General features: G+C 68.3%; 51 protein-coding genes and 1 pseudogene. 25 read left to right on the forward strand and 27 right to left on the reverse strand.

Features of this window, described 5'->3' with window-relative positions; genetic code table 11:
- On the reverse strand, nucleotides 1–2,181 hold a 2,181-nt coding region (locus tag JNK84_RS10190), incomplete at its 3' end, for a beta strand repeat-containing protein (RefSeq protein ID WP_293423696.1).
- Nucleotides 2,182–2,590: 409 nt separating this feature from the next.
- Between JNK84_RS10190 and JNK84_RS10195 the strand changes: the two genes are divergently transcribed.
- From JNK84_RS10195 to JNK84_RS10215, 5 genes are all read left to right on the forward strand, one after another.
- Nucleotides 2,591–3,460: a fumarate hydratase gene (locus JNK84_RS10195; protein WP_293423698.1), complete on the forward strand. Its 870-nt coding sequence runs from the start codon at nucleotides 2,591–2,593 to the stop codon at nucleotides 3,458–3,460.
- Nucleotides 3,457–4,089, forward strand: a complete 633-nt coding sequence (locus JNK84_RS10200; RefSeq protein WP_293423700.1) for a fumarate hydratase C-terminal domain-containing protein — start codon at nucleotides 3,457–3,459, stop codon at nucleotides 4,087–4,089. Before JNK84_RS10195 ends, JNK84_RS10200 begins: the two co-directional genes overlap by 4 nt.
- A gap of 28 nt (nucleotides 4,090–4,117) precedes the next feature.
- Entirely contained in the window at nucleotides 4,118–5,101 is a 984-nt protein-coding gene (locus JNK84_RS10205; RefSeq protein WP_293423702.1) for an NAD(P)H-quinone oxidoreductase, read from the forward strand.
- Nucleotides 5,102–5,179: 78 nt separating this feature from the next.
- Nucleotides 5,180–5,983: a DNA-binding transcriptional regulator gene (locus tag JNK84_RS10210; RefSeq protein WP_293423704.1), complete on the forward strand. Its 804-nt coding sequence runs from the start codon at nucleotides 5,180–5,182 to the stop codon at nucleotides 5,981–5,983.
- Nucleotides 5,984–6,071: 88 nt separating this feature from the next.
- Entirely contained in the window at nucleotides 6,072–7,055 is a 984-nt protein-coding gene (locus JNK84_RS10215) for a Bug family tripartite tricarboxylate transporter substrate binding protein (RefSeq protein WP_293423706.1), read from the forward strand.
- Nucleotides 7,056–7,079: 24 nt separating this feature from the next.
- Here the strand turns inward: JNK84_RS10215 and JNK84_RS10220 are convergent, their stop codons facing one another.
- Nucleotides 7,080–8,021, reverse strand: a complete 942-nt coding sequence (locus tag JNK84_RS10220; RefSeq protein WP_293423708.1) for a DUF6282 family protein — start codon at nucleotides 8,019–8,021, stop codon at nucleotides 7,080–7,082.
- Nucleotides 8,022–8,373: 352 nt separating this feature from the next.
- Nucleotides 8,374–8,571 (reverse strand): hypothetical protein, encoded by a 198-nt coding sequence (locus JNK84_RS10225; protein ID WP_293423710.1) that lies wholly within the window; start codon nucleotides 8,569–8,571, stop codon nucleotides 8,374–8,376.
- 175 nt (nucleotides 8,572–8,746) lie between these two features.
- On the opposite strand from JNK84_RS10225, the gene JNK84_RS10230 reads away from it, so the two are divergent.
- Nucleotides 8,747–10,024: a c-type cytochrome gene (locus JNK84_RS10230; protein ID WP_293423712.1), complete on the forward strand. Its 1,278-nt coding sequence runs from the start codon at nucleotides 8,747–8,749 to the stop codon at nucleotides 10,022–10,024.
- A 17-nt stretch (nucleotides 10,025–10,041) separates the two neighbouring features.
- Here JNK84_RS10230 and JNK84_RS10235 read toward each other — a convergent pair whose 3' ends face one another.
- The gene (locus tag JNK84_RS10235) at nucleotides 10,042–12,081 is read right to left on the reverse strand and encodes a 4Fe-4S binding protein (protein WP_293423714.1); all 2,040 of its coding nucleotides are present in this window, start codon (nucleotides 12,079–12,081) and stop codon (nucleotides 10,042–10,044) included.
- A 108-nt stretch (nucleotides 12,082–12,189) separates the two neighbouring features.
- Between JNK84_RS10235 and JNK84_RS10240 the strand changes: the two genes are divergently transcribed.
- From JNK84_RS10240 to JNK84_RS10285, 10 genes are all read left to right on the forward strand, one after another.
- Entirely contained in the window at nucleotides 12,190–12,939 is a 750-nt protein-coding gene (locus JNK84_RS10240; RefSeq protein ID WP_293423716.1) for a biotin/lipoate--protein ligase family protein, read from the forward strand.
- A gap of 2 nt (nucleotides 12,940–12,941) precedes the next feature.
- Nucleotides 12,942–13,490 (forward strand): DUF6505 family protein, encoded by a 549-nt coding sequence (locus tag JNK84_RS10245; protein ID WP_293423718.1) that lies wholly within the window; start codon nucleotides 12,942–12,944, stop codon nucleotides 13,488–13,490.
- Nucleotides 13,487–14,527, forward strand: a complete 1,041-nt coding sequence (locus JNK84_RS10250) for a DUF6352 family protein (RefSeq protein WP_293423720.1) — start codon at nucleotides 13,487–13,489, stop codon at nucleotides 14,525–14,527. The genes JNK84_RS10245 and JNK84_RS10250 overlap by 4 nt, the downstream gene beginning before the upstream one ends.
- Nucleotides 14,528–14,538: 11 nt before the next feature.
- Nucleotides 14,539–15,057, forward strand: coding sequence for a DUF3305 domain-containing protein (locus tag JNK84_RS10255; protein WP_293423722.1), 519 nt, complete (start codon nucleotides 14,539–14,541; stop codon nucleotides 15,055–15,057).
- Complete coding sequence (locus tag JNK84_RS10260; RefSeq protein WP_293423724.1) at nucleotides 15,054–15,746, forward strand: DUF3306 domain-containing protein; 693 nt, start codon at nucleotides 15,054–15,056, stop codon at nucleotides 15,744–15,746. Before JNK84_RS10255 ends, JNK84_RS10260 begins: the two co-directional genes overlap by 4 nt.
- A 133-nt stretch (nucleotides 15,747–15,879) precedes the next feature.
- On the forward strand, nucleotides 15,880–16,698 hold the full coding sequence (locus JNK84_RS10265; RefSeq protein ID WP_293423789.1) for a Cro/CI family transcriptional regulator: 819 nt from the start codon (nucleotides 15,880–15,882) through the stop codon (nucleotides 16,696–16,698).
- A 31-nt stretch (nucleotides 16,699–16,729) separates the two neighbouring features.
- Entirely contained in the window at nucleotides 16,730–16,954 is a 225-nt protein-coding gene (locus JNK84_RS10270) for a formate dehydrogenase (RefSeq protein ID WP_293423726.1), read from the forward strand.
- Between the two features lie 10 nt (nucleotides 16,955–16,964).
- Nucleotides 16,965–19,916 (forward strand): formate dehydrogenase subunit alpha, encoded by a 2,952-nt coding sequence (locus JNK84_RS10275; RefSeq protein WP_293423728.1) that lies wholly within the window; start codon nucleotides 16,965–16,967, stop codon nucleotides 19,914–19,916.
- A 16-nt stretch (nucleotides 19,917–19,932) separates the two neighbouring features.
- The gene (gene fdh3B / locus JNK84_RS10280; protein ID WP_293423730.1) at nucleotides 19,933–20,529 is read left to right on the forward strand and encodes a formate dehydrogenase FDH3 subunit beta; all 597 of its coding nucleotides are present in this window, start codon (nucleotides 19,933–19,935) and stop codon (nucleotides 20,527–20,529) included.
- 91 nt (nucleotides 20,530–20,620) lie between these two features.
- Entirely contained in the window at nucleotides 20,621–21,640 is a 1,020-nt protein-coding gene (locus tag JNK84_RS10285; protein WP_293423732.1) for a formate dehydrogenase subunit gamma, read from the forward strand.
- 94 nt (nucleotides 21,641–21,734) lie between these two features.
- On the opposite strand, the gene JNK84_RS10290 is transcribed toward JNK84_RS10285, so the two are convergent.
- Entirely contained in the window at nucleotides 21,735–22,940 is a 1,206-nt protein-coding gene (locus JNK84_RS10290; protein ID WP_293423734.1) for an endonuclease/exonuclease/phosphatase family protein, read from the reverse strand.
- Between the two features lie 56 nt (nucleotides 22,941–22,996).
- On the opposite strand from JNK84_RS10290, the gene mobB reads away from it, so the two are divergent.
- The gene (gene mobB / locus JNK84_RS10295; RefSeq protein ID WP_293423791.1) at nucleotides 22,997–23,557 is read left to right on the forward strand and encodes a molybdopterin-guanine dinucleotide biosynthesis protein B; all 561 of its coding nucleotides are present in this window, start codon (nucleotides 22,997–22,999) and stop codon (nucleotides 23,555–23,557) included.
- Nucleotides 23,558–23,561: 4 nt separating this feature from the next.
- Nucleotides 23,562–24,827 carry a molybdopterin molybdotransferase MoeA gene (locus JNK84_RS10300; RefSeq protein ID WP_293423736.1) on the forward strand — a complete coding sequence of 422 codons (1,266 nt, stop codon included), beginning with the start codon at nucleotides 23,562–23,564 and terminating at the stop codon, nucleotides 24,825–24,827.
- 3 nt (nucleotides 24,828–24,830) lie between these two features.
- Here JNK84_RS10300 and mobA read toward each other — a convergent pair whose 3' ends face one another.
- From mobA to JNK84_RS10330, 6 genes are all read right to left on the reverse strand, one after another.
- A complete protein-coding gene (gene mobA, locus JNK84_RS10305) occupies nucleotides 24,831–25,466 on the reverse strand; it encodes a molybdenum cofactor guanylyltransferase MobA (protein ID WP_293423738.1) in 636 nt (211 codons plus the stop codon).
- Nucleotides 25,467–25,469: 3 nt separating this feature from the next.
- Nucleotides 25,470–26,342, reverse strand: a complete 873-nt coding sequence (locus tag JNK84_RS10310) for a formate dehydrogenase accessory sulfurtransferase FdhD (protein ID WP_293423740.1) — start codon at nucleotides 26,340–26,342, stop codon at nucleotides 25,470–25,472.
- A 76-nt stretch (nucleotides 26,343–26,418) separates the two neighbouring features.
- A complete protein-coding gene (locus JNK84_RS10315) occupies nucleotides 26,419–27,222 on the reverse strand; it encodes a molybdate ABC transporter substrate-binding protein (protein ID WP_293423742.1) in 804 nt (267 codons plus the stop codon).
- Nucleotide 27,223: 1 nt separating this feature from the next.
- Nucleotides 27,224–28,093, reverse strand: coding sequence for a substrate-binding domain-containing protein (locus JNK84_RS10320; protein WP_293423744.1), 870 nt, complete (start codon nucleotides 28,091–28,093; stop codon nucleotides 27,224–27,226).
- A gap of 25 nt (nucleotides 28,094–28,118) precedes the next feature.
- Nucleotides 28,119–28,847, reverse strand: a complete 729-nt coding sequence (locus JNK84_RS10325) for an ATP-binding cassette domain-containing protein (RefSeq protein ID WP_293423746.1) — start codon at nucleotides 28,845–28,847, stop codon at nucleotides 28,119–28,121.
- A gap of 5 nt (nucleotides 28,848–28,852) precedes the next feature.
- Nucleotides 28,853–29,563, reverse strand: a complete 711-nt coding sequence (locus JNK84_RS10330; protein ID WP_293423748.1) for an ABC transporter permease — start codon at nucleotides 29,561–29,563, stop codon at nucleotides 28,853–28,855.
- A gap of 89 nt (nucleotides 29,564–29,652) precedes the next feature.
- Between JNK84_RS10330 and JNK84_RS10335 the strand changes: the two genes are divergently transcribed.
- From JNK84_RS10335 to JNK84_RS10345, 3 genes are read left to right on the forward strand one after another with little or no spacing between them, the layout of a single operon-like run.
- Nucleotides 29,653–30,543, forward strand: a complete 891-nt coding sequence (locus JNK84_RS10335) for a helix-turn-helix transcriptional regulator (protein ID WP_293423750.1) — start codon at nucleotides 29,653–29,655, stop codon at nucleotides 30,541–30,543.
- Nucleotides 30,544–30,570: 27 nt separating this feature from the next.
- Nucleotides 30,571–31,626, forward strand: coding sequence for a hypothetical protein (locus tag JNK84_RS10340; protein ID WP_293423751.1), 1,056 nt, complete (start codon nucleotides 30,571–30,573; stop codon nucleotides 31,624–31,626).
- Nucleotides 31,623–33,557, forward strand: a complete 1,935-nt coding sequence (locus JNK84_RS10345; protein ID WP_293423753.1) for a molybdopterin biosynthesis protein — start codon at nucleotides 31,623–31,625, stop codon at nucleotides 33,555–33,557. Before JNK84_RS10340 ends, JNK84_RS10345 begins: the two co-directional genes overlap by 4 nt.
- Nucleotides 33,558–33,638: 81 nt before the next feature.
- Here the strand turns inward: JNK84_RS10345 and JNK84_RS10350 are convergent, their stop codons facing one another.
- Complete coding sequence (locus JNK84_RS10350; protein ID WP_293423755.1) at nucleotides 33,639–36,044, reverse strand: heavy metal translocating P-type ATPase; 2,406 nt, start codon at nucleotides 36,042–36,044, stop codon at nucleotides 33,639–33,641.
- A 68-nt stretch (nucleotides 36,045–36,112) separates the two neighbouring features.
- Here JNK84_RS10350 and JNK84_RS10355 point away from each other — a divergent pair, with 68 nt between their 5' ends.
- Together JNK84_RS10355 and JNK84_RS10360 are read left to right on the forward strand one after the other, a co-directional pair.
- Nucleotides 36,113–36,559 (forward strand): MerR family transcriptional regulator, encoded by a 447-nt coding sequence (locus JNK84_RS10355; RefSeq protein ID WP_293423757.1) that lies wholly within the window; start codon nucleotides 36,113–36,115, stop codon nucleotides 36,557–36,559.
- 104 nt (nucleotides 36,560–36,663) lie between these two features.
- Complete coding sequence (locus tag JNK84_RS10360; protein ID WP_293423759.1) at nucleotides 36,664–36,930, forward strand: hypothetical protein; 267 nt, start codon at nucleotides 36,664–36,666, stop codon at nucleotides 36,928–36,930.
- 45 nt (nucleotides 36,931–36,975) lie between these two features.
- Here JNK84_RS10360 and JNK84_RS10365 read toward each other — a convergent pair whose 3' ends face one another.
- The 14 genes from JNK84_RS10365 to JNK84_RS10430 form a co-directional block, all read right to left on the reverse strand.
- Nucleotides 36,976–37,437: a DUF411 domain-containing protein gene (locus JNK84_RS10365; protein WP_293423761.1), complete on the reverse strand. Its 462-nt coding sequence runs from the start codon at nucleotides 37,435–37,437 to the stop codon at nucleotides 36,976–36,978.
- Between the two features lie 82 nt (nucleotides 37,438–37,519).
- Nucleotides 37,520–37,810, reverse strand: coding sequence for a copper-binding protein (locus JNK84_RS10370; RefSeq protein WP_293423763.1), 291 nt, complete (start codon nucleotides 37,808–37,810; stop codon nucleotides 37,520–37,522).
- 23 nt (nucleotides 37,811–37,833) lie between these two features.
- On the reverse strand, nucleotides 37,834–38,289 hold the full coding sequence (locus tag JNK84_RS10375; protein WP_293423765.1) for a cupredoxin domain-containing protein: 456 nt from the start codon (nucleotides 38,287–38,289) through the stop codon (nucleotides 37,834–37,836).
- Between the two features lie 15 nt (nucleotides 38,290–38,304).
- Nucleotides 38,305–39,726 carry a multicopper oxidase family protein gene (locus JNK84_RS10380; RefSeq protein ID WP_293423767.1) on the reverse strand — a complete coding sequence of 474 codons (1,422 nt, stop codon included), beginning with the start codon at nucleotides 39,724–39,726 and terminating at the stop codon, nucleotides 38,305–38,307.
- A gap of 10 nt (nucleotides 39,727–39,736) precedes the next feature.
- Nucleotides 39,737–41,260, reverse strand: coding sequence for a TolC family protein (locus tag JNK84_RS10385; protein WP_293423769.1), 1,524 nt, complete (start codon nucleotides 41,258–41,260; stop codon nucleotides 39,737–39,739).
- Between the two features lie 339 nt (nucleotides 41,261–41,599).
- A complete protein-coding gene (locus JNK84_RS10390; RefSeq protein ID WP_293423771.1) occupies nucleotides 41,600–42,925 on the reverse strand; it encodes an ATP-binding protein in 1,326 nt (441 codons plus the stop codon).
- A complete protein-coding gene (locus JNK84_RS10395; protein ID WP_367272311.1) occupies nucleotides 42,922–43,764 on the reverse strand; it encodes a response regulator transcription factor in 843 nt (280 codons plus the stop codon). The genes JNK84_RS10390 and JNK84_RS10395 overlap by 4 nt, the downstream gene beginning before the upstream one ends.
- 106 nt (nucleotides 43,765–43,870) lie before the next feature.
- Entirely contained in the window at nucleotides 43,871–47,164 is a 3,294-nt protein-coding gene (locus tag JNK84_RS10400; protein ID WP_293423773.1) for an acetyl-CoA carboxylase family protein, read from the reverse strand.
- Complete coding sequence (locus JNK84_RS10405) at nucleotides 47,161–48,123, reverse strand: ABC transporter ATP-binding protein (protein WP_293423775.1); 963 nt, start codon at nucleotides 48,121–48,123, stop codon at nucleotides 47,161–47,163. The genes JNK84_RS10400 and JNK84_RS10405 overlap by 4 nt, the downstream gene beginning before the upstream one ends.
- Nucleotides 48,123–49,100, reverse strand: a complete 978-nt coding sequence (locus JNK84_RS10410) for an ABC transporter ATP-binding protein (RefSeq protein WP_293423777.1) — start codon at nucleotides 49,098–49,100, stop codon at nucleotides 48,123–48,125. The genes JNK84_RS10405 and JNK84_RS10410 overlap by 1 nt, the downstream gene beginning before the upstream one ends.
- Nucleotides 49,100–49,981, reverse strand: coding sequence for an ABC transporter permease (locus tag JNK84_RS10415; RefSeq protein ID WP_293423779.1), 882 nt, complete (start codon nucleotides 49,979–49,981; stop codon nucleotides 49,100–49,102). Before JNK84_RS10415 ends, JNK84_RS10410 begins: the two co-directional genes overlap by 1 nt.
- The gene (locus JNK84_RS10420) at nucleotides 49,974–50,891 is read right to left on the reverse strand and encodes an ABC transporter permease (protein WP_293423781.1); all 918 of its coding nucleotides are present in this window, start codon (nucleotides 50,889–50,891) and stop codon (nucleotides 49,974–49,976) included. The genes JNK84_RS10415 and JNK84_RS10420 overlap by 8 nt, the downstream gene beginning before the upstream one ends.
- A gap of 3 nt (nucleotides 50,892–50,894) precedes the next feature.
- Nucleotides 50,895–52,607, reverse strand: coding sequence for an AMP-binding protein (locus JNK84_RS10425; RefSeq protein WP_293423783.1), 1,713 nt, complete (start codon nucleotides 52,605–52,607; stop codon nucleotides 50,895–50,897).
- Nucleotides 52,608–52,626: 19 nt separating this feature from the next.
- A complete protein-coding gene (locus JNK84_RS10430; RefSeq protein ID WP_293423785.1) occupies nucleotides 52,627–54,201 on the reverse strand; it encodes an ABC transporter substrate-binding protein in 1,575 nt (524 codons plus the stop codon).
- A 248-nt stretch (nucleotides 54,202–54,449) separates the two neighbouring features.
- Between JNK84_RS10430 and JNK84_RS10435 the strand changes: the two genes are divergently transcribed.
- Together JNK84_RS10435 and JNK84_RS10440 are read left to right on the forward strand one after the other, a co-directional pair.
- Nucleotides 54,450–55,268, forward strand: a complete 819-nt coding sequence (locus JNK84_RS10435) for a GntR family transcriptional regulator (RefSeq protein ID WP_293423787.1) — start codon at nucleotides 54,450–54,452, stop codon at nucleotides 55,266–55,268.
- A 79-nt stretch (nucleotides 55,269–55,347) separates the two neighbouring features.
- Complete coding sequence (locus JNK84_RS10440) at nucleotides 55,348–56,004, forward strand: response regulator (RefSeq protein WP_293423795.1); 657 nt, start codon at nucleotides 55,348–55,350, stop codon at nucleotides 56,002–56,004.
- A 9-nt stretch (nucleotides 56,005–56,013) separates the two neighbouring features.
- On the opposite strand, the pseudogene JNK84_RS10445 reads toward JNK84_RS10440, so the two are convergent.
- A pseudogene (locus JNK84_RS10445) lies at nucleotides 56,014–56,138 on the reverse strand (IS5/IS1182 family transposase); the annotation flags it as partial.

A 56,138-nucleotide genomic window follows, 5' to 3' on the forward strand; every position in this document is an offset into this window, starting at 1 on the left:
CTCGCCGGAGAGGCGGTTCAGCGAGGCGGCAAGCGGCGCGCCGTAGAGACCGAGGATCGGGTTGAAGGCGGCGGGCGGGGTCGCGCCGCCGTTCAGGGCCGCATCGATGCCGGCCGCGACATTGCGCGGATTGACGCCGCCAGATCCGCTCAGCGCGTGGCCGGCGCGATAGCCGTTCACGGTCAGTGTCACGTCATTGGTCCCGTAAACGACGCTGGCCGTTGCACCGCTCGTTCCCGCGAGCGTGAACATCCCGCTGACACCGCCCGATGCTGTCAGGACCGTATAGGTCTGCGCCTGGAAGCCTCCCGGCGCAAAGGACAGCGTCGCGCCGCCCAAGGTTGCCGATCCGTTGACCGTCGTCAGGCTGGCCGGCGTGAAGGTGTAGATCGACGTGGAGGTGAGACTGAGCGCGCCGTTGATCGTCAGGTTTCCCGCCTGAAGCGTTCCGCCGGCGATCGCCGTCGCCGCATTGATCGTGCCGGTGCCGCCGAGCGTGCCGCCCGCATTGACCGAGACGCCCGAGCCGCCGATCACGCCGTTGACCGCCAGAAGGCCGCCATCAACTGTCGTGGAGCCGGCATAGGTTCCCGTCCCGGTCAGCGTGAGGCTGCCGGCACCGCGCTTGATAAAGCCGCCAGCGCCGCCCAGCGCGCCCGACAGGGTGACCGCATTGCCGCCGGTATCGATCGTGCCGCCGCCCGCGGCGAAGGTCATGGCGTTGGCGACGGCATAGCTGCCACCGAAGCGCAAGGTGGGGCTGCCGGAACCGCCGCCGAGTTCGATGACGCTTGTCCCGGCAGCGGTCGCGGAGCCGAGCTGCAGTGTTCCGGAGCGAACTTGCGTCGCGCCCGAATAGGTGTTCGCACCAGCGAGCACGGTCGTGCCGTTCTCGACCAGCACCGTGCCATTGCCGGTGATGGCGGGCGCGAGGACGTAATTGCTCTCGGTGTGGTTGAGGACGATCCGGCCGGTGCCCGCGCCGAACCGCAGTTCGGCCACGTTGAGAAAACCGGCCGCCACGGCTGCGGAACCAGAGGCCGCACCGATATTGATCGTACCGGTCGAGCCGGCCTGATTGGCGATGAAGATGCGCTGCGTCGCGGCACTGACGCTGACCGAGCCGCCGTTGTCGACCGTCAGCGTGCCAGTGCCGAAATAGCCGACGATCAGATAGAGCGCGTCGGTCCACTGGGAGCCGGCGCCGCTCACGCGCACAGTGCCGCTGCCGCCAGCACCCCGGCCGAGCAGAGCGCCATGAGCCGCGACAGTGCCGCCGTTCGAGACGAGCACCGTGGCGCTGCCGTCCCAGCCAATAGTGGAATTGGTCATGGTCGTCGTGACGGCCAGCGAACTGCCGGCGCCGTCGACAGTCAGGGAACCGGTACTTCCGGCATACCTGCCGATCGTGAGGAAGCCGGCTTGCACATCGCCGCCGTTCGAGACCGCGAGACTACCCGTCCCATAGGAGCCGACCACGAAGCCGAGCTGGACGTTCCAGAGACTGCCGCCACCATCGACGGTCGCGGTGCCGCTCCCGGTGGCCTTGTCGCCGAGAGTGCTGGCCTTGTCGTTGGCATGGGCGCCGCTGAGGACATTCAGCGCGCCCTGCCCCGAATCTCCGATGATGTGACCATTGGTCGCGTTCCACGTGGTACCCGCGCCCGTGATCGTCACTGTGCCCGAGGAGCCGGCGAATGTGCCCAACTGGGCGAAGGACGTGATATTGGCTGTGGCTCCGCCCGAAAGCGTGAATACGCCAGTGCCACGAAAGCCAGCGTAGAGGTACTGACCGTTCCACGTCGTGCCAGGCCCACTGACCGCGGTGCTGCCGGTCTCGCCGGCCAGTTCGCCGAGCATAGCCGAGTGGTGGGTGAAGGTCGCTCCTGACGAAACGCCGAGCGATGCACCCGCGCCGGTCGCGCCGACCTTGAGGATGTTGGTTGTCGCGACGCCGCCGGCGATCACGGGGCTCACGCTGCCGCCACTGCCGATCACGACGTTGGTTCCCGAGCCCGGAACCGTACTCGTCGACCAGTTGGCAGCCGTATCCCAATCCGATGTCGATCCCTGCCAGATCGACTGCGCCAGAACGGGGTTGGTGAGCAGAGCGAGGACGCTCGCGGTCGCGACCAGAGAGGCGGCAACGGGGGACTTCAGCCTGTACGCAACGGCGGCCATCACATACGCCCTATGGTTGAAATATTGTTAACACGCAATCAATTATCGGCCATGCCGAATGTCAAGATGGCCGTCGGGTCTTTTCACATGGACATGGAGGAAGGGACGCAACCGCTGCTCCACGGCGGCCTTGCGGCTTTGAATTTGCCGGAGGCAAGGCCGCGCTACACGATTCAGCCCCGTCATGGCCAAAATGCCCCGCCGTCTGTTGCGGCCATCAGCCAGCCGCCATGTGGGTTATCACCGGCCACAACCGCCGTCTTCTCATTCCGCGCAAAAGGCATATCAAAGCGCGAGCCTCGCGCACCGCCTGCCGCGACGGCCTGTTTCACCTGATGGAACGCGGCGGGCGCCAGGCGGGCCCTCGGCGCACCCGGTGATAGCGTTCGTCGCAATCGGGTGCGGACATATGGCGATCACATACGATCTGGTCAGGGAGGTGACGGCCAATCTCTACGATTGGTCGCTGCGGCGCATTCCGGAATCGTCCAAGGCGGAGCTCCGCCGCGCGGTTGAGACGGAAACCGTTCCGCAGGCGCGCCAGACGCTCGCCTTCATGCTGGAGAGCGCCGAGACCGCCGAACGGACCGGGCGGTTCCTGTGTTCCGACGCGGGGGTTCCCAGCTACACCGTCAAGATCGGCTCGGCCGCACGTTTCGAGGGCGACATCCGGCAGGCGATCGTCGACGGCTTCGACCATCTCGTGCAGACCATCGAACCGCCGATGCTGCGCTTCGTCACCAATCCGCTGACCAACGAGCGCAGCTATCGCGGCAAGGACATGCCGCTGGTGTCCTGGGAACTGATCGGCGAGGTGGACTATCTCGACATCACCTGCGCGCCCAAGGCGCTCGGCGGCGGGCGGTGGGCGGCGATCGAAATCCTCGTCAGCCCGAGCATCGAGGACATCGAGCGGTGCATCATGGAGATCGTGCTGAGGGCCGGCGGCCAGCACTGCCCGCCGGTGGTGGTCGGCGTCGGCATCGGCGGCACCTTCGACCATGCCGCCAAGCTGTCGAAGGATGCGACGCTCAGGCCGTTCGGCGAGCGCAATCCGGAGCCGATGGTGGCGGCGATGGAAGAACGGCTGACGCGTGCCGTCAACATGACCGGATTCGGCCCGATGGGCGTCGGCGGATCGACGACCACGTTCGGCGTCCACATCGAATATGCCGCCGGCCACGGCTTCACGCCCATCGCCGTCTCGTTCAATTGCTGGATCAACCGGCGGACCCGCGCGCGCATCTACAATTCCGGCCGCGTGGAGCGGATCGAATGACCGGCCTCCCAGCAGGCGAGCCCGGCCTGCCGCGCGTCAGGCTGCCGATGAGCCCGGACGAGGCGCGAAGGCTGAGAGCCGGCGACCTTGTCCTGCTCGACGGCGAGGCGCTGGCCACCGTCGGCATGCCGACGCACCGCCGCATGATGGCCGAGATCGAGGCGGGACGGCCAATGCCGACGCCGATGGATGGCGGCGCCTTCTTCCACATGGGCGTCTGCTACGACGAGGAGCCGGCGGGCCCCGGGCGGTTGCACTATGTCAATCCGACCACATCGACACGCTTCAACGGCATGATGCCGACGCTGATCCGCCGGTTCGGCCTGACCGCCGTCGGCGGCAAGGGCGGCCTGTCGCGCGACAGCGTCGAAGCGATGCGCGATGTCGGCTGCGTCTATTTCTCGTTCGTCGGCGGGGCATCGGCGCTGCTCAGCCTCGGCGTGACCGAGGTGGTCGAGGCGGCATGGCCGGACCTGATCATGCAGTTCCGCCTCAATCGCATCCGGCTCGCCGGCCTCGGGCCGGTGACGGTCGCGATCGATGCCCATGGCGAGTCGGTCTATGACCGCCTGCAGGCTTCGGCCACGGCGCGGCTGGCGGATATCCTGCAATCCGTCCGGTCGGGCTGACCGGCGCATCCATGAGCGGCCAGAATCGATGAGAGCGATCGAGATCACGCGACCCGGCGGCCCGGAGGTTCTGGCCTTCTGCGAACGCCCCATGCCCGAGGTCGGACCGGGCGAAGTACTGATCCGCGTCGCGGCGGCGGCGGTCAACCGGCCGGACGTGCAGCAGCGGCGCGGGCTCTATCCGCCGCCGCCCGGAACCACCGATCTGCCGGGCCTCGATGTCGCGGGAATCGTCGAGGCGGCCAGCCCGGACGTGTCATGGCCGAAGCCCGGCGACGCCGTCTGCGCGCTGGCCAATGGCGGCGGCTATGCCGAATACTGCGCCGTGCCGGCGGGACAGTGCATGCCGCTGCCGAAAGGGTCGGACTTCGTCCAGGCGGCGGCGCTGCCCGAGGCCTATTTCACCGCCTGGAACAACGTCATGTGGCTCGGCCGCCTTGCCGAAGGCGAGACGCTGCTGGTTCAGGGCGGCACCAGCGGCGTCGGCATGGCGGCGATCCAGATGGCGAAGCAATTGCGATCGGCGCGGGTCGTGGCGACAGCCGGCACCGGGGAGAAGCTCGACAAGTGCCGCGCCATCGGCGCGGACCACGCGGTCAGCTATCGCGGCGACTGGCCGGCGGCGGTCGTCGAGGCCATCGGCGCGCAGCAGGTCGACGTGGTGCTCGACGGACAGGCCGGGCCCTATACCGAACAGCAGCTCCAGCTGCTCGCGCCGGACGGCCGTGTCGTTCTGATCGCCAGCCACCTCGGCGAGATGGCCGAGGTCAATGTCCGCAACATCGTGCGCCGACGACTGACCCTTACCGGCTCGACCCTGCGGCCCCGCACCGCCGCCTACAAGGCGCGGCTTGCAGCCGAACTCGTCCGCGAGGTCTGGCCGTTGCTCGAGACCGGCCGGATCGAGAACCACATTTGCGCAGTCTTCGACTGGCGCGACGTCCGCGATGCCCATGCCCTGATGGATGCCGGCGAGCAGGTCGGCAAGGTCGTGCTGACAGTCAGAGCCTGAGACGCGACGCCGCTTCCTTCCGTCCGGCAGCGGAATGGCTTATGCCTGGCGCCCGTTTTCTCGCGGTCCGGCCAGATCTTGCCCTCGTTCGCTCCCGTCCGATCCGTCGTCAAGGCGCTGGATCTCCTCGCCGAGATCAACCGCAGCGGCATCGCGACGGTGGGCGAGCTGCATCGCCGTCTGAACCTGCCGAAGCCAACCATCGTCCGCCTGCTCGAAACCCTGATCGAGGCCGGCTATGTCGCGCGCGACGACCGGATGCGCGGCTATCAGGTCACCTCGGCGGTCGGGCGCCTCAGCGCAGGCTTCCACGGCGCCCCGCTGGTCATCGAGGCCGCCCGCCCCTGGGCGACGGCGCTGACGCGGCAGATCAAATGGCCCTGCGCCGTCTGCCTGCTTGATTTCGATGCCGTCGTGGTGCGCTTCAGCACCATCCTCGACAGCCCCGTCTCGCCGTTCCATGCGACCCTCGGCCACCGGCTGCCGCTCGGCGGGCGGGCGCTGGGCCGCGCCTATCTGCTGTTCTGCCCGGACGAGGAGCGCGCCATCCTGCGCGCCGCCATGGCCGCCTCCTCCATCGCCGAGAACCGCGCGCTGACCGACACGGAATGCGAGGCCCTGATGGTTCAGGCGCGCCGGCGCGGCTTCGCCGAGCGCGACCCCGATGTCGAGCCGCGCAACTCGGCGACCATCGCCGTGCCCCTGATGCTCGGCGAGCGGGTGCTGGCGACCTTCGGCGTGACCTTCTTTCGCTCGGTCATCGCGACGCCCGACGACAAGGCGCGGATCATCCGGCCGCTCATGAAGGCTAAAACCCGCATCGAGAACCAGATCCGCGAAATGTCGCAATCACTGGGCCCGGCGTTTCAGGATGAGAAATGATCGTGGTCTGCCAGAACAGCCCGTCCGGGGTCCTCTAGGCTGAGCCCGACTGCTGCGCGGAACGACGCGGCGGCGGAGGAAACGAACCATGACCAGCCTGTCCCGCCGCGCCTGCGTGGCCTCGATCGTGGGCGCCGGAATCGCCGCCGGAACGGGCAGCGCCTTCGCCCAGCAATGGCCGGCCCGCCCCGTGACCCTCGTCGTCCCCTTCCCCGCCGGTGCCTCGACAGATGTCGTCGCCCGGCTGCTGGCGGAGAAGCTGCGCACCGAACTGGGACAGAGTTTCATCGTCGAGAACAAGGTCGGGGCTGGCGGCAATATCGCGGCGAGCGGCGTCGCCCGCGCGACGCCGGACGGCTACACGCTGTTCGTCACCTCGGCCGGCCCGATCGCGACCAACAAGCTGCTCTATCGCAATCTCGCCTATGATCCGCTGACCGACTTCGACCCGATCGCCCTGATCGGCGATGTCAACGTCGCCGTCGTGGTCCATCCCTCGGTCGAGGCGAGGACGCTCGCGGAGCTGATCGCCTACGGCAAGGCCAATCCGGGCAAGCTGACCTTCGGCAGCCCCGGCCTCGGCCTGATGGGCCATATCGCCGGCGAACTCCTGCAGCGCCGGGCCGGGTTCCAGATGACCCACGTGCCCTATCGCGGCTCGGCGCCGCTGGCCAACGATCTCGTCGCCGGGCAGGTCAATGTCGCGGTTGATTTCCTGCCTGGCTACCTGCCGCTGATCCAGGCCGGCCGGGTGCGTGCGCTGGCGGTCACGGCGGACACGCGCGCGCCGCAGATTCCCGACGTGCCGACGCTTCAGGAGGCCGGCCTGCCGGGCGTCAACGCGTCGTCGTGGTTCGCGATGGTCGGTCCCAAGGGCCTGCCGGCGCCGATCGTGGAGCGCCTGTCCCAGATCGTCTCGACCTATGTGAAGAGCCCGGAGGCGCTGGCGAAGCTCGACCCGATCGGCGTCCGCCCGCTCGGCCGCGGGCCGGACGCGGTCAGGGCGGCGCAGGCGGCCGAGATCGCCAAGTGGGAAGACGTGATCAAGGCCGCGAACATCTCGCTGCAATAGGCCGCCATGGCGCGAGGCGGAGCGTCAGGCCGCCGCGTCCAGATCCAGCATGGCGGCGGCATTGTCGCCGACAAGCGCGCGGATCTCGGCCTCCGAGAATTGCAGGTCGATGAGATGCCCGACGACCTCCCGGTAACCTTCGATCGGGCGCGGCGAGCCGACCAGTCCGAGATCGGATGAGAGGATGGTCTTGCCGACGCCCGCGACCTCGATCACGCGCCGGAGCTCGGCGGGCTCGAACTTCTTCGACTTGCCCTCGACGAACATGCAGATCGAGTGCTCCATCGTGGCGCCAAGCGCGACCAGTCCGCGGATTTCGGCGTCGCTGCAATTGTTGACGAGATAGGTCGGGTGGTTGACGAGGAGCTTCCTGACGCCGCGCGCCTTCGCCTCCTCGAACACCATGAACAGTTCCGGCGTCGAGAGATGGCCGCCGGCCAGGATGATGTCGTCGGCAGCGATCAGATCGAGAATCTGCTTCACCGCATCGATGAGCTTCCCGTCGGGTCCGACCGGCGTCAGCGGCACGGGATCGAGCATCTTCTTCGCGGTCTTCGGGAAGGTCTTCACCGTTCCCGCCGCGAGCACGTCGATATGGTTCTTCGCCGACAGCGTCGGCATCCAGACGATCCGGCCGCCGAGCTTGATCGCGTGGTCGACCGCGTGGGGATTGAAGCCGCCGGAGGCATTGTTCAGGGCAATGCCGGAGAACAGGCGCACGCCGGTATCGGGCACCAGCTTCTCCAGCAGGATGGCGTGGGCCGTGCCGAGATAGAAGTGGTCCTTGTAGAGCAGCGCCCGGAACCTGGCGGCGGCGCAATCCATCATGGCGTCGTGATGGTCGAGGATGCGCGGCATGGCCGCAGGCCCGCTATGGCAATGCAGGTCGACCGCGCCGACGAGAAGGCTGGCGATCTCGCTCTCCCGCGAGCCGCTCTGGAACTGACGCCCGGGCGTATCGGACATGGTGCTGATCTCCTCTGCGTCACGGGCGGGACCGGATGGCGCGCGCCTCGCCAGCGACGCTTCGCGGCCGCCTCGGCGACAAACGCGGCATTGGCATTCCGGCCGCGCGGTCGCAGACCCCGTCCGATCATCGCAGGGCGCGCCGGAGGGCGGGGCCGATCTGGGGCTGTTTCAACGCGCGAAACGCAGCCTCCGCGCGCTCCCTCCGGGACCGGCGACACGGTCAGAACCTTGATGACGTGCGGCAGCCATTGAGCACTCGCCCGCAGCGCATCGTCCAGGCCGCCGCTCAAGGGGAGCTGCGGGCCGGTTGATCCGGCGTCGCCGCCGGGGGATTACCCGGTGCGTCCGATCAGTGCGTGGCGGACTGCCTGTTCAGGCCGCTCCAGTCCTTGCCGACGAGGTTGTAGCCGGCCTCGTTGTGGCGAAGCTGGGCGCCGGCGCCGACGAAGCGCGCATCGGCGGTCATCTGATAGCCGGTGTTCAGGAGATAGCCGGCACCGACCGCGATCAGGATCGCTACCGCAAACGCAGACAGCATGACCTTCATGAGCCTTCCCCTCTCGAAATAGAATGCTTCTGACTTCTACTTAGCACGCGCGCAGTGCTGTTCAAGACAGCCCCTTGAGCTCCCCCGATGGCATTCCGAGGCCCGCGCCGCTACTTCCCGCTTGATTGGGACAGCCGTTGCAGCGACCCTCGCTGCCCGAAAATCGGACCTGCGCATGTTCCGTCTTCTCCTCGCCCTGCTCCTCGCGACACCGATGGCTGCCTCTGCACAGGAGATGCGCGGCCATGGCGGACCCGTGCGGGCGCTGGCGGTCTCGGGCGACGGCCGCCTCGCCTTGTCGGGGTCGTTCGACACGTCCGCCATTCTCTGGGGTGTCGAGCGGGGTCTCGCCGTAGCCGTGCTGCGCGGCCACCAAAGCTCCGTCAACGCCGTCGCGGCGCTGCCCGACGGGAGGTTCGCCACTGCCGGAGAAGACGGACGGATCCTGCTGTGGCGCATCGGCCGGCAGGAGCCGGAAGAGCGGCCCGAAGGCCATGCGGGTCCGGTCGCCGGGCTGGCTGTATCTCCGGACGGCCGGTTGCTCGCCTCGGCGTCGTGGGACGGCACTGCACGCCTGACGCCGCTTTCAGGGGAGGCGCCTCCAACGGTCATCCGCCAGCGGGGCCCGCTGAACGCGGTCGCCTTCGCGGCCGACGGGCAATCGCTCATCACCGGCGGCCATGACGGCGCAGTACGCGTGATCGGCGCGGACGGCGAACAGCGGCGGGTGGTCGAGACCGGCGTGCCCGTCAATGGCATCGTCGTGGCGGCGGACGGCGAGATCATCGCCGGCGGCGCGGATGGCCGGCTGCGGTTCATCACCCCGGACGGCGCCGCCGCGCGCGAGGTCGCGGCATCGGAGACACCAGTGGTAGGCCTCGCGCTGTCGCCCGACGGGCGGCGAATTGCCGCGGCGGGTATCGGCGGCACGGTCGCGCTCGTCGACCGAGCTTCGGGCCGGATCGAACGGACGTTGGTCGGCCCCGGCCTGCCCGTCTGGTCTCTGGCCTTCCGCCCCGGCACGGACGACCTCGTGACGGGCGGCGGCGACCGGCTCGTGCGTCGCTGGCGCGCCTCCACGGGCGAGCATCTCGGGGCAGTGGTCATGGAGCGTCCGTCCGAGGCGCTCGCGCGTCTTGCCGATCATCCGGGCGCGGAGGTGTTCCGTGCCTGCTCGGCCTGCCACACGCTCGATCCCGATGGCGGCAACCGCGCCGGACCAACGCTTCATGGCGTGATCGGACGCCGGATCGGCAGCGCCGCCGGCTATGACTATTCACCGGCGTTGCGCGGCATGGACATCGTCTGGGGCCGGGACACCATAGCCAAACTGTTCGAGATCGGCCCCAACGCCTACACGCCCGGCACGAAGATGCCGGAGCAGCGCGTCACCGACCCTGACGACCTCAGGGCGCTGGTCGATTACATCGCGCGGGCAACCGGCGCGGAGTAACCACCGCCGCGTGCCGCCTAGTTCAGGCCGTCCTTGCCCGGTCTAGGGGCGGGAGACGAGGGCTTCGGAGAGTAGTCATCCGCGGTGCGCACCTGCGGGCGCGCGGGCGCGCCATAGGGGTCGAAGCTCTCGTTCACGACCCGCTCGATGCGGCAGTCCTCGCACATGAACAGCGCCTCGCGACGCGCGGCATTGGCGCCGGAAAACATCCAGTGCCCTTCCAGCTTGGCCGCGATGCGCTCGATGGTCGAGCGCGTGCCGAAGGGCTTGCCACAGGAGGTGCAATGGAACGGCTCCTCCTCTTTCACGACCCGCTTCGGCTCGCGCCACGCGACGAAGTCGAGCTGCGGGACGAGGGCGATGGCGTCCTCCGGGCAGGTCTGCTCGCACAGGCCGCACTGGACGCAGAGGCTCTCGGTGAAGCGCAGCATCGGCTGGTCGGGATTGTCCGAAAGCGCCGCCGTCGGGCATGCCGAAACGCAGGCGAGGCAAAGGGTGCAGGCCTCGGCGTTGACGTCGGCCTTGCCGAAGGGCGCTCCCTTGTCCAGCGCGATCCGGTCAACGGGCGCGGGCGCCGCTGCATGCAGTTCGCGGAAGGCGAATTCAAGCAGGCCGCGCTTGGTGCCCATGGGCAGGAAGGTGGACGGCTTTGCGCCCGCCCTGCCCGCGAACGGCCGCGCGAGTTCGCCGGCGAGCGCGTCGGGATCGTCGGCCTCGATGAGCCGCACGATATCGTCGCCATAGCCGAGCGCCGAGACGATGGTGCGCACCGTGTCCAGCGTGCGCGACAGGCCGAGCAGATCGTGGCGCGGCTTTGCCCGGCCGAGCACCGCGACGCCCGCCGCGCCATAGGCCATGGCGCTGGCGAAGACTTCCGGTCCGGCCTGCGTGATCTCGTTCACCTGCAACGGCAGCACATGGGCCGGCAGGCCGGCCCCGAAGCGTGCGAGAGCATCGATCAGCGCCGTGCCATGCTCGCCGTCATGGAGCAGAACGACGCCCCCGACACCGCCCGCGGCGGCATAGGTCGTCAGGAGGGCGCGGAGGCGGCGAAGCAGCGCATCGACGGGCGGAAGGGCGTAGGCCGCCGCGCCCGTGGGGCAGGCGGCGGCGCATTGGCCGCAGCCGGCGCAGATCGCGGGATCGATCGCCACATGGTCGCCATCCGGCGCAATCGCGCCGGTCGGGCAGAGGTCCAGGCAGCGCGTGCAGCCGGTGATCTTGGAACGGGAATGGGCGCAGAGATCGGCGGTGAAGGTGATGTAGCGGGGCTTGTCGAACGTGCCGGTGAGCCCCCCGGCCTCGCCGATCAGACGCTCGACCGCCGCAGCATCGCGGGGGTCGGCGCGCAGGTAGCCCGGCCGCAATTCCGGGGCGGGAAACAGCGGCACGCCACCCGACAGGTCGATGACGATATCCGAGGTCGAGGACGCACCGTTGCGCGGCGCCTGCCAGAGATAGTGCCGGCGCGAGGACGGCGCGGGCAGCGCATAGTCATCGACATCGAGGGCAAAGGCGCCGAGATGGCCTCGCGCGGCCGATATCGTGCCCTTGACCACCGGGAAATCGGTGGCGCTCGGTGGCGTCACCTCACCGGGTCGCGACAGGAGGACAGTCACGTCCAGCGACGCGGCCAGCCGGCGCGCGACATCGATGGCCACCTCGTCGCGGCCATAGATCAGGGCAACGCCCTTCGATTCGAGGGTCACCGCATGGATCGGCGGCATTTCCTCAGCGGCAGCGGCGAGCAGCGCCGCGGTCTTCGGACCGGCCTGCGCGGCCTCGGCCGACCAGCCTGCCTGCTCGCGGACATTGGCGAAGGTAAGCCGCCCGGCATAGCCGAGGTCTTCGGCGACCTCGGTGAAGAGCGGGGCTTCCTGCGTGCAGGCGACCGTGACGTCGCCCTCCTGCGCCAGCACCGCCTTGAAGAAATCCAGCTCCTTCCGGCACAGCTGGTCGGCGGTGCGCACCTTGGTACGGCAGGTCTTGGCGACCCGTTCGCCATGCAGCGGCATGGTTTCCTCGCAGGAGCAGAGGAACGTGGTGCCTGCCGTCATCGCCATCTCCGAACCGCGGACCTTTCCGGCGCGCCGCATCTTCATATATTGGAAACAGTCGAAAGAACCAGACCGGGCTGCCGCCGCGCCCGCAACGACAAGCTCGCCATGGCACTCGTCACGCTGCGCACGCCGACTTCCCTCGACCTTCCGCCCGGTTTCCGGGCCGTGGCGCTGCGCGAGTCCGGCGACGCCTTCGCCCATGCCTGCCGGACGGCGGCGGACGAGGGCGCCGGCACGCTCGTCTGGGTGCGGCGCTTCGACGTCGCCGAGTTCGCGGTGATTCTGGAGCCGGAGGCCCCGCTCGCCGAAGCGCGCAAGACATTGTTCATGGGCATGAGCGCGACCGCCGACGCCATCGCGTCCCTGTGCCCGCCCGAACGGCCGGTCACCATCGCCTACCCGGATACGATCCGCTTCGACGGCGGCCTTGTCGGCGGCGGCCGGCTCGGCTGGCCGAAGCGCTGCGGCGAGGACGAGACACCCGACTGGCTGGTCTTCGCCGCGACCGTGCGCGTCTCCTTCGCCGGGGTGGTGGAGCCAGGGCAGGCGCCCACCGCCGCAGCGCTCGACGAGGAGGGCTTCGAGGGCGGCGGCCCCGCCATGCTGATCGAGAGTTTTGCGCGCTTCTTCCTGCGCGCGGTCGACAGCTGGCAGCACCTTGGCTTCGCGCCGGTCGTCACGGACTACCTCAACCGGCTCGGCAAGGATCGCCCGGGCGACACTCTGTCTTTGTCGCCGGCCGGGGACCTGATCGTGCGCCCTGCGGTCGGCGACCATGAGCGACGCCTGTCGCTGGTCGACGGGCTGAAGGCCGCCGCCTGGCTCGACCGCGAGAGCGGGGGGCCGAAGCTGTGATGATGCTGCGCACGATCCGACTCGATCCGTCCGACACTTTCGTCTTTCCGGTCGCGGCCGAACCCGGCGAATGGGCCGTCACCGGCTCGTTCCTGTTCTGGGGGCGCGATGTCGATGCGCTCGCCGGCAAGGAGCGCGCGGCCTTCCGGTCGGGCTTTGCCGGCATCGCCTCGCTCGGCTTCTCGACACTGGTGGTTGCCCAGCCGATGCGCCCGGGCGAGCACGAGGCGGCGGTCGACGCCCTCGCCCGCCAGCTGATCGACCGGCTCGGCGCTCCGGACATCGACGCGGCACGCGCCGCCGCGACCGAGGAGCTCGCTTTCGCGGCCTCTCTCGCCGACCACGACGAGGGCACGCTGGTCGCCATGCATCGCACCTTCGAGGGCGGGGAAATTCGCGAGCAGTACCGCACGCTGAAGCCACGCGAGCGGGCGGCCGGCGCCGACAGCCTGCACGCCCAGGCGCGCGCCTTCACCTTCCACGAGGTGGTGGAGGATGATGCGCCGGACGAGCGGATCGACCTGATCGACATGATGACGACACGCCGATGAGCACGGACACACGCACCGTCACCGAGTTCTGGGTCTCGTCGGGTCATCACATGACCCGTCGCGTCGATGGCGGCGGGCTCGCCGTCACCGACGAGATGCTGCTGGCCTATCTCGCCCGCCCCGAACTGGTGCCGCCGGACGAGGCCTGCGCAGCCGAATGCGAGCTTCACGCGCTGCTGATGAAGGAGCCGCGCAGGCCCGTGACCGCGGCCATGATCGCCGCGATCAAGGACGAGGATGCCCGCGAGAACTGGCAGTTCATGATCGGCTTCCGCGACCGGCTTCTCGCCCATCCGAATGTCGAGGCGGCCTATCTCGCCATCGTCCGCGACGGGGCGCGCGGCGTGCCGCCGCTGTTCCTCAACCAGCTCGTCCACCTCGTCATGCGCAATGCGCTGGATGGCTGCGAAGACCCCTTCGTGCTGCGCGCGGCCGAGCTGCTGTTCCGCCCGCAGAAGGGCTCGCTGAAGGAGGGTTCGCTGCTGCTCGCCGATCTCGAACTCGTCGAGGAATTCGAAGCCGAGCGGAATGCCCTGCTCAGCACCTCGCCGCTCGCCGCGATGATGGGCACCGACGCGATGGGCGAGATCGAGGTGATGACCGACGCGACGGCCGCCTCCTACTGGTCGCGCTCCGACGCCTTCTCCATGGCGCTCAATCTCGGTGGCGATCCACGATCACGCGAGGCGCTCTGCCGCGCGCTTGAGACCTGGATCGCCCATATGCTCGGGGTCGAGACGGCCATCGCCGCGGTGGAGCGGATCGAGGACGCCGACTGGCGCTGGTTCGTCGGCCTCGACGCCGAGGCGACCGCCATCGGCAACCGGCTGTGGCGCGGCGAGGCGATCGATCCCGCCGAGCAGAGCCGCATCTGCGGCCTGTTCCGGCTCGATTTCCGCGATCCCGGCGCGATGGACCCGAAAGTAGCCGGAAAGCCGGTCTATCTGATCATGGCGCTGACCGAGGACATGATCCTGCGCGTCAAGCCGCAGAACCTCATCGTCGGCCTGCCCCTGGCGGGCCGGCGCGCCGCCTGAAGGAGGCGCTCATGCCGGTACGGTTCATGACGGTCGGGGTGGTCGCGCTGAAGCGCAAGCTGAGCAATCCCTGGGTGGATTTCGAGTGGGTGCCCGAAGCGGTCCTGCCCGGCCTGCCCGCCGTCGAACCCGGCACGCGGATCGCGGCCGAGGAGGCGGCCGAGCGCTGGTACCTCGGGCCGGCCGAGCTGACCTTCCATTCCGGCGAGACCGCCCACTACCGCGACAATCTCGTCTCCGGCCGCCCGGCCGTCTGGGTAGCGCTGCGCGAGAATGCCGAGGGGAGCTGGTATGTCGCGGGCGCCACCGTCGACCCCTACGAGGGCGAGGCCTTCGTCGATGCGGTCGACGACAAGGTGGAGGCCCTGCCCATGCCGAACGAGATCGCGGTGGAGCTGCAGGCCTTCGTCGATACCCATCACGTCGAGCAGGCCTTCTTCAAGCGCAAGCGCGACCGCAAGGATCCGAATGCCGAGCCCGACTACGGCATCGGCCATCCCGCACGACAGGCACCCGGGCGGCGGACATGAGCAGCCGCGGCGAAGGCTTCCTGTCCCGCTGGTCGCGGCTGAAGCGCGAGCCGGATGCCGGGGTGAAGCCGGCTCCCGCCGCTGGCGACGCAACGCCGCCGGAACCGGCGCTGCCGGAGGGCAAGACCCTCGACGAACTCATTGCCGAACTGCCGCGTGTCGAGGACCTCGTGCCCGGGCAGAGACTGACCGCGTTCATGCAGCCCTGGGTGCCGGCATCCGTTCGCAATGCCGCCCTCCAGCGCATGTGGCTGCTTGACCCGGCGATCCGCGACTATGTCAGCCCCGCCCTCGACTACGCCTACGACTACAATACCCCCGGCGGGGCCCCCGGCTTCGGTCCGCTGGAGACGTCGTCCGACGCGATTCGCGAGGTCGCCGAAATGTTCGACCGCGCTCTCGGCCAGGGCGGAGCAAAAGAGGCGGCGGCCGCTCCGGAGCGTCATGACAATTTGTCGCAAGGCAACGACGAGGCCCGGCCGGACGACATTGCACCGCAGCAGTCAGAAGACGCCCGCGCCGACGTGCCGGAAGGCGGCGTGGCGCCGGTTTTGACAACCTCGCATCCTGCGAGCCTTCCGTGGCAGGGCAGCGGCACGCAAGCCGATGCTGCGATGCACAGTAGCGATAGAAATATGAAGGAGTTACGGCCTGCGGGCCGCCGTCACGGCGGCGCCCTGCCGGGATAGATCGACGATAGTTCCGCCTTGTATCCGCGGCCCATAGCTTGTACCTATTCTAAGGCAAATGTGGGCAGGCTATGACCCGAAGCGGCGATGACAGCCGCGGGGCCGGACGCCAAGGGCAGAAGTGAACGCGTCATTGCGCGAACAGGGACTTGAGGAAGCGATCAAGGCAGTCGGTGGCGTCGGCGCTCTCGCCCGGGCGCTCGGCATTTCGCAGCCCTCCGTCTCGAGCTGGAACCGCGTGCCGTCCGAACGCGTGATCGCAGTCGAGAAAGCGTCCGGCGTTGGCCGACACGTTCTGCGCCCCGATCTCTATCCCGAGGCGAAATCGGCGATAGCGCTGGCCATGGAGGCCGCGCAGCTGAAGCAGCGCGACGGCGAAGTGGACGAGATGGACCAGCTGCGGGCCGCCGAGTACGGGCTACTCGCCCTGCTTCTGTTCCGCGTGCCTACCGCCGAGGTGCTGCGTCAGGTCGCGGAGCTGAAGGGCGACGGCTCGCCGCTCGGCCTGGCGCATCTCGCGCTGGCAAGAGCCGCGGCGGAAGCGGATGTCGAGACAGTCGGCCGCGAGTTCTTCGACCTCTTCGTCGGCGTCGGACGCGGCGAACTGCTGCCCTATGCCTCCTACTATCTAACCGGCTTCCTGCACGAGCGGCCGCTGGCCGCGGTGCGCCAGTCCTTTGTCGATCTCGGCATCATCCGCAACGACAGTTCGCGCGAGCCGGAGGATCACGTCGCCTTGCTGTTCGACGTCATGTCGAACCTTGCCTCGCGGCAGATAGGCGAAGGCTATGAGACCGAGAAGGCCTTTTTCGAGGCGCATCTGAAGCCTTGGGCCGGACGCTTCTTCTCGGATCTGGAATCCATGCGGAACCGACCCTTCTACGCCGCCGTCGGCGCGGTCGGCCGCCTGTTCATGGACATCGAAGACGAGGCTTTCTCTTTCGACGCCTGACGGCGCGAAGGACGAACTGGAGGACGCGACAATGTCGGGGAACACCAAGCAGCCGGACACCGCCGCCGCACCGGCCCGCCGCGATTTCCTGAAGGCCATGACCGGCGCTTCCGCCGCAGCCGCCGCGGCCGTGGTCGGCGCAGAGACCGCCGAAGCCCAGGCTCCCGCCCGCGAAAGCCGCGACGAACGCACCAAGGCCCGCTACCAGGCCAATTCCGCGCACGTCCAGGCCTTCTACCGCACCAACCGCTACTGAGGACGCCCCGATGCTGATCAAGCGCAAGTCCCAGGACGCCGCCCGCACCCGCCTCGCCGGCCTTGCCGGCGGCCTCACCTCCGGGGTGATGGATCGCCGTACCTTCCTCGCCCGCTCCGGACTCACCGCCGCCGGCGCCATCGCCGTCGGCTCGCTGACGCTCGGCGCCGTGCGCCGCGCCGAGGCGGTCGCCGCGCCGCAACCCGGTGTGGCGATCACCGTGAAGAAGAACTTGTGCACCCATTGCTCGGTGGGCTGCACCATCAGGGCGGAAGTGCAGAACGGCGTCTGGACCGGCCAGGAGCCGGCCTGGGAGAGTCCGATCAACCGCGGCACCCATTGCGCCAAGGGCGCTTCGTCGCGCGAGATCGTCTTCGGCGAGCGCCGCGTGAAATACCCGCTGAAGCTGGTCGGCGGCCAGTGGCAGCGCATCTCGTGGGACCAGGCGTTCAACGAGATCGGCGACAAGATGCTGGAAATCCGCGCCAAGTCGGGCGCCGATTCCGTCTACATGCTGGGCTCGGCCAAGTTCACCAACGAAGCCGCCTATCTCATGCGCAAATTCGCGGCGTTCTGGGGCACCAACAACGTCGACCACCAGGCCCGCATCTGCCACTCGACAACGGTGGCCGGCGTCGCCAACACCTGGGGCTACGGCGCCCAGACCAATTCCTACAACGACATCCGCAATTCCAAGACCATGATCATCATGGGCGGCAATCCCGCCGAGGCGCATCCGGTCTCGCTGCAGCACGTGCTGACCGGCAAGGAGATCAACCGCGCCAACATGATCGTCATCGACCCGCGCATGACCCGCACCGCGGCGCATGCGACGGAATATGTGCGCATCCGCTCCGGCACCGACATTCCGGTGATCTGGGGCATCATGTGGCACATCGTGAAGAACGGCTGGGAGGACAAGGACTTCCTCGCCAAGCGCGTCTACGGCATGTCGGAGGCGCTGAAGGAAGTCGAGAAGTGGGATCCGAAGACGGTCGAGGACGTGACCGGGGTTCCCGGCGCCCAGCTTGAGCGGGTGGCCAAGCTGTTCGCCACCGAGAAGCCCTCGACGCTGATCTGGTGCATGGGCGCCACCCAGCACTCGGTGGGCACCGCCAACGTGCGCGCCTACTGCACGCTGCTGCTGCTCACCGGCAATGTCGGCGCGCAGGGTACCGGCGCCAACATCTTCCGCGGCCATACCAACGTGCAGGGTGCAACCGATCTCGGTCTCGATGTCGGCAACCTGCCGCTCTATTACGGCCTCGTCGAAGGCGCCTGGCGGCACTGGGCCCGCGTCTGGGACGTGCCCTACGACTATTTCGTCTCGCGCTTCGACGACGTGCCGGCCAAGGGCGGCCGCGCCGCGCGCATCGGCAAGCAGAACATGGAGGTGTCGGGCATTCCCTCGACCCGCTGGTTCGACGCGACGCTGCTCCCCGGCGAGCAGGTCGACCAGAAGGACAATATCAAGGCCATGTTCGTCATGGGCCACGGCGGCAACACCATTCCGCGCGTGCCGGGCGCCGTGGAAGGTCTCGGCAAGCTCGACCTCCTGGTGGTGGTCGACCCGCACCCGACCAATTTCGTATCGCTGGGCAATCGTCGCGACGGCACCTACGTCCTGCCGGCCTGTACCAATTTCGAGTGCGACGGCTCGCGGACCGCGTCCAACCGTTCGCTCCAGTGGGGCGAGAAGGTGGTCGAGCCGATCTTCGAATCGGCCAACGACTACTGGATCATGTACAAATTCGCCCAGAAGCTTGGCTTCGCCAACGAGATGTTCAAAAACATCAAGATGGTGAAGGGCAAGTTCGGCGACGAACCGGAGGCCGAATCCCTGCTTCGCGAGATCAATCGCGGCGGCTGGTCGACCGGCTATACCGGCCAGTCTCCCGAGCGCCTCAAGGCGCATATGGCGAACCAGGACAAGTTCGACATCGTCTCGCTGCGCGCGCCGAAGGAACTCGCCGATGTCGGCGGCGACTATTACGGCCTGCCCTGGCCGTGCTGGGGCAATCCGTCGGTGCGGCACCCCGGCACGCACATTCTCTACAACACCAATCTGAGGATGATGGACGGCGGCGGGGCGTTCCGCCCGCGCTTCGGGCTGGAGCGCAATGGCGAGACGCTGCTGGCGCAAAATTCGTGGAACGTCGATTCGCCGATCCAGGACGGCTATCCCGAATTCACCTACGCCATCTTCCAGCGGCTCGGCTGGGACGCCGATCTGACGGCGGAGGAAAAGGCGCAGATCGAGCGTCAGGGCGGCGCCAATCCCGGCGCGGTCAGCTGGGCCACCGACCTGTCGGGCGGCATCCAGCGCGTCTGCCTCGAGAGGAACGTCGTGCCGTTCGGCAACGGCAAGGCGCGTGCCATCGCGTGGAACCTGCCCGATCCGGTGCCGATCCATCGCGAGCCGATCTACACGCCGCGTCCCGATCTTGTCGCCAAATATCCGGCGCGCGCCGACGAGCGGAACCTGCGCATGCCCAACCTGCACACGACCTACCAGAAGGGGGCCGTGGACAAGGGCATCGCCCGCTCGTTCCCGATCATCCTCACCTCCGGCCGTCTGGTCGAATACGAGGGTGGCGGCGAAGAGACCCGCTCCAACAAGTGGCTCGCCGAGCTGCAGCAGGACATGTTCGTGGAGATCAATCCGCGGGATGCCGGCCAGCGCGGCATCGTCGACGGCCAATGGGTCTGGGTGGCCGGCCCCGAGGGCGGCAGGGCCCGCGTCAAGGCGCTGGTCACCGAGCGAGTTGGCCCGGGCGTCGCCTGGATGCCGTTCCATTTCGGCGGCTGGTATCAGGGCGCCGACCAGCGCGGCAACTATCCGCAGGGGACCGATCCAATCGTCCTCGGCGAGAGCGTCAACACGGTGACCACCTACGGCTACGACCCGGTGACGGGCATGCACGAAGGCAAGGCCACGCTCTGCCAGATCCAGGCGGCGTGAGAGGGAGGACCGATCCATGGCCCGCATGAAGTTCCTCTGCGACGCCGATCGTTGCATCGAATGCAACGCCTGCGTCACCGCCTGCAAGAACGAGCACGACGTGCCCTGGGGCATCAACCGCCGGCGCGTCGTCACCATCAATGACGGCCGGCCCGGCGAGCGCTCCATCTCCATGGCCTGCATGCACTGCACGGATGCGCCCTGCGCCGCCGTGTGCCCGGTGAACTGCTTCTACACCACCGCCGACGCGGTGGTGCTGCATTCCAAGGAGCTGTGCATCGGCTGCGGCTACTGTTTCTACGCCTGCCCGTTCGGCGCGCCGCAATATCCGCGCGTCGGCAATTTCGGCTCGCGCGGCAAGATGGACAAGTGCACCTACTGCGCCGGCGGCCCGCTCGCCGACAACTCGGTGGCCGAATATGCCGCCTACGGCGCCAATCGCCTGGCCGAAGGCAAGCTGCCGCTCTGCGCCGAGATGTGTTCGACCAAGGCGCTGCTCGCCGGCGACAGCGACATGATCGCGACCATCTACAAGGAGCGGGTGCTGAAGCGCGGCTACGGCTCCGGCACCTGGGGCTGGCAAACGGCCTACAAGGAAACCATCGCCATCTGATCCACCGCGACGGAGGTTCGCCACCGTCGCCACTGCATCGTCAATTCCGGGCGGCCGCCGATGCGGACCGTCCCGCAGGGAGGACCACCCGATGCGCTGCTCGCTTCGGTCTCTGGTTGCAGCTTTCGCGGTCGTGCTGGCGCTTTTCGCCGTCGCGCCGGCCTTCGCGCAGCAGCCGTCCTCGGTCAATCCGACCGCTTCATCGGTTCAGGAGCGCCAGCTCATGGACGCGCTCCGGGCCGGCACGCCGGGCACGGGCACCACGCTGCATGGCCGCATCACCATTCCGGACGCCAATGCCAGCAACCTGATTCAGCCGCAGGGCCAGGCCTGGCGCAGCGTCCATCAGGGGCTGATGCACTGGATCGGCGCCATCGCCATCCTCGGCATGCTCGCCCTGCTGGTTCTGTTCTACCTGATCCGCGGCCGCATCCGTATCGAGCATGGCCTCTCCGGTATCCGCATCCTGCGCTTCTCGACCTTGGAGCGGATGATCCACTGGATGGTGGCCGGCTGCTTCATCATTCTCGGCCTGTCGGGCCTCAACGTCACGGTCGGCAAGATTCTGCTGCTGCCGCTGATCGGCGAGGATGCCTTCGCCGCCATGTCGCAATGGGCGAAATACGCCCACAACTATCTGGCATGGCCGTTCATGCTGGGGCTCGCGTGCATGTTCCTGGTGTGGATCGTCCACAACATTCCCTCGCGCCTCGACCTCGACTGGATCCGTCGCGGCGGCGGGCTCGTCGGCAGCGATCATCCGCCCGCCCGCAAGTTCAACGCCGGCCAGAAAGGCATCTTCTGGACGGTGATGATCGGCGGCGCGGCTCTGTCGGTGTCCGGCATCTACCTGCTGTTCCCGTTCGCCTCCGGCGGCGTCCTCGCGATGCAGTTCTGGAACATCGTCCACGGCATTGCCGGGGTCCTGCTGATCGCCGTCATCCTCGCCCATGTCTATATCGGCACGGTTGGCATGGAGGGCGCCTCGGAAGCCATGACGTCAGGCGAAGTGGACCTCAACTGGGCCAAAGAGCACCACTCGCTCTGGGTCGAGGAGGAGGTCGCCAAGGGCACCATGCACCCCCACGCCGTCGGTCAGCCGGCCGAATAGGCCGCGAGCGACCATCGTTTCGACCAGGCGCCCGGCCCCGGCCGGGCGTTTGCATTTGGAGCTGGCGACTTGCGGCCGCCGCGATGGCGTGGCGCTACGCCTGCCGGATCGACAGATGCGCGATGACGGCGCCGTGGTCCGACACGACGCGATCGCTCGCGTCGGGCGGACGGCCGGCATCCTTGTCGGTCAGATGATCGTTGACGTTATTGACGTAGACGAGCGACCCGATCGGAGCGCGCTCGGGAATCCCGTAGCGCTCCCTCAGGAGCGTGTCGGCGGCGTCCAGCGCAGTGAGGTCGCGCGACAGGAGAATGTGGTCGATCGTGGCGTAATCGCCGCCGAATATGTGGGTGAAGAACACGTCCCGTCGGGCCCGTTCCTGAAACAGCGCGGCCGCGTCAAGGAAGCGGACCTTTTCGAAGCGCGCCACCGCGCTCGCCATGGCGGCATTGTCGTAGGGCTGACCCGTCACCGGGTTCAGCTTATCCCTTGGCTTGAGGAAACTGAAGCGCAGCGTGTCGCCTCGGATGATCTGCGTCGACACGGCTTCGGGCGTGTCGTTGAGGTCTCCGGCGACGATGACGGTTCGTCCCTCGCGTTCGATCCAATCAACCACCAGACGCCGCGCGGCAGCCGCCTCGGCCAGCCGCTGGACCGACGAGCGGAGCAGCCCGATGGGGGGAGAGCGTGGGTCCAGGTCAGGCAGAATGTCCTCCGGCGCAAAGTCGATCGTTGCGCCATCGACGGTCATCGAGGCCGTCTTGGGATAGGCGGGCCGCTTGGACTTCATGTGCAGGCCGCAGATGCGGATGGTCCGGCCGGCAATGTCGATGTCCGCGACGACAGGCGCCCGTTCGAACTCCACGACCCGGACGACCAGCTTCGAGCCGTCCTTCTCGGGATCGCCAATCTCGACCGGCGCCGGCATTGTGCTGGGCATCGGAACTTTCCGGGCGACAATCCCGGCCCGGGCAAGCAACCATACCCGCGGCGTGTTGGTGCGCGTCTGATCGCTCTCGATCAGGCTGAAACCCGGAGCCATGCCGGCCTCCGCGATGACTTCGCGGAGCAGGCCGCCATCCCAGACCTCCTGAAAAACCCAGACATCCGCCCGGTAGCTTCTCAGGATGTTGGCGAATGCCGCCTTCTTCCTGCGGACCTGTTCATCGGTCCATTTCTCGCCGGGATAGAATTCGACGCCGGCGCGGGCCAGATTCTCCAGATTGAAGGTCCCGACGGCGAAAGGTCTCGAAGCACCGGCGGCATGATTGGATTCCACGGTCGGCGTGTGCGACATGACTGGGTCCCCTGAGCCGATGCAATGTGGAGAGGAAATTGAGCTCAGTTGCAACCATGAAGGTGATCGGGCTTGCGGGATGGAGCGGCGCCGGCAAGACGACGCTGCTGGCTGGCGTGATTCCGCTGCTGGTGCGGCGGGGCCTCAGCGTCTCGACGCTGAAACATGCCCACCACGCCTTCGACATCGACCGTCCGGGCAAGGATTCCTACGAACATCGTGCAGCAGGGGCGACCGAGGTCCTGGTCGCGTCGGGCCGGCGTTGGGCGCTCATGCACGAGCTCCGGGACGAGGCCGAGCCCGGCCTCGCTGAACTGCTCCGGCATCTGTCACCCGTCGATCTCGTGATCGTCGAGGGCTTCAAGCGCGAGGCCCATCCGAAGGTCGAAGTGCATCGCGCCGCCAATGGCAAGCCGTGGCTTCATGCCGAGCTGGCCGGTGTCGTCGGCGTCATCGCCGACGACGATCCGAGCGGCTGGGCCGGCCGGCGCGCCCACCTCGACGACCATGCCGCCGCAGCCAATCTGCTTACGGAACTGGCGCTGCCGCTCGGCGACGTCCTGCATCGCCTCGGGACCAGAGCCGCGCTGGCGCAACCGCCGCGCAAGGCGGGCTGATCCCATGGCCCAGCTCTCATCCGACCAGTTCGCCTTCGGCGGTCAGCTTCTCTCCATCGAGGATGCGCTCGAGCGGGTAACGGCCGGGCTCCGGCCCGTCGAGGGGATGGAGGAGGTCGGCCTCATCGATGCCGATGGCCGCATCCTCGGCGAGGCGCTCGTGGCGGCCGTGAGCCTGCCACCCTTCTTCAATTCGGCGGTGGACGGCTATGCGGTCCGCTTCGCCGACCTCTTGCCCGGCAAGGAGACCAGCCTTCCCGTCGGCGCGCGCGTTCCGGCCGGTTCCGAGGCCGGCGCGCTGGTCGCGGGACAGGCGGTCCGCATCTTCACCGGCGCGCCCATGCCGGCGGGCTGCGACACGGTCTTCATGCAGGAGGACGTACGGCTCGACGGCGACCGCGTCCTGCTGCCGCCAGGCCTGAAGCCCGGGGCCAATTGCCGCCCGGCGGGCGAGGATCTGATGGCGGGGTCGCTTGCCCTCGCGGCCGGCCGGACCATGACGCCCGAGACCATCGCGCTTGCCGCCGCGCTCGGAGTGACCCGCCTTGCCGTGCGCCGCCGGGTGCGCGTTGCCGTCTTCTCGACAGGGAACGAGATCGTCTCGCCCGGCCAGCCACTCGGAATCGCCCAGCTTTACGATTCCAACCGTTTCACCCTCCAGGCGCTGCTGCGCCGGCTGGGTGTCGACGTCACCGATCTCGGCATCCTCCGCGACGAGCCTGGCGTCATCGAGGCGGCGCTCCGGGGTGCCGCCGCAGGGCACGACCTGATCCTCACCTCGGGCGGCGTCTCCACCGGCGAGGAGGATCACGTCAAGGCGGCGGTGGAGGCGGTCGGCAGCCTTGCCTTCTGGCGGCTCGCCATCAAGCCGGGACGGCCGGTGGCGATGGGTGTCATCCCCTCTGCGAACGGCGAGGCGGCGGCCTTTATCGGCCTGCCGGGCAATCCGGTCGCCGTCTTCGTCACCTTCGCCCACGTGGTGCGACCGTTTCTCGCGGTGCTGGCGGGCGGCCGACCGGCGGTGCCCATGGCGTTGCCGGTCCGCGCGGCCTTCGCCTACGCCAAGAAGGCGGGCCGCCGCGAATATGTCCGCGTTGCCCTGCGGCGCGCGCCGGACGGAACGATGGAGGCGATGAAGCATCCGCGCGACGGCGCCGGCGTCATCACCTCGCTGACCGAGACGGACGGGCTGGTGGAACTGCCGGAGAGCGTCGAGACGGTGACACCCGGCGATCAGGTCGCCTTTCTCGGCTACTCGCTGCTGCGCTGACCGTCAGGCGCCAGGATATTGCGCTAGAATCGCCTCGGCCTCGCCGAGATCCTCGGGCCGATTGGCATTGAAGAAGGGGTCGAAGGGTTCGAGCGGCCAGACGGCCTCGGCAATGCCATGCCGCGCCGTCCAGCGGTCGATCTTGCGGATATCCTCGACTACCAGCGCGTGCCGCAGCTCGGCCGCCAGCGCGACGGGCCAGAGGCCGACGACAGGGTGTGTCTGGTCGCCCGACCGGGCGCAGGCGAGTGGGGTTCCGGCCGCATGACGGGCGGCATGCAGCCCGACGACGAGATCAGCCGGAAGAAAGGGCGAGTCCGTCGGAATCGAGACGACCCAGCCGATGCCAGGGCGATTTTCCCTCGCCCAGTCGAGCGCGGCAAGAATGCCGGCCAGCGGCCCGGCGAAGCCCTCCACGGTATCGGCGACCACCGGCAGGCCCGTGGCCGCGAAACGTTCGAGGTCGCCATTGGCATTGAGGATCAGACCGTCGCATTGCGGCGCCAGCCGGTCGATGGCGCGGTCGAGTAGCGTGCGGCCGCCGATGGCGCGCATCGGCTTGTCGCCGCCGCCCATGCGGCGGGCGAGGCCACCGGCGAGCAGCACGCCGAGCGTCGGCGGATGGGCGACGTCTTTCATGCGTCAGTCCTCGGCGCCCTTGCGACGGTGGCGGGCACTCTCTTCCTCGACGAAGCTGAGATCCTGATCGAAGACGATGCGGTCCTCGCCCGATAGCGCCACGAAGCGCTTGCCCTTGGCGCGGCCGATCAGGGTCAGGCCGCACTGGCGCGCCAGCTGCACGCCCCAGGCCGTGAAGCCCGAGCGCGAGACGAGAATCGGGATTCCCATGCGGACGGTCTTGATGACCATCTCCGAGGTCAGCCGCCCGGTCGTGTAGAAGATCTTGTCCGCGCCACTCTCGCCGTGGCGGAACATCCAGCCGGCGATCTTGTCCACCGCATTGTGGCGGCCGACATCCTCCATATAGACCAGCGGCCTGTCCTCGCGGCACAGCACGCAGCCGTGGATGGCGCCGGCCTCCAGATAAAGCGAGGGCATGGTGTTGATGGCGTGGGTGAGCCGGTAAAGCCAGGACGTGCGGAACTCTGCCTTCGGCAGTTCGATCTCCGACAGCGCTTCCATCAGGTCGCCGAAGGCCGTGCCCTGCGCGCAGCCCGACGTCTGGGTGCGCTTGCGAAGCTTCTCCTCGAAATTGGTATGCGCTTCGGTGCGCACCACCACCACTTCGAGATCCTCGTCATAATCGACGCCCGTCACCACGTCGGACGGCTTGAGCATGTTCTGATTCAGCAGGTAGCCGATGGCGAGATAGTCGGGATAGTCGCCGATCGTCATCATCGTGACGATCTCCTGCGCGTTCAGATAGAGCGTCAGGGGACGCTCCACGGTCACCGACGTTTCCAGCCGCTCGCCCTTCTCGTTCACGCCCGACACCTTCTCGGTCAGGCGCGGATCGGAGGGGTCGGGAACGATGAGAGGAGCGCTGGCGGGCATGGCATCGCAAACGGGGACGGGTCCGCCTGATTAGCACGGCGGCGGGGCGCTGTGCCAATCGGGCGGCGTTCCGTTCCTACTCGCGCGGCAGGCCCGGGGCGGCGAAACCATGTTTCGCCAGGATGCGCTGCCCCGCCGGCGAGAGAATCATCAGCGCCAGCCGGTAGGCCGCGGGCGAAGCCTCGTTCATCACGGTCAGACCGTAGTCGGCGCCCACCGCCAGTTCGGCGGGCAGGGGCACCGCACGGATGCCGGGCTGCTCCCGCGCGATGGGCCCGGCATTGGTGCAGTAGGCAAGAAACAGATCCGCCTTCCCCTCCGCGATGACATGACCATAGGTGTTGCGGCCCGCCGGCACCGGCGCGCTGTTCGACCGACCGGTGAGGTTCAGCGCCTTGCCCTCCAGCGCCGCGCGGGAACCCCGCCGCACCGCCTCGGCGCGGACGAAGACCTGATAGGCATAGTCGCCGGCAGGATCGGCGCGTGGCGTGGAGGTGCCGAGCTTCACGGCGGGGTCAAGCATCCGGTCGAGCAGGTTTGCGCTCGTCACCTCCAGCCCCGGCCTGACGAAGGCGCAGAGCTCATTGCGGGCGAAGAGCACGACCGGGCCGGCCTTGCCGCCGCTCGCCAGCGACTGCGGGTGCGCCATGTTGGCGGAGGCGAAGACCTCCGCCCGCTCGCCACCCGCAATGGCGTCGCGGATCAGGCCGGAGGGCCGGTAGACCTGCGCGACTTTCGTTCCGCCCCCTGCCTCGAAGGCTTGCGCCACCTCGGTCAACGCACCGCGCAGGCTGCCGGCCGCATGCAGCAGGACCGGATCGGCGGCGAGTACGGGCTGGCCCGTCACGGCCAGCGCCAGTGCGACGATGAGCCCGCGCATGTCATGCCCCGCTGTCGGTCGCGTTGGGGAAGAACAGCTGCTGGCCGCCGACCTTGTAGTCGGCAATGGCCTTCTGGCCATCGGGGCTCACCACCCAGTCGATGAAGGCCTGTGCGTCGGCCTGTTTCACATGGGCATGACGCTGCGGACTGACCAGCATGATGCCGTACTGGTTGAACAGGCGCTTGTCGCCCTCCACGAGGATGTCGAGGTCGCCGCGGTTGCGGAACGACAGCCAGGTGCCGCGATCGGCGAGGACGTATGCGTTCATGCCGCCGGCCGTGTTGAGCGCCGCGCCCATGCCCTGGCCGATCTCGCGGTACCAGCTGCCGCGCGTGACCGCGAGGTCGATGCCGGCGTCGCGCCAGAGCGCCAGTTCCGCCTGATGGGTGCCCGAGCGGTCGCCGCGCGAGACGAAGGGCGCGGCCATGGTCTGGATCGCCCTGAGCGCCGCGACGATGTCCCGCGAACCCTTGATGCCGGCAGGATCGCTCTTCGGGCCGATCAGCACGAAGTCGTTGTACATGACGGGACGGCGCGGGCCGCCATGTCCGTCAGCGACGAACTTGTCCTCGGCCGCGCGTGCGTGCACGAAGACGACGTCCGCATCGCCCCGCCGGCCGGTGTCGAGCGCCTGGCCCGTGCCCTGGCTGATGACCCGCACCTCGATGCCGGCCTTGGCCTTGAAGAGCGGCAGGATGTGGTTGAACAGGCCGGAATCGACCGTCGATGTGGTCGAGGCGACGGTGATGAAGCGGGTGCCCGCCGGTGCGGCCGTGGTGGCGGAGGGGCGCGAATCCTGTGCCGCCGCGGCAGCGCCCAGAACCAGAAGCGCCGCTCCGGCCGCCATCAGATGTCTCTTCGTCAGCATCGGTCTCTCCTTGGGGTTTCGTTGGCTACCAGACGAGGTCGCCGGCGACGAAGGCGCGTGCCTCCGCGCTCGCCGGCGCCTCGAAAAAGGCAGATGTCGGCGCGTCCTCGACGAGACGGCCTTGGTTGAGGAACAGCACGCGGTCGGCAAGCCGGCGCACCTGGCCCATGTCGTGGCTGGCCATGACGAGGGTGACGCCCTCCGCCTTGAGCGCCAGAAGCATCTCCTCGACCTGCCGCGTCGCACCGGGATCGAGCTGTGAGGTCGGCTCGTCGAGGAACAGCACTTCGGGCGCCATGGCCCAGGCACGGGCGATGGCCAGCCGCTGCTGCTCGCCGCCCGACATCAGGCGCGCCGGACGGGCCGCGAGCGCCGTCATGCCGAAGCGCTCGAGCGCCGCATCGCAGCGCTCGGCCCGGTCGCTGCGCGACAGGCCGATGGCGGCAAGGGCATGGAGGATGTTGGCGCGCGCCGAGCGGCGCAGCATGACCGGTTTCTGGAACACCATCGCATGGCGCTTCAGCCCGCCGACAATGCCGTCGCCGGCCGCCCAGCCGATGCGACCGGCGGACGGACGCATCAGACCGTGGCACATCCGCAGGGTCAGCGACTTTCCCGAGCCGTTCGGTCCGATGAGCGCCGTAAGGCCGCCGCGCGGCACCTCGAAACGGACTGTGTCGAGCAGGCGCTTGCCGCCTGCCTCGAAGGTCAGGCCCCCCACGGACAACGGCAGGATCGAGGTGGTGTCGCGCATCGCCGTCATCCCGCGAAGCGCGCGCCGACGCGGCTCGCCGCATAGGTGACGGCGTTGATGCCGAGCGTCAGGGCGATGAGGACGATACCGAGGCCGAGTGCCAGCGGCAGGTCGCCCTTCGAGGTTTCGAGCGCGATGGCCGTCGTCATGGTGCGCGTGTAGCCGGCAATGTTGCCGCCGACGATGAGGACCGCGCCGACCTCGGCGCTGGCCCGGCCGAAGCCGGCGAGGATCGCCGTCGCGAGGGCGAAGCGGCCGTCCCAGAGCAGCGTCGGGATGGCGCGGACACCCGTCAGGCCGAGCGAGGCGAGGTGCTCGCGATACTCGCCATGCAAGTCCTCGATGAGCTGGCGGGTGATGGCGATGACGATCGGCAGGACCAGAAGCGTCTGCGCAGCCACCATGGCGGCCGGCGTGAACAGAAGACCGAGCGAGCCGAGCGGCCCCGAGCGCGACAGGACGAGAAAGACGATGAGCCCGGCGACAACCGGCGGCAGGCCCATCAGGCCATTGACCAGCACGACGACGGCGCCGCGTCCCGGAAAGCGCGCCAGTGCCAGCAGCGCGCCGAGGGGCAGTCCGATCAACGCCGCCAGGACCACGGCCGACAGCGTCACCGTCAGCGACAGGGCGACAATGGCGTAGAAGGCGGGATCGCCGCCGAGCACGAGCCCGAAGGCGGCCGAGAGAGCCTGAGTGACGTCCAAGAGATCCAAGCCACGGCTGGTGCCAGATTTCTTGCGGACATTACGAATTCGATCTATTCGTGTGCAAATATGGAATTTGTGCAACTCAATGCCACCATATGCAGGATGACACTTATCTGACGACTGAAGAAACGGCGCTCTACCTGCGGCTCAAGGAGCGCAAGCTCTACGAACTGGTGGCGCAGGGCGCGATCCCCTGCGCGAAGGTCACCGGCAAATGGCTGTTTCCGCGCGCCGCGCTCGACCGCTGGATCGCCGCGGGCATGGCGCAGCCGGAAGGCTTCGTGGCGGAAGCCCCGCCTGCGATCATCGGCGGCAGCCACGACCCGCTGCTGGAATGGGCGGCGCGCCAGTCGGGATCGGGATTCGCGCTGCTCGCGGAAGGCTCGGAGACCGGCCTCGACCGGCTGGAGCGCAACGAGGTCGCGGCGGCAGCTATTCATCTTCATGGGCAAGGCGACGGCGAAACGGCCAATCTCGCCGGTGTCTCGGCTCGCGCGGGACTGCACGACGCGGTGGTGATCGCGTTCTGCCGCCGGGAGCAGGGCCTTCTCGTGGCGCCGGGCAACCCGTTGGCGCTGGGATCGCTCGATGATGCGGCCCGCCGTGGCGCGCGGGTCGGGCTGAGACCGGCCGGCGCCGGGGCGCAACTCCTTCTCGACATGCTGGCCGTGCGCGCCGGCTGCGGGATCGATGGCCTCAACCGCGTTGCCTCGCCCTATCCGACTGGACCGGACCTGGCCCTCGGCCTGCGCGGCGGCGAGATCGACTGCGGTATCGCGACCCGGGCCGTCGCCGACCTGCACGGTGTCGGCTTCGTGCCGCTGCTATGGGAGCGCTTCGACCTCGTCCTGCGGCGGCGGACGTTCTTCGAACCCGCCGCACAGAAGCTCTTCGCGCTGGTACGGCAACCCGCGTTCGGCAAGCGCGCTGGCGTTCTCGGCGGCTATGACATCGCCGACGCTGGCAACGTCCGGCTCAACCGCTAGGATCGGCGGCCTTTCCCGATGAGCGCCATGGTCCCCCGCACCGTCCTCACGCCACTGTCAGACGCACTTGCCCTGCTGCTGGCTGCACTGCCGGCCCCCCAGCCGCAGGTCCTGCCGCTGGAGGCAGCGGCCGGGCTGGTTTCGGCCGCGACCATTCTGGCCTCCGACCCCATACCGGCCCACGCCATCGCGCAGAGACGCGGCGTGGCGGTCACGGCTTCCGAACTGGTCGGGGCATCGCCCTATGCGCCGGTGATGCTGTCGATCCCGCCGAAGCCCGTCCTGCCGGGCGATGCCTTGCCGCCTTCGCGCGATGCCGTCCTGCCGCCGGACGCGGTGAACGCGGACGGGCCCTTTCACGAGATCGGGCAGCCGGCCTATCCCGGCGAAGGCGCGGTCCTTCCCGGCGCCGATCTCAGCGCCGGATCGGCCATCGTCCGCGCGGGCGAAACGCTGACGCCAGCCATTCTGCTGGCGCTCCGGCTCGCGGGGATCGACGAGGCGTCGGTGCTCGCACCCGCCGTCGCCGTGACATGGGCGGACGGCGAGGCCAACGCATCGCCGGATATCGAATGGCTGCGCGCTGCCCTGTCCGCCGCGGGCTGCCGCCTGGTCGCGGCGAGCGCGGCGGAGCTGGTCGTCCGGGTCGCGCGGGATATCGACGCAGCGACGGCCAGCTGGTCCACGACGCGCATTTCCGGGCTTGCGCTCAACCCTGGCGGCGAGACCGCCATCGATGCCGGCGCGGCGCGGCCGATAGTCGCCGTCGCGCCGCGTTTCGACGCCATGGTCGGCGTTTTCCTTGGCGTGCTGCTGCCATTCATCGCGGCTAGAACCGGGCGCAGGCTGCGCGGCGTCACCCGGCCGCTGACGCGCAAGCTTGTCTCGCAGGTTGGTTTCACCGACATTGCGCTTCTGCGCGACACGGCCGACGGCTACGAGCCGCTGTCCACCGGCAGGGCGCCGCTCGCGGCCCTGCTGGCCGCCGACGCGGCGGCGATCATCGATCCCGGCAGCGAGGGCGCCGCAGCCGGCATGCTCCTCGACGCCACCCCGCTCCGAGAACCCCTCGAACCGCAATGAACCCCTCTGCCGCCGTCGTCCAGGACCAGTTTCTGAAAGTGCTGTCGCGCGAGGAGGCGGTGGCCCGTTTTCGTGCTGCACTTCGTTTGCAGCCGCTCGGCGCGGAGACGGTCGGGCTCGATCGGCTCGCCGGCCGCACACTGGCCGCGACGCTCGCCGCGCCGGTCGATGCACCGCCCTTCGACCGTTCGGTCGTGGACGGTTTCGCGATCCGCGCGGCGGATATCGCAGGCGCCAGCGAGACCGGGCCGGTATGGCTTGCGCTCAATGGCGAGACCATCGCCTGCGGCACGGAGCCGCGTCTTGTCGTCTCCGCCGGCCATGCCACGCCGATCGCGACCGGCGGCCCCATCCCGCGCGGCGCGGACGCGGTGGTGATGATCGAGCACACCCGGTTCGAGGCCGATGCGGGGTTGGCAGTGACGCGCCCGGTCGGGCCGGGGCAGAACATCGCCTTTGCCGGATCGGACATCGCGCGCGGCGAGACGCTGCTGAGGCGCGGAACGGTCATCGGCGCGCGCGAGATCGGCATGCTGGCCGCCGTCGGCGCGGACAACGCCTCGGTCTGGCGCAAGCCGCGCGTCGCCGTGATCTCGACCGGCGACGAGCTGGTGCCGCCCGGAACACCGCTGCGCCCAGCTGCGATCTACGATTCCAACGGCCCCATCGTCGCTGCCGCCCTCGAGGAAAACGGCTGCGTCGCGGTGCGCTTCGGTGCCATACCCGACGATGCCGCCTTGCTGGAGGCGACAATCCGCGAGGCGCATGCCGCCTGCGACGCCGTCATCCTCTCCGGCGGCACCTCCAAGGGCGCGGGCGACCTTACCTACCGGATGGTCGAGACGCTGGGCGAGCCGGGCATCGTCGCGCATGGCGTCGCGCTGAAGCCGGGCAAACCGCTCTGCCTCGCGGTCTGCGACGGCAAGCCGGTGGTCATTCTGCCGGGCTTCCCCACCTCCGCGATGTTCACCTTCCACGACATCGTCGCGCCGGTCCTGCGCATTCTCGCGGGGCTCGCCGAGCGCCCGGAGGTGACGGTCGACGCGCGCGTTCCGGTCCGCATCCCATCCGACCTCGGCCGCACCGAATTCGTCATGGTGGCGCTGTCCCGGGATCCGGACGGCGCGGTCGCCTTTCCGATCGGCAAGGGATCCGGCGCGGTCACGGCGTTCAGCCAGGCGGACGGGTTCCTGACCATCGACGCCCTCGCCGAAGCCTTGCCCGCCGGCAGCGCCGCTTCCGTGACACTGTTCGCGCCGCATGTGGCGATGCCGACCCTATCGATCGCGGGAAGCCATTGCGTCGGGCTCGACGCTGTCATCTCGGCTCTCGCCGACCGGGGCGTCACCGCCCGCTCGCTCGCCCTTGGCAGTCTCGGTGGCCTCGCGGCGCTGAAGCGGGGCGAATGCGACATCGCGCCGATCCATCTGCTCGATCCCGCCTCCGGCCTCTACAACACGCCGTTCCTGTCCGCGACGATGCGCCTCGTGCCGGGCTGGCGGCGCATGCAGGGGCTGGTTCATCGCCCCGGCGACAGCCGGTTCGCGGGCGCGACGTCGCCGGCCGAGGCGCTCGCCGTGGCGCTCGCCGATTCCGACTGCCTGATGGTCAACCGAAACCAGGGAGCCGGGACGCGCGTGCTGATTGACGGGCTGCTCGGCGGACAGCAGCCGCCCGGCTACTGGAACCAGCCCCGCTCGCACAATGCGGTGGTCGCGGCCATTGCGCAGGAACGGGCCGACTGGGGGATCGCCATCGCGCCGGCCGCGGCCGCGCTGAACCTCGCCTTCATCCCGCTCGCCGAAGAGCACTATGATTTTGCCGTGGCGCGCGAGGCGCAGAACCCTGCCGTCGTCCTGTTCGAGGCAGCTGTCGGAGAAGCCGGCGATGCCCTGCGGGCGCTGGGCTTCACGCCGGCCACGGGCAACTAGCCGACATCGCCCGCAGCCCGACCGCAGAACGGGCCCGCGAGGCTGGGCGACGCCAGCCTCGCGGCAATGCACCCGACGGGGTCAGCCGAGACGCGCGCCTCGCAGGCGGAGCGAGTTGCCGATGACGCTGACCGAGGACAGCGCCATCGCCGCCGCCGCGATCATCGGCGACAGCAGCAGGCCGAAGGCCGGATAGAGGATACCGGCAGCGACGGGAACGCCCAGCGCATTGTAGGCGAAGGCAAAGAACAGGTTCTGGCGGATATTGCTCATGGCCGTGGCCGAGAGCCGGCGCGCGCGAACCAGACCCATCAGATCGCCCTTGAGGAGCGTGATGCCGGCGCTCTCCATGGCAACGTCGGTGCCGGTGCCCATGGCGATGCCGACATCGGCCGTCGCGAGGGCCGGAGCGTCGTTGACACCGTCGCCGGCCATGGCGACCACCCGGCCCTGCTGGCGATAGCGCGCCACGACATCGGCCTTGCCGTCCGGCAGGACGTCGGCCTCGACATCGTCGATGTCGAGTTGGCGAGCCACCGCCAGGGCGGTCGTGCGGTTGTCGCCGGTGAGCATGACGATCCGCAGGCCTTCGGCGCGCAGTTCCGCCAGCGCCTGAGGCGTCGTCGGCTTGACCGGGTCGGCGATGGCGACGAGGCCGGCGGGCGCGCCGTTCACCGCAACGAAGATCACGGTGGCGCCGTCACCCCTGAGACTGTCGGCCTGGGCGGCGAGGCTGGCGGTCGCAACGCCCTGTTCGGCGAGGAACTTCGCATTGCCAAGCAGCACGCGCTTGCCGACAATGACGCCAATGACACCCTTGCCGGTGGGCGAGTCGAAATCGGTGACCGGCCGGGTCGCGATACCCCGCTTCTGCGCGGCCTCGACGATCGCCATGGCGAGCGGGTGCTCGCTCGGCTTCTCGGCGCTCGCGGCAATCGCCAGCAGCTCCGCCTCGTCGAACCCGCCGGCGGGAACCAGGGACGTGACCGCCGGCCGGCCGGCTGTGAGCGTGCCGGTCTTGTCGATGATCAGCGTGTCGACCTTCTCCATCCGCTCCAGCGCCTCGGCGTCACGGATCAGGACACCGGCCTGCGCGCCACGGCCGACACCCACCATGATCGACATCGGCGTCGCGAGGCCGAGCGCGCAGGGGCAAGCGATGATCAGCACGGCCACGGCAGCGACGAGCCCGTAGGCGAATTGCGGCGATGGTCCGAACATGTACCAGGCGAAGAACGCGACGACGGCGACGAGCATGACGCCCGGCACGAACCAGGCGGAAACCTGGTCGGCCAGGCGCTGGATCGGCGCGCGCGACCGCTGCGCGCTGGCGACCAGCTGGACGATCTGCGACAGCATCGTGTCGGAGCCAACCTTCTCCGCGCGGATCACCAGTGCACCCGACTGGTTGAGCGTGCCGCCAATGACCTTCTCATTGACGGTCTTGGTGACAGGCATGGATTCGCCGGTGACCAGCGATTCATCGACCGCCGAGCGGCCTTCCACGACGACGCCGTCGAGCGGCACCTTCTCGCCGGGGCGGACGCGAACCATGTCGCCGACCTGCAGCGCATCAACCGGCACTTCATCCTCGCTGCCGTCCTCGCGGATGCGCTTGGCGGTCTTGGGTGCAAGGTCGAGCAGCGCGCGGATGGCGCCGCTGGTGCTGTCGCGCGCCTTGAGCTCCAGCACCTGTCCGAGAAGCACCAGCACGGTGATCACGGCCGCCGCCTCAAAATAGACCGCGACCGAGCCGTCATGGCCGCGGAAGGCCGACGGGAACAGCCCCGGCACCGCGGTGGCGACGATGCTGTAGGTCCAGGCGACGCCGGTGCCGATGGCGATCAGCGTGAACATGTTGAGGTTGCAGCTGACGACGGACGCCCAGCCCCGTTCGAAGAACGGCCAGCCGGCCCACAGGACGACGGGGGTTGCGAGCGCCAGCTGCCACCAATTGGAGGTCTGGCCGCTGATCGTGTGATCGAGGCCCAAAAGATGCCGCCCCATCTCGAGGAAGAAGACGGGGACAGTCAGAACGAGGCCGATCCAGAACCGCCGCGTCATGTCGGCGAGCTCGGGATTGGGGCCTGAATCGGCGGTGACGAGAAGCGGCTCCAGCGCCATGCCGCAGATGGGACAGCTTCCCGGCCCGATTTGCCGCACCTCGGGGTGCATCGGGCAGGTGTAGACGGCGCCTTCCGGCACGTCCTCGGCCTTGGCCGGCGCGGGGTTCAGATACTTCTGCGGGTCTGCCTCGAACTTGGTCTTGCACCCCGCCGAGCAGAAGAAGTGGTCGTGACCCTCGTGGGTGGTGCGATGCTTGGCGGTCGCCGGATCGACCGTCATGCCGCATACGGGGTCCTTGACCTTGCCGGCATCGGCAGCCGCGCCGGGCCCGTGATGGCGATGATGATCGTGGTGGCCGCCATGGCCATGTCCGCCGCCGCAGCAGGAGCCGTTCGGCGTGGCGTGATCGTGTGCGCTCATGATGTTCTACCTCTCTTGACGGACACCCTAGGCCTTCCCATCATTGGAAGGTCAAGAGGGTTGTGACCATGAATATCGGGCAGGCGGCAAAGCGTTCCGGCGTCTCGGCGAAAATGATCCGGTACTACGAGTCGATCGGCCTCGTGCCGTCTGCGGATCGTCTGGAAAGCGGCTATCGGGACTATGCCGAGGACGACGTGCATCGGCTGGTTTTCGTCAGGCGCGCCCGCGACCTGGGCTTCTCGATCCCGCGCATCCAGGATCTGCTGGAGCTCTGGGGCAATACCGGCCGCAGCAACGACGAGGTGCGCGCGCTCGCCGCGTCCCATGTCTCGGAGCTTGAGGCGCAGGCGAGGAAGATCACGGGCATGATCGGCACGCTGCGAGGGCTGATGACCTCCTGCGAACGCGCCGGCCACCGGGCGCATTGCCCGATCATGGATGAACTCGCCGACCATCACAGCCCACCCCTGGCCCGGCCCGGGGCGAAGGCGCGCGTCGCTGCCGGCCGGTAAGAAAACGATACGCGCGCGGCAGGTTCCGAAACCGACGGGACAACCGGGCGAGATGCCGCCAGCCTACAAGCTCCATCGTCCATAGCGGACGTATGGAGACCAAGATGAAGCACATTGCTTCTGCCGCTTTCGCCCTCGCCCTGTTCCCGCCGCTCGCGCAGGCGGACCCCTATCCCACCACCCTGAGCCAGGAGGAGCAGGAGCGCCACGAGTTCCTCGACGTGCAGCAGGGCCGCCCCAGCGGCCTGGAGCGATCGTTCGGCGGCCATTTCGGTGTTCCGCGCGCCGACCGCCAGTCGGTCCGGCGGCTCGAGGAGCGGCAGGGCCCGGCTCCGGACTCCACCGCTTCGATCCGCCGGCCGGCTCGCTGACCGACCGGTTAGCATGTCGAGGGGCCGCGCCGCACCGCGCGGCCCTTATCGCACCTGCTTCTGGTCGCCGAGATAGGTGGCGAACACCGACGTCCGCTCGCCCGAGAACAGGACGACATCGTAGCGGTCGGGCTCGGCGCCGGGGGCTTCCATGCCGGGCGAGCCGACCGGCATGCGCGGAACCGCCAGACCGCTCGCCTGCGGGCGAGTTTCCAGAAGCCGCTTCACCTCCGCCGCCGGGACGTGACCCTCGAGGACATAGCCGCCGATCTGCGCCGTGTGACACGAACGGAGGGCGGGCGGCACGCCCAGCTCCGTCTTCCTGCGGTTCATCAGCGGGTCGATGCGGACATCCGCCTCGAAGCCCGCCGCCTTCATATGCTCCACCCAGGCACCGCAGCACTCGCAATTCTCGTCGCGGAACACGACCAGCGCGCGGGCATTCGCCCAGGCGGGCCCATTGACCAGCAGCGTGCCGGCGGCTGCGACGAACAGGCGTCTCGACATGAAATCCATTGCCGTTCCTCCAAATACCGATGGCCCGCGACACGAGCCGCGGGCCTGTGACGGTGAATCATGACCCCGCTGGTCAGCGGGCGCGCTGGATACGCGTGACCGTGATGCTGCCGTTGACGCGCGAGGCCTCGAAGGTGACGCGATCCCCCTGCCTGACCTGCTGCAGCATGGCCGGATCGGCCACGCGGAACACCATGGTCATGGGGTCCATGTCGAGATTGGGGATCGCGCCGTGCTTTAATGTGATCCGGCCGCGATCGGTCTCGATCTTCACGACCTCGCCGTTGATCGACTGGGCCGAGGCGACGGACAGGCTCGCCGCCAGCATGGCGCCGGCAAGGCCGAGGGTCGAAGCGATCTTCATGTGCGTTCTCCTTGCTGCTCGCTCTAGCGAACGGTGATGCGGCCGTGCATGCCGGCTTCGTAGTGACCGGGGATCAGGCAGGCGTATTCGAAGACGCCGCTATGGGTGAATTTCCAGACGATTTCGCCGACCTTGGCGGACTCGACACGCACCGCGTTCGGGTCGGCATGTTCCATGTCCGGATTGGCCTGCATCTGCACCTTGTGGCGTTGATTTCCCTCAAGCGTGTCGATGACCATCTCGTGCTCGAGCGCGCCTGAATTGCGGACGATGAAACGGACGGTGTCGCCGCGGTTGATGGTGACCTGCGGCGGGGTGAACAGCATGCGGCCGTTCTGTTCGATCATCCGAATCTCGATGGTCTTGTTGACCTGGGCGCGGTTTCCAGCTTCGCCGGCCGCGTCGGGTCCGTGGGCCATGGTCGCGGTGGAGATCAGCATGCCGGCGGCGGCGGCCATGAGCCGGGGAAAGTGGGTCAAGGAAGGGCTCCGTTGCTAGTGGTTCGAGTGGTGTCCGCCGCCGCCATTGCCGCGGCGGGCACGGCGGGCGGCGCGATCGAGGACGCGGGCGGTCGGCTCGGGTCCGGGCGGCGCGGCGGCGCGAGCGGGCGCGGGCGGCGGCGCGCCCTTCCATTCGTAGGAAACGGTGCCGGGCGGGTGCTGGTACCAGCCGGGATCCTTGTAGTCGCCGGCCGCAATGCCCTCACGGACCTTCACCGTCGTGAACATGCCGCCCATCTCGACCGGCCCGAACGGTCCGTCGCCGGTCATCATCGGCAGAGTGTTGGCCGGCAGCGGCATCTCCATCGAGCCCATCTCGCCCATGCCCGCGCTGCCCATCGGCATGAAGCCGGGAACGATGTTGCGGATCGCCCGCGAGACCTGGTGCTGATCGACGCCGATCATTGTCCGCACGTCATGGCCCATGGGCCCCATCGTGTGGTGCGCCTTGTGGCAGTGGAGCGCCCAGTCGCCTTCATGAACGGCGTGGAATTCATAGGCCCGCATGGCGCCGACCGGCACGTCGATCGTGACCTCGGGCCAGCGCGCCTCCGGCCTCACCCAGCCGCCATCCGTGCAGGTGACCTCGAAGTCGTAGCCATGCATGTGAATGGGGTGGTTGGTCATGGTGAGGTTGCCGACGCGCACCCGGACGCGGTCGCTCTTGCGCACCACGAGCGGGTCCAGCCCCGGCCATGTGCGGCTGTTGATGCACCACAGATTGAAGTCGGTCATGGTCGCGACCTTCGGCACGTAGGTGCCGGGATCGATGTCGTAGGACTGCAGCAGGAAGACGAAGTCGCGATCGACGCGATGCAGGGCGGGATCGCGGGGATGGACGACGAAGAAGCCCATCATGCCCATCGCCATCTGGACCATTTCGTCCGAATGCGGGTGGTACATGAACGTGCCGCTCTTCTGGAGCTGGAACTCGTAGACGAAGGTCTTGCCGGCAGGGATATGCGGCTGGGTCAGGCCACCGACGCCGTCCATGCCGTTCGGCAGGATCTGGCCGTGCCAGTGGACGGCCGTGCTTTCCGGCAGCCGGTTGGTGACGAAGATGCGGACCTTGTCGCCTTCCACCGCCTCGATAGTCGGGCCCGGGCTCTGGCCGTTATAGCCCCACAGATGCGCTTTCATCCCCGGAGCGATCTCGCGCACCACGGGCTCGGCGACCAGGTGAAATTCCTTCCAGTCGCCGTTCATGCGGAACGGCAGGGTCCAGCCGTTCAGCGTCACCACGGGCTGGTAGTCGGGCCCGGTGGAGGGCGTCAGAGGCGGCTGCGTCTGCGGGCTGTCCATCGTGGCGAGATCCGGCAGGCTCGCGACCTGGGCGTGGCCGCTGACCTGGGTGGCGCCGACCAGAGCGAGGCCGGCGCCGGCGCGGCTCATGAATCCTCGGCGGGAAACTGACATCGGCTTTCTCCTAATGACCGGCCGCGCCGCCAGCGCCGGCAACGGCAGCCGCGCTGGCGCCTTCGGCACCTCCGCCGCCCGCTCCGGCGCCCCCGATGACCACCAGCTGGAGGTCGGTGGCGGCTATCCAGAAATCGCGGCGGGCCTCGATGGCGGTCGCATTGGCGGCAATACGCGCGCGCGCCTCCTGCAGCAGTGGGAAGACGTCGGTCAGCATGGCGTTGTAGCGAAGCAGGCTCTCGTCAGCGATGATCTGGCGCAGCGGCAGAATCTGACCCTGATAATGCCGGGCGAAATCGTAGGAGCCGCGATAGCGCTGATAGGCCTCGCGCGCCTCGGAGCGCACATTGACCGCCTTCTCGATCAGCCGGTTGACCGAGCGCAGATAGCCCTCGCGCGCCTCACGGATTCGGCCTTCGCCGAGGTCGAGCGGGATCTGGAATTCCAGTTCCAGGCCGGAGACGCGCGTGCGCTCGATCTCCTGATGCCGATCCTGGACCAGGTTGCCGTTGTCGAGGCGATAGGTGGTTTCGGTGACCGGCGAGCGCTCGTTGTTGAGGATGCCGCGGACTTCGAGGACGTTGAGGAACCGCGACCATTGCGTCAGGTCGAATTGCCGGCCGACGCCATCGATCTCAAGCCTCGCAATACGCAGGTCGATGCGCTTGTTCAGCGCCTCGCGCTCGATGTTCTCGCGCGCGAGCGCGCGGGCGGGGAGACCGGGCAACTGGCCCGGCAGCTTGAGGTCCGCGACATTGCTCCACAAGCCGAGCTGGCGGACGAGCCGCTCGCGATCCGCGCGCTCCTGCAGGCGCGCCCGCGCGAGCTGTGCGGTGACGTCCGCATAGAAGACGTGCTCGCGGGCCTGATCGAGGCGGTTGACCGCCCCGGTCTCGCCGAGACGCTTGAACAGCTCGGACGCCGTTCGGGCCGCCGACTGGGCCTGGGTGAGAGCCGCCACCAGCTGGCGCGACGCGACGGCGCGGTAATAGGTGCGGCGGGTCGCGCCGGCGAGGCGCAGGGTCTCCTCGGCCGCGCGCAGCTGCGCCTGGGTGAAGCGCGCTTCCGCTATCGCCCGGCGCTGCGGCAGGGTCGCGAGGCCGAGGATGTTGACCAGCAGCTGCCGCTCGATCTCCAGCGTGCCGCCGGTACTCACCAGCCGCGCCAGCGACAGCGTCGGGCTGGGCGGCAAGCCCGCCTGCACGTACTGAACCTCGGCAATGCCGAGATCGTTATAGGCGGCCTGCAGTCCACGGTTGTTGAGCAGGGCGATCTGCACCGCCGCATCGGCGGACAGCGACGATCGAAGCAGCAGACGGACACGCTCATTGGCACGCGCCACGTCCTCGGGGCCGCGCAGTCGCACCGTGTCCTGACGCAGTTCGCGCGATGCGGTCTCGCGCGCGACGCTCAGCCCACCGTCAGGGGAGTAGGTGGCGCACCCGCCAAGCGCCAGAATCATCGCGCCGCCGAGCGAGTTGCGGACAGCCCGCGACAACACGGGAGCGGATGCGGGGGAGAATGCCGTGGCCATGATCGTCACCGCGCCTGAGAACCGGACGGAGCGACGCTCTGATTGCTCCGACGCCAGTCCACGGGGCCCACGGGGCGGTAGGGCGTGAAGCCCCTCACGACCGAATCGTAATGAACCCGGCGAGCAGACGCCGGATCGGCGACCTCAAGGCCCATGTCGGCCGGCGAGCGTGTTTCAGTGCAGGCCGCGACGCCGATCGTTGCGACGACAACCAAACCCGGGCGGAGTGCTGACCGCCAAGCGAACCGGGAAACCGACATGCCAAGCCCTTATGCAATGCTTCGGCGGCATGGGTAGCATCGGGTCCGGCCGGGCGTATTTCCCGTTCATTGCAAATTGTTACGCAGGTCCGGCGAGCGGGATTTCCATCGTGACCAGCAGCCCGCCACCTTCGGCCTCGCCAACGGTGACCTCGCCGCCATGGGCGCGCACCACCGACCGCGAGACCGTGAGGCCAAGCCCCACGCCGCCCGTCTCCTTGTTGCGGGAGCCTTCGAGGCGATGAAACGGCGCGAAGACCGCCTCCCGTTCGGCCGGGGGGATGCCCGGCCCGTGGTCGCGAACGCTGACAAGCGCCTTGCCCTCGACCTGCTGCACCGAGACTTCGGCGGAGCCGCCATATTTCAGGGCATTGTCGATGACATTTGTGACGGCGCGCTTCAGCGCCACCTTGCGGCCGTTGACCACGAGCGCGTCAGGCACCTTGAGGGATACCCGCCTGCCCTGATCCATGAAGTCGAGGGTGACCGTCTCCACGATGGACACCAGATCGACGGCGCGCACCGGTTCGTCCAGACGGTCGCTCTTCAGGAAGGCCAGCGTGCCCTCGATCATGACCTCCATTTCCTCGATGGCGGCGGTCATCTCCTCGCGCTGGGCCGGCGGCAGATCCTCGACGCTCAGCTTCAGACGTGTCAGCGGCGAGCGCAGGTCGTGCGAGATCGCCGCCAGCGTCTGCGTGCGGTCGTCCAGGAGCTTCTTGATCTTGACCTGCATGTCGTTGAAGGCGGCGGCGAGTTGCCGAAGCTCCTCGGGGCCCCGTTCGGGCACCGTCACGACCTGCGCGCCGGCGGCGAACTGGTTGGCCGCGCCGGCAAAGGCGCGCAAGGGCCCGGTCAGCCAGCGCACCAGCACGATGGCGGCAAGGGCCAGACCGACGGTCATCACGGTCGTTGAATAGACAGTGCCATGGCTCGAGGTGCGGCCGGCGCGAATGTCCAGGATGCTGACATTGACCCAGCTCCGGTCCGGCAGCCCCATCGAGATCACAGTCACGTGCGGATCGGCCGCAAGCGGTGAACTCGCTCCGGCGATGAGCCCGCCCCCGGCAAGTTCGGGCTCCCGCCGCCGCAATTCCTCCAGAAGGCCCGGCAGCGGCTCCGCGACCTGGCCGCGCGTCACTGCATGCTCGGTAAGGCTCCAGTGGACATCGATCGGCCCACCCGCCAGCGCATGGGCAACCTTTTCCCGTTCGGCCGGCTCGACCCGCATCACCGCCCGGCGGATGCCGACCAGTCTATCGGTCATCTGGACGAGATTGTTGGAGGCGAGCTCCATCTCGACCGCCGATCGATAGGTCGACAGGCTCGCCACATGGAGCAGGCCCATGGCGACGAACAGCACCAGCACCGTACGGGCGGTGATCGTGTTCAGCGAGGCGATCATTCGCGGCGCACCGGCGGCGCGAACATATAGCCGATGCCGCGCACGGTCTTGATCATGGAGCTGGTCTCGTCGCCCGCGCCGAGCTTCTTGCGCAGACGGCTCATCTGCACATCGATGCTTCGGTCGAAGCCCGTCGAGATGCGGTTCTTGGAGGCATCCAGCAGGTAGTCGCGCGACAGCACGCGCTGGGGCGCCTCCACCAGCGCCAGCAGAAGGTCGAACTCGCCGCTGGTCAGATCGATCGCGATGCCGGCAGGATTGATCAGGTCGCGACGCAAGGGGTCTACCGTCCAGCCCTCGAAACGGTAGCGGCGGGGCAGCCCGGCCGGGCCGTCGTCGCGCGGCAGCATGCTGCGCCGCAGCACCGCATTGATCCGCGCCAGCAGCACCCGGGGATTGAACGGCTTGGTCACGTAGTCGTCGGCGCCAATCTCAAGACCGACGATACGGTCGGTATCGTCGGTGCGCGCGGTCAGCATGATGATCGGCACGGCGGATTTGGCGCGGATCTCACGGCACAGCTCGAAGCCGCTCGCGCCGGGCAGCATCACGTCGAGCAGGATCAGCTGCGGCGCGTTGTGAGTCAGGAACTCCCGGGTGTCGCGGCTATCCGCCGACACCGAGACCTTGAAGCCGTGCGAGCGCAGGAACTTGGCGACGAGCTGCCTGATGCTGGCGTCGTCGTCGACCAGCAGGACGTGCGTGCCGGTCAGGCTTTCGGTCGGTGGGCTGTTCATTCCAGGCGAGGTCCTAAAAAGGGCCGGACACCCTGAAAATGCACCATTGCGGCCGTGTTGCCCAATTGTTGCGAAATGTTGCCGCGCCGGATCGGCCAGCATGGCCTGCATCCGTACGGTCGGTCTCGTCCGCGCAGCCTCACCGCACATCCGAGCCCCTCCCGAGTGACTCGGAATCATCGCGCGTCGGAACCGACGGTCGCCCCGATCACCAGGTGTCGACGAAGGGCCGCTTCTTGCCGCGGCGCGGCAGGGCCGGGGCAACCGTCATCAGGCCGCGGCTGATCCAGCCGCGCGTGTCGGCGGGATCGATCACGTCGTCGACTTCCAGCAGCGAGGCCATGTTGATCGCCTTGCCGCGGGCATAGAGCGCATCGACCCGGCGGCGATATTCGGCCTCGCGCTTGTCGGGATCCTCGATGGCGGCAAGCTCGTTGCGATAGCCGAGCCTGACCGCGCCTTCGAGGCCCATGCCGCCGAACTCGCCGGTCGGCCAGGACACGTTGAACATCGGATTGTGGAAGCAGCCGGCGGCCATGGCCTGCGCGCCGAGGCCGTAGCCCTTGCGAAGCACGACGGTGAAGAAGGGCACCGAGAGGTTCACCCCGCCGACGAACATGCGGCAGACGCGGCGCACCTGTGCGGTCGCCTCCACATCGGGGCCGACCATGAAGCCCGGCGTATCGCAGAGGGAGACCACCGGCAGGTCGAAGGCGTCGCACATCTGCAGGAAGCGCGCGGCCTTGTCCGCCGCCTCGGCATCGATGGCGCCGCCGAGATGCAGCGGGTTGTTGGCGATCAGGCCCATGGGGCGGCCTTCGATGCGGATCAGCGCGGTGACCATGCCATGGCCGAAGCCGCCCCGCAGTTCGAGCACCGAACCCGTATCGGCGAGGCTCTCGATAACCGTGCGGACATCGTAGGAGCGCAGCCGGTTCTCGGGGATGGTGTTGCGCAGGACGCGCTGGTCTGCCGCCGACCAGTCTTTCAGCGTCCCCTGGAAATAGGACAGATAGCGCTTGGCCACCGAGACCGCTTCGGCCTCGTCGCGCACCAGAATATCGATGACGCCGTTGCGCCACTGGACGTCGGACGGACCGATCTCCTCGGGCTTGAAGACGCCGAGGCCGCCGCCCTCGATCATGGCGGGGCCGCCCATGCCGATATTCGAGTTCTTGGTGGCGATGATCACATCGCAGCAGCCGAGCAGCGCGGCATTGCCGGCGAAGCAGCGGCCGTTGACGACGCCGACGAGCGGGATGAGCCCGGATAGCCGCGCCAGGGCCGAGAAGGTCGGGACGTCCAGCGAAGCTGACTTCAGGTGCTCCTTGTCGGTCTCGCCGGGCCGCCCGCCGCCGCCCTCGGCGAACAGCACCAGCGGGCGATGCAGTTCGGCGGCGATATTGAAGATGCGGTCCTGCTTACCGTGCCCAAAAGTCCCCTGCGTGCCGGCGAGCACCGAATAGTCGTAGGCGACGACCACGGTCGAGGCACGCTCCTGTCCGACCAGCTCGGCATTGACCGTGCCCCAACCGGTAACCACGCCGTCGGCGGGGGAAACGCGCAGAAGCTCCTCCATCGACCGGCGGCTGCGCTGGCCGGCGACGGCGAGGGCGCCATATTCCATGAAGCTGCCGGGATCGCAGAGATCCATGACATTGGCGCGCGCCGTGCGTCCGCCCGTCCGGGCGCGCCGGGCCACCGCCTCCGGCCGTGCCTCGTCCAGCGTCAGGCGCTTGCGGGCGATCACCTCGGCGAGGTCCGGACGGATGGCGTCGAGATCGACGGCGACCGTCTCCGTCGCGCCTTCCGCATCGACCTCGCGCGGCTCGATATGAACGATCGGCTGGCCGGGATTGACCACCTCGCCTTTGGCCGCATCGACCCTGCGAACAATGCCGCCGGTCGGCGTCGCAATGACATGCTCCATCTTCATCGCTTCGAGCACGGCCACCGTCGCGCCGGGGCGAAGCTGCTGACCGACCGCAAGGTCGAGGGCAACGACGAGGCCAGCCATCGGCGCGTTGACCGGTTCCGTCCCGGGCGGGCCCTGGACTGCCGGCGCGGCAGCGGCGGCACCCGGCGCTGCGGCGAGCACGGAAGCCTTCTCCTGCGCCGCCTCGGCCACGAGGGCGCCGGCGAGCACATCGATGGTGCGGGTCGTCACCCGGTTGGCCAAGACATCCTCGCGGGCGAGCAGCGCCCGGAGGAAAGCGGCATTGGTGGCAACGCCCTCGATCCGGAACTCGCCGAGCGCCCGGCGCGCCGCGCGGATGGCCGAAGCGTAGTCCGGCGCGGGCTCGTGCACGATCAGCTTGGCCAGCAGCGAGTCGAAGGCCGCGCTCGTCCGGTAACCGGAATAGCCGAAGCCGTCGACGCGGATGCCCACGCCACCCGGCGGCTCGTAGACCGATAGTTGACCGCCCGCCGGCAGGGCACCGCCATCCGCCTGCATGGTCTCCATGTTGATGCGCAGCTGAATGGCGTGGCCGCGCGGAGCGGGAACCTGCGACTGGGTCAGGCCGAGCTCATTCAGGCTGGCGCCGGCAGCGATGCGGATCTGCGATTGCACGAGGTCGATGCCGGTCACCGCCTCCGTGACCGTGTGCTCGACCTGCAGGCGCGGATTGGCTTCGATGAAGACGAAACGATCCGCATGCGCGGCATCGACGAGGAATTCGAACGTGCCGAGGCTGCGATAACCGACCCGGCGCGCCATGGTGACGGCGGCCTCGGTGATCCTGCCGCGCAGCGCCTCGCCGAGCGTCGGGCTCGGCGCGACCTCGACCAGCTTCTGATGCCGGCGCTGGAGCGTGCATTCGCGCTCGCCGAGATGCACCACGTCACGGCCGTCGCCAAGGATCTGCACCTCGATGTGGCGCGCTTCCGCGATCAGTTCCTCGACATAGAGATCGCCGTTGCCGAAGGCGGCCCGCGCCTCGGACGAGGACCGCGTCCAGGCCTCGTCGAGCTCGGCGGCATTGCGAGCGACGCGCATGCCGCGCCCGCCGCCGCCGGCCACCGCCTTGACCATGACCGCGCCGCCTGGACCAAGCGCCGCCAGAAAGGCCTGCGCCGAGGCGACATCGGACGATCGCTCGGAGCCACCGAGCACCGGAACGCCGCAGGCGGAGGCAAGCTCGCGCGCGGCCGTCTTGTCGCCGAAGAGGCGCAGCATGTCCGGCGTCGGGCCGATGAAGATGAGCCCCGCCGCCGCGCAGGCCTCGGCAAAGGCGGCGTTCTCGCTAAGAAAGCCATATCCGGGATGGACCGCGTCGCAGCCGGCGGCTTTCGCCGCCGCCACGATCGCATCGATGTCGAGATAGCCGGCGGCGCCCCGCCCCGGCAGGGCAACGGCATCCTCCGCCCGCAGGACGTGAAGCGAGCCCGCATCATCGGCGGAATGCACGGCGACGGAGCGCAGGCCGAGACTGGCCGCGGCGCGCGCGATGCGAATGGCGATTTCGCCGCGATTGGCGATCAGGATCGAGGAGAAGCTCATGGCGATGACGTGGCGTGTTCGAGCGGGCGGGCGGCCGCCAGCAAGTGGCAGGCCGCGGTGTGGCCCGCGCCGGGAGCGCTGAACTCCGCCGGCCGCTCGCGCGGGCAGATCGGGACAGCGACGGGGCAGCGCGGATGGAAGTGACAGCCGGAAGGCGGGTCGAGGGCGCTGGCGATCTCGCCGAGCAGGGCTGCGTCCGGCAGGACGTGATCGGGGTCAGGCTGCGGCACCGCCTCGAGCAGGGCACGCGTATAGGGATGAGACGGCGCTCCGAATACGTCCTCGGTCGAACCGTGCTCGACGATGCGGCCGAGATAGGCGACGGCCGTCTGCGTGGAGAAATGCTCCACCAGCGCGAGGTCGTGGGCGATGACCAGATAGGTGAGCGAGAACTCCTGCTGGATGTCGGCAAGGAGGTTCAGCACCTGCGCGCGGATCGAGACGTCGAGCGCGGATACCGGCTCGTCGAGGACCATGAGACGCGGACGCAATGCAAGCGCGCGCGCAATCGCGATGCGCTGCCGCTGACCGCCCGAGAACTCGTGCGGGAACAGGGAGGCGGCCGAGGCAGGAAGGCCGACGTGATCCAGCAGTTCCTCGACCCGCTTCTTCAGGCCGGCGCGATCGGGCCGCTCATGGGCAAGGATCGGCTCGGCGACGATGCTGGCGACACGCAGGCGCGGATTGAGCGAGGCATAGGGGTCCTGAAACACCGCCTGCACCTGCCGGCGGTAGCCCTTGAGCTGCGACCGGCTCATCTGCGCGAGGTCCTGACCGTCGAACAGGATGCGACCTGTCGTCGGCTTCTCCAGCATGAGGATGAGCTTGGCGAGCGTGGTCTTGCCGCAGCCGGACTCGCCGACCAGCGCCAGCGTCTGGCCTTCCGGGACGGTCAGGCTGACGCCGTCAACGGCTTTCACCGCGCCGTAGTGCTTGGAGACCTGATCGAGGACGAGCATCAGGCGGCCTCCCCCGCGCGCCAGCAGGCGACGCTGTGGTCCGGGCCGACCGCGCTGGTCTGCGGATAGGCCTCGCAGGCCGCGACCTTGAGCGGGCAGCGCGCGGCAAAGCGGCAGCCGGCCGGCGGGTCGATGAGGCTCGGCGGCTGGCCGGGAATGGCGACAAGGCGGCGGCCACGGCTGCCGAGCTTGGGGATCGCGGCGAGCAGCGCGCGCGTATAGGGATGGGCCGGGTTGCGGAAGACCTCGCGCACGGGTCCGGTCTCGACGATGCGGCCGGCATACATGACCGCGATCCGGTTGCAGAGGCTGGCCGCGACGCCGAGATCGTGGGTGATCAGGATGATGCCGGCGCCGCTTTCCTGCTGGAGCCGGCGCAGCAAGGCGATCATCTGCGCCTGGATCGTCACATCGAGCGCGGTGGTCGGCTCGTCGGCGATCAGCAGGCGCGGGCCGCGGCCAATGGCCATGGCAGTGACGATGCGTTGGCGCTGGCCGCCGGAGAACTGGTGCGGATAGTCGCCGAGGCGCATCTCGGGCGAGGGTATGCGGACGCGCTGGAGCACATCGACGGCCGCCGCGCGCGCTTCCTGTCGCGGCAAGCCGCCATGATAGCGGAACGGGCCGGACACCTGATCGCCGATCGAGAAGACCGGGTTGAGCGATGTCATCGGGTCCTGCGCGATCATTGCGACACGCCGGCCGCGAACATCGCGCGCCAGAACCTTCTCGGGAAGGGTCGTCAGCTCCTCGCCGTCGAGGCGGATCGAACCGGCGACGATCTTGCCGGCGCCCTTCGGCAGGAGGCGCAGGATGGACAGTCCGGTCATCGATTTTCCCGAACCGGATTCGCCGACGAGGCCAAGCGTCTCGCCCGCGCCAACCGTCAGGTCGACACCATCGACGGCGCGCACCACGCCGCGCTTCAGATGGATATGCGTCTTGAGGCCTTCGATGGCGAGAACGGGCGCGGTCATCACATCTGCCTCAGGCGCGGGTCGAGGCGGTCGCGCAGCCAGTCGCCGAACAGGTTGGCGGCGAGGCAGGTCAGCATGATCGCGATGCCGGGCATGGTGATCGCCCACCAGGCGTTGGAGATGTACTGGCGCGCGTCGGACAGCATGAGGCCCCACGACACGTCGGGCTGCTGGATGCCGAGCCCGAGGAAGGACAGCGAAGCCTCGAAGATGATGACCTGCCCGACCTGCAGCGTCGCCAGGACGAGGAGCGTGTTCATGATGTTGGGCAGGAGATGGCGCAGGAGGATCACCGGCGTCGAGACGCCGGCGACGCGCGCGAAGGCGACATAGTCACGGGTCTTCAGCGACAGGATCTCGCCGCGAATGATGCGCGCGTACCAGGTCCAGTAGGTGAACACGATGACGATCACGACCGTTCCGAGGCCGGGCTGCAACGCCGCTGCCAGCAGCAGCGCGAGCGCGATCGAGGGGATCGACATCTGGATTTCGACGAGGCGCATGATGACCTGGTCGACACGTCCGCCGAAATAGCCGGAGATCATGCCGACCAGCGCGCCGATCGCGCCCGAGAAGGCGATGGCGTAGAGCGAGACGATGACCGAGACCCGGCAGCCGGCGATGATGCGAGAGAGGATGTCGCGGCCGAGATTGTCGGTGCCGAGCGGATGGGACCAGGACCCTTCCCTCGCCCAGAAGGGTGGCTGGAAGGCCGCGTCGAGATCGGCATCGTTGGGGTCGAAGGGTGCGACGAGCCCCCCGGCGATGGCGCAGAAGACGACCGTGCCGAGGATGACGAGCGGGATCACCGGCGCGCCCTTCAGACGGGCCAGCCAGGCCATGCGCGGCATGGGGATCGGAGCTTGCACGACGTCAGTCATTGCGGATCCGCGGGTCGACGATGCCGTAGGAAATGTCGACCAGCAGGTTCGACATGACGAACAGGATCGATGAGAACAACACGCCGGCCTGCACGACGGGGAAGTCGCGGGCGAACACCGCCTCGACCACCATCCGGCCGATGCCCGGCCAGGCAAAGATCACCTCGACGATGAAGGCGCCGCCGAGCATGGCGGCGAAGTAGACGCCGAGCATGGTGAGCAGCGGCACCGCGGCGTTGCGGAAGGCGTATTTCCAGACCAGCAGGCGCTCGGGCGTACCGAGCGCGCGGCTCAAACGGATGTAGTCGCTTTCGAGGACGTCCAGCATCCCTGAGCGGACGATCCGCATCTGGGCGGCGACGGGATACCAGCCGAGGGCGATGGCCGGCAGGATGAGATGTTCGGGGCCACCGCGACCGAAGGCTGGCAGCCACCCGAAGCCGACGGCGAAGACGAGGATCAGCATCAGGCCGACCCAGAAGTTCGGCATGGCCTGACCCAGCATGGCGAGGATGCGGCCCAGGCGATCGACCCAGCCGCCGCGATAGACGGCCGACAGGACGCCGAGCGGCACGGCGACGCTGACGCTGAAGACCAGCGCCGCCACAGCAAGCTCGACGGTTGCCGGCAGCCGATCCAGAACGAGGTTCAGCGCCGGTTGCTGCCAGCGGTAGGAATTTCCGAAATCACCCGTCAGGGCATTGGTGACGAAGATCCAATATTGCGTCCAGAGCGGCCGATCGAGGCCGAGCGCCACACGCATGGCCTCGATCGCCTGCGGCGGCGCGTCGGGCGGCATCATCAGCGTGATCGGGTCGCCCGACAGCCGCGAGATCATGAAGATCACCAAACTGGCGCCAAGGATGCTGACGACACCATTGCCGGCACGGCGAAGGACGAAGCGCCACATGGGCTAGGTCCCGACCGGGTCGAGAAGCCTCTTCAGCTCCTCCTTCTTGACCTTGCCGGTAGCGGTCATCGGCAGGGCATCGACGATGCGGAACGCCGGCACCTTGTAGGTCGCCATGTTCTTCGCGCACCACTGGCGCAGGTCGTCGGCTGAGAGATCCGGCGCCTTGACCCGATCGACGATCACGAAGGCCAGTGGCGCCTGGCCGCGCCGCTCGTCGTCGACGCCGATGACGCCCGAGCCGAGGATCGCGGGATGCTGGCCGAGCAGGGCCTCGATCTCGGACGGGAAGACGCTCATGCCATTGACCTTGAGCATCTCCTTCCTGCGGCCAAGGAAGTGCAGGTAGCCTTCCTCGTCGAGCATGCCGATGTCGCCGGTGTGAAACCAGTCGCCGCGGATCGACTCGGCGCTGGCCTCGGGCTTGTTCCAGTAGTGGGTGAGGAGCGAAGGCGAAGAGACGACGATCTCGCCCTCGGTGCCGAGTGGTACGATCTCGCCGGTCTCGAAGGAACAGATGCGGAAGCGCGTGCCGGGCACCGGCAGGCCGACGAAGACCGGCTGGGTCTTCAGATCCCAGTCGTCCTGCTGCATGCCGAGGGTGAACGTGTCGTTGGTATGCGTCTCGGTCATACCCCAGGCCGCCTCGATCAGCGTCGCACCGGTCAGTGTTTTCCAGCGCTCGCGGAAGGCGAGGTTCAGCTTCTTGACGAAGGAGGAGCAGGTCGTGGTCTTGAGCGAAGTCAGGTCGTAGCGGCCGACATCGGGGTGATCCATCACCTGAACGGCATTGTCGACGAGCAGTCCGGCGGTCTCGACCTTGTAGCGATCGACCGCAGCCATCCAGCCGACAGGGTCCCAGCGGGCGAGCAGGATCAACGTCGCGCCGGCGAAGACCGGCACGATCAGGCCGGCATTTTCGCCGGCGATCCAGAACAGCGGCATGAAATTGACGCGCACCCGGTCCCGCGACTGCCCGCTGTCGCGCGAGCAGACGGTCGCGGCGGTGTAGATCATGTGCCTCTGGGTATGGACGCAGCCCTTGGGCATGCCGGTCGTGCCGCCGGTGTAGTTGAGCGCGGCGACGGCATCGAGGTCGATATCGACCCGCGGCGGGGCGCCCGTGACGGCGCGCAGGGCGGCCATGAAATCGATCGCGTCGGCATGAGCCACCGGCGACTGATCGAGGCCGGCCGGCACGGGGAGCGTCGCATTGGCCGGCAGCATCTCGGCGATGCTGGTCGAAAAGACGGTGCGAACCTTCGTCCGGTCGCGAACGGCACGGACGAGATCGATCAGAGTGTCCTGCGCGACGATGATTTCCGCGTCGGTGTCGTTGAGCTCGTATTCGAGTTCGTGCTCCCGGAACATCGGGTTCACCGGCACGTGCACGCAGCCGAGCTTCAGGATGCCGTAGAAGGCGATGACGAATTGCGGACTGCTCTGCAGGAACACGGCGATGCGGTCGCCGGACTTCGCGCCGTGCTGGCTCAGCAGCGCGGCGCATCTGTCGCTCAGCCGGTCGAGCTCGGCATAGGTGATCACCGTGCCGTAGAAGATCAGCGCGGGCTTGTCGGGGGCTTCCAGCGCCCGCCGGCGCAGATAGTCGCCGAGCGGAATCTCGCCAAAGGGATAGGCGAGCCTGGGCGAAACCTCCGCCGGCCAGTTCTTCCGCCATAGCGCGTCGAGACGCGCGTCATAGGCTGCCGCATCCATGTCGATGGCTCCCGCCCGCTCAGCGCTTCAGGCCGATTTCCTGGAGGTTCCGGTAGTAGCCCGGCCAGGGCCAGCCCTTGAACGAGACCTTGTCCTTGCGCCACGCGATGGTGATCAGCGGTCGGTATGTGGTCAGCCCGCCAAGCACCTCGTCGCGCTTGCGGCGGGCGATCTTGCGCAGAAGCTCGGCGCGCTTGCCGCGATCCATGATGCGCTGCTGCTGCTTGACGAGGGCGTCCATCTCGTCGTCCTCCGTGTAGGAGTAACTGCCCCAGCCCTGCCCGGCCTTGAAGCTGTGGAGATGGCCGGCCCAGGCGGTTCCGGGATCGCCGGGAACGTCGTGCGACCACATCCACGAGATGATGCCGTCCATGTCGGGCGGGCCCGAGCGGCCGCGCCGGCCGAGATTGATCCACGCGCCGTATTCCAGCTGGACAATGCGGCAGCGGATGCCGACGGCGGTGAGATAGGTGGCGCAGGCTTCGCCCATCTCCTTGATGTTCGGTTCCCGCGGCGTGGTGAGGTTGTAGAACGGCGTGTCGAGGCCGTTCGGGAAGCCCGCCTGCCGCATGAGGTCGCGGGCCTTGCGGACATCATAGGGAAGGGGCTTCAGCTCGGGATCGTAGCCGGTCGAGCCTTCGCCGATCTCCGCATAGCGCTGGCCCTGACCGAACAGGACGCGGCGGATGATCGTGTCGAAGTTGATGGCATGGGCCGCGGCCTGCCGGACCCGCACATCCTTGAACGGCGAATTCGGCATGTGGGTGCCGAAGTTGAGAAACAGATTGTTGCCGCTGATGACCGAGGTGGTCTCCACGTTCGGCATCGCCTTGAACTCCTCGACGAGGGCCGGCGGCACGGCGTCGATCCAGTCCACGGCCCCGGTCTTGAAGGCGGCGACGCGGGTCAGGTCTTCCGGGATGAACTTGATCGTGACCGCCTTCACGCCCGGCCGATGATCGCGGTTCCAGTAGTCGTCGAAGGCCTCGAGCTGCATCTCCTCCTTCGGCTTCCAGGATACGAGCTTCCAGGGCCCGGTGCCGACCGGCGCGCGCGCAAACCCGTCCGGGCCCACCTGCTCGAAATAGCGCTTCGGCATGGCCCAGAGCTGGAGGTAGCGCTCGACGTAGACGGCGTTCGGTTCCTTGAAATGCAGCTTGAAGCGGTGATCATCGACGATCTCGAACCGCTCGACGGCTGCCTGCAGATGCGACCAGCGGCTCTGCGCGGGATCGCGCAGGCGCTGATAGGAGAACTCGAAATCCGCCGAGGTGAGAGGGTCGCCGTTGTGGAATTTCACGCCACGGCGAATGCGGATATCGATGATCGGTTTCTCCTCGGTGCCGACGATCTCGTAGCTCTCCGCGAGCCAGTTCCGCATCGTGCCCGATGGGTCGGGCCGGGTGAGCTGCTCGAACAGCTGCCCGACGCCATAGGTGTCGACGCCGGCGGAGTAGCGCACGGGATCGAGGGTCGTCGGCTCGGCGCCGAAGGCAAGCGTCAGACTGCCCTGCGCGGGGCCGCCTTGGGCCTTCAAGGGATGAGATGCGGCAACAAGGGCCGCGGACAGGACGAGGTCGCGCCTGCTCAGCATCGCGTTTTTCTCCCAGATCTTCCGCGCTGTCGTTGTCCGGCCGTTGCCGTGCAGCGCTATGGGTCGATCCGAGCACCTGCCCACAGTTCCTGTCAACCGTTAATTGTTAACAATTGACACCGCTCGGCTGCCGATGTTGCATGGCTCGACGCCGTGCGGTGGCGTGCACGCGCATGGCGGGTTAGATGCTCGATTGCGATGCGCGCGGGACAATTCCGTGCCGGCACCGAGCCGCAAACGGATCGACCATGGTCCTTGAGACGACAGAACAAGCGCAGACCCCTGCCGCTCCGGGCGAGCGGATCCGGACCGCGACGGGCGACGGGCGCGGATCGCGCCTCAGAACGCTGCCCGAGCAGATCGTCGAGCAGCTCGGCATGGCCATCGTCGAGGGGCGCTACGCCGAAGGCGAGCGCATCGTCGAGCAAAAACTGTCCGATGATTACGGGGTGAGCCGCGGCCCGGTCCGCGATGCGCTGCGGGCGCTGGAGACACGCGGCCTCGTGCGCATCTATCCGCGTCGCGGGGCCTATGCGGTTCCGCTGTCGCTCGACCTGATCGCCGACATGTTCAACATCCGCGCGCGCCTGCTCGGTCTCGCGGCCTCATACCTCGCCCGTCTCCACCCAATTGCCGGTCTCGCCGACCTGAAGGGTCGGGCGGAAGCACTGGAACGGGCGGTCGGCGACACGAATATCGATTCCATGGAGTTCGCCATGGCCAACGGGCGGCTCGGCGCGGCGCTCTACCGCCATTGCGGCAGCGATTATCTCGCCGACTTCCTGCGCGACCAGGGCGATCGCTCCATCTGGGGGTTCATCTGGCGCCAGCGACCGCTCGACTTCATAACGCCCGAGCGGCGACGCGAATCGGCGGTGATCTGGACCGAGGTGAGCCGCGCCGTTCACGCGGGGGAAGAGGCCGCTGCCGAGCGGGCGGTCTGGGACATCATGTACACCTCGCGCGACCAGGTGATCGCGACCCTGAGCCAGGTTCGCTCGGAAACGGTCAGCAGCCACAGGGTCATTTACGGGTCACCGGCCGCGACCGTCGGCCGCCAGCGATAGGCTCGGCCGCCGCCAGGTCGGGAGCGCGCGGGCAATCGGCTGTTTGCGTCGGAACTGCCGCTCGGGCAACGTCGTGCCGATGCACATCCTCCTCGTCGACGATCATGCGCTGATCAGGGACGCGCTTCGCGCCATACTCGCGGAGGTCGCGCGCGATGCCGTCATCGCGGAGGCGGATTCCGCGCGCGGCGCAATGGGCATTGTCGAGCGCGCGCCCGATGCTCAGTTCGTCATTCTCGATCTGGGGCTGCCCGACAGCGACGGGCTGCAGCTTCTCAAGGCCATTCGCGAACGGCGGCCGCGGGCCACGGTCGCCGTTCTGTCCAGCACCACGGATCGCGATGTCATGGCGGAGGCGCTGGATGCCGGCGCCACCGGGTTCATTCCCAAATCCGTGCCGCGCGCGGTGATGGCCGGCGCTCTCGGCCTGATTCTGGCGGGCGGCACCTATATTCCGCCAGAGGTCTGGCCCACCCGCCAGCCCGGCACGACGGCCGCTCCGGATGCGCGGGTACCCACAGCCGCTGACCTCGGGCTCACCGAGCGGCAGCTGCATGTCCTCGCCCTTCTGGTGGAGGGGCGCAGCAACAAGGCCATTGCACGATCGCTGTCGATCGCCGAAGTGACCGTGAAACATCACGTCACGTCGCTGATGCGCGCACTCAAGGTGCAGAATCGCACCGAAGCAGCGCTGACCATCTCCCGATATGGCTGGCGGTTGCCCGAGATCCGCTAGGGTCCGGACTCAATTGAGCCAGTATGCGGTTGTTGCGGCGATGAGGACGGTCGAGAGGTAGTTCCGGGCGAGCTTGTCGTAGCGGGTTGTGACGCGCCGGAAGTCCTTGAGCCTGCACCACATGCGTTCGACGC

Origin of the sequence: Phreatobacter sp., from assembly GCF_016793595.1 — a bacterium.
In the GTDB taxonomy this organism is placed as follows: Bacteria; Pseudomonadota; Alphaproteobacteria; order Rhizobiales; family Phreatobacteraceae; genus Phreatobacter.

What these genes read in the sequence shown, in the direction of transcription:
- JNK84_RS10195 (WP_293423698.1), top strand. Translation starts at nt 2,591, where the DNA reads ATGGCGATCACATACGATCTGGTCAGGGAGGTGACGGCCAATCTCTAC.
- JNK84_RS10200 (WP_293423700.1), top strand. Translation starts at nt 3,457, where the DNA reads ATGACCGGCCTCCCAGCAGGCGAGCCCGGCCTGCCGCGCGTCAGGCTG.
- JNK84_RS10205 (WP_293423702.1), top strand. Translation starts at nt 4,118, where the DNA reads ATGAGAGCGATCGAGATCACGCGACCCGGCGGCCCGGAGGTTCTGGCC.
- JNK84_RS10215 (WP_293423706.1), top strand. Translation starts at nt 6,072, where the DNA reads ATGACCAGCCTGTCCCGCCGCGCCTGCGTGGCCTCGATCGTGGGCGCC.
- JNK84_RS10220 (WP_293423708.1), bottom strand. Translation starts at nt 8,021, where the DNA reads ATGTCCGATACGCCCGGGCGTCAGTTCCAGAGCGGCTCGCGGGAGAGC.
- JNK84_RS10225 (WP_293423710.1), bottom strand. Translation starts at nt 8,571, where the DNA reads ATGAAGGTCATGCTGTCTGCGTTTGCGGTAGCGATCCTGATCGCGGTC.
- JNK84_RS10230 (WP_293423712.1), top strand. Translation starts at nt 8,747, where the DNA reads ATGTTCCGTCTTCTCCTCGCCCTGCTCCTCGCGACACCGATGGCTGCC.
- JNK84_RS10235 (WP_293423714.1), bottom strand. Translation starts at nt 12,081, where the DNA reads ATGACGGCAGGCACCACGTTCCTCTGCTCCTGCGAGGAAACCATGCCG.
- JNK84_RS10240 (WP_293423716.1), top strand. Translation starts at nt 12,190, where the DNA reads ATGGCACTCGTCACGCTGCGCACGCCGACTTCCCTCGACCTTCCGCCC.
- JNK84_RS10245 (WP_293423718.1), top strand. Translation starts at nt 12,942, where the DNA reads ATGCTGCGCACGATCCGACTCGATCCGTCCGACACTTTCGTCTTTCCG.
- JNK84_RS10250 (WP_293423720.1), top strand. Translation starts at nt 13,487, where the DNA reads ATGAGCACGGACACACGCACCGTCACCGAGTTCTGGGTCTCGTCGGGT.
- JNK84_RS10255 (WP_293423722.1), top strand. Translation starts at nt 14,539, where the DNA reads ATGCCGGTACGGTTCATGACGGTCGGGGTGGTCGCGCTGAAGCGCAAG.
- JNK84_RS10260 (WP_293423724.1), top strand. Translation starts at nt 15,054, where the DNA reads ATGAGCAGCCGCGGCGAAGGCTTCCTGTCCCGCTGGTCGCGGCTGAAG.
- JNK84_RS10270 (WP_293423726.1), top strand. Translation starts at nt 16,730, where the DNA reads ATGTCGGGGAACACCAAGCAGCCGGACACCGCCGCCGCACCGGCCCGC.
- JNK84_RS10275 (WP_293423728.1), top strand. Translation starts at nt 16,965, where the DNA reads ATGCTGATCAAGCGCAAGTCCCAGGACGCCGCCCGCACCCGCCTCGCC.
- fdh3B (WP_293423730.1), top strand. Translation starts at nt 19,933, where the DNA reads ATGGCCCGCATGAAGTTCCTCTGCGACGCCGATCGTTGCATCGAATGC.
- JNK84_RS10285 (WP_293423732.1), top strand. Translation starts at nt 20,621, where the DNA reads ATGCGCTGCTCGCTTCGGTCTCTGGTTGCAGCTTTCGCGGTCGTGCTG.
- JNK84_RS10290 (WP_293423734.1), bottom strand. Translation starts at nt 22,940, where the DNA reads ATGTCGCACACGCCGACCGTGGAATCCAATCATGCCGCCGGTGCTTCG.
- mobB (WP_293423791.1), top strand. Translation starts at nt 22,997, where the DNA reads ATGAAGGTGATCGGGCTTGCGGGATGGAGCGGCGCCGGCAAGACGACG.
- JNK84_RS10300 (WP_293423736.1), top strand. Translation starts at nt 23,562, where the DNA reads ATGGCCCAGCTCTCATCCGACCAGTTCGCCTTCGGCGGTCAGCTTCTC.
- mobA (WP_293423738.1), bottom strand. Translation starts at nt 25,466, where the DNA reads ATGAAAGACGTCGCCCATCCGCCGACGCTCGGCGTGCTGCTCGCCGGT.
- JNK84_RS10310 (WP_293423740.1), bottom strand. Translation starts at nt 26,342, where the DNA reads ATGCCCGCCAGCGCTCCTCTCATCGTTCCCGACCCCTCCGATCCGCGC.
- JNK84_RS10315 (WP_293423742.1), bottom strand. Translation starts at nt 27,222, where the DNA reads ATGCGCGGGCTCATCGTCGCACTGGCGCTGGCCGTGACGGGCCAGCCC.
- JNK84_RS10320 (WP_293423744.1), bottom strand. Translation starts at nt 28,093, where the DNA reads ATGCTGACGAAGAGACATCTGATGGCGGCCGGAGCGGCGCTTCTGGTT.
- JNK84_RS10325 (WP_293423746.1), bottom strand. Translation starts at nt 28,847, where the DNA reads ATGCGCGACACCACCTCGATCCTGCCGTTGTCCGTGGGGGGCCTGACC.
- JNK84_RS10335 (WP_293423750.1), top strand. Translation starts at nt 29,653, where the DNA reads ATGCAGGATGACACTTATCTGACGACTGAAGAAACGGCGCTCTACCTG.
- JNK84_RS10340 (WP_293423751.1), top strand. Translation starts at nt 30,571, where the DNA reads ATGGTCCCCCGCACCGTCCTCACGCCACTGTCAGACGCACTTGCCCTG.
- JNK84_RS10345 (WP_293423753.1), top strand. Translation starts at nt 31,623, where the DNA reads ATGAACCCCTCTGCCGCCGTCGTCCAGGACCAGTTTCTGAAAGTGCTG.
- JNK84_RS10350 (WP_293423755.1), bottom strand. Translation starts at nt 36,044, where the DNA reads ATGAGCGCACACGATCACGCCACGCCGAACGGCTCCTGCTGCGGCGGC.
- JNK84_RS10355 (WP_293423757.1), top strand. Translation starts at nt 36,113, where the DNA reads ATGAATATCGGGCAGGCGGCAAAGCGTTCCGGCGTCTCGGCGAAAATG.
- JNK84_RS10360 (WP_293423759.1), top strand. Translation starts at nt 36,664, where the DNA reads ATGAAGCACATTGCTTCTGCCGCTTTCGCCCTCGCCCTGTTCCCGCCG.
- JNK84_RS10365 (WP_293423761.1), bottom strand. Translation starts at nt 37,437, where the DNA reads ATGTCGAGACGCCTGTTCGTCGCAGCCGCCGGCACGCTGCTGGTCAAT.
- JNK84_RS10370 (WP_293423763.1), bottom strand. Translation starts at nt 37,810, where the DNA reads ATGAAGATCGCTTCGACCCTCGGCCTTGCCGGCGCCATGCTGGCGGCG.
- JNK84_RS10380 (WP_293423767.1), bottom strand. Translation starts at nt 39,726, where the DNA reads ATGTCAGTTTCCCGCCGAGGATTCATGAGCCGCGCCGGCGCCGGCCTC.
- JNK84_RS10385 (WP_293423769.1), bottom strand. Translation starts at nt 41,260, where the DNA reads ATGGCCACGGCATTCTCCCCCGCATCCGCTCCCGTGTTGTCGCGGGCT.
- JNK84_RS10390 (WP_293423771.1), bottom strand. Translation starts at nt 42,925, where the DNA reads ATGATCGCCTCGCTGAACACGATCACCGCCCGTACGGTGCTGGTGCTG.
- JNK84_RS10395 (WP_367272311.1), bottom strand. Translation starts at nt 43,764, where the DNA reads ATGCTGGCCGATCCGGCGCGGCAACATTTCGCAACAATTGGGCAACAC.
- JNK84_RS10400 (WP_293423773.1), bottom strand. Translation starts at nt 47,164, where the DNA reads ATGAGCTTCTCCTCGATCCTGATCGCCAATCGCGGCGAAATCGCCATT.
- JNK84_RS10405 (WP_293423775.1), bottom strand. Translation starts at nt 48,123, where the DNA reads ATGCTCGTCCTCGATCAGGTCTCCAAGCACTACGGCGCGGTGAAAGCC.
- JNK84_RS10410 (WP_293423777.1), bottom strand. Translation starts at nt 49,100, where the DNA reads ATGACCGCGCCCGTTCTCGCCATCGAAGGCCTCAAGACGCATATCCAT.
- JNK84_RS10415 (WP_293423779.1), bottom strand. Translation starts at nt 49,981, where the DNA reads ATGACTGACGTCGTGCAAGCTCCGATCCCCATGCCGCGCATGGCCTGG.
- JNK84_RS10420 (WP_293423781.1), bottom strand. Translation starts at nt 50,891, where the DNA reads ATGTGGCGCTTCGTCCTTCGCCGTGCCGGCAATGGTGTCGTCAGCATC.
- JNK84_RS10425 (WP_293423783.1), bottom strand. Translation starts at nt 52,607, where the DNA reads ATGGATGCGGCAGCCTATGACGCGCGTCTCGACGCGCTATGGCGGAAG.
- JNK84_RS10430 (WP_293423785.1), bottom strand. Translation starts at nt 54,201, where the DNA reads ATGCTGAGCAGGCGCGACCTCGTCCTGTCCGCGGCCCTTGTTGCCGCA.
- JNK84_RS10435 (WP_293423787.1), top strand. Translation starts at nt 54,450, where the DNA reads ATGGTCCTTGAGACGACAGAACAAGCGCAGACCCCTGCCGCTCCGGGC.
- JNK84_RS10440 (WP_293423795.1), top strand. Translation starts at nt 55,348, where the DNA reads ATGCACATCCTCCTCGTCGACGATCATGCGCTGATCAGGGACGCGCTT.